Source organism: Chloroflexota bacterium (genome assembly GCA_016875875.1).
GTDB lineage: Bacteria > Chloroflexota > Dehalococcoidia > GIF9 > UBA5629 > 9FT-COMBO-48-23.
In genome coordinates this window covers 1-57,671 of the sequence record VGOP01000003.1, presented here as the reverse complement: position 1 = coordinate 57,671, position 57,671 = coordinate 1, and the positions used below count along the sequence as shown (strand labels likewise).

The 57,671-nt window shown below is 48.6% G+C and carries 57 protein-coding genes and 5 tRNA genes (1 of these 62 running past the window's edge); 29 read left to right on the top strand and 33 right to left on the bottom strand.

Going from position 1 to position 57,671, the window contains the following annotated elements; genetic code table 11:
* Nucleotides 1-470, top strand: partial view of an acyl-CoA dehydrogenase gene (locus FJ023_03030; protein MBM4446311.1) — the final stretch only. 670 nt of this gene lie to the left of the window's left edge; only the last 470 of its 1,140 coding nucleotides appear in the window; the start codon falls outside the window, past its left edge; the stop codon is at nt 468-470.
* 45 nt (nt 471-515) lie between these two features.
* Here the strand turns inward: FJ023_03030 and FJ023_03025 are convergent, their stop codons facing one another.
* Nucleotides 516-1,976 (bottom strand): hypothetical protein, encoded by a 1,461-nt coding sequence (locus tag FJ023_03025; protein ID MBM4446310.1) that lies wholly within the window; start codon nt 1,974-1,976, stop codon nt 516-518.
* A gap of 165 nt (nt 1,977-2,141) precedes the next feature.
* On the opposite strand from FJ023_03025, the gene FJ023_03020 reads away from it, so the two are divergent.
* Both FJ023_03020 and FJ023_03015 read left to right on the top strand, forming a co-directional pair.
* Nucleotides 2,142-2,357, top strand: a complete 216-nt coding sequence (locus tag FJ023_03020; protein ID MBM4446309.1) for a hypothetical protein — start codon at nt 2,142-2,144, stop codon at nt 2,355-2,357.
* Between the two features lie 40 nt (nt 2,358-2,397).
* Nucleotides 2,398-3,558, top strand: coding sequence for a DUF362 domain-containing protein (locus tag FJ023_03015; GenBank protein ID MBM4446308.1), 1,161 nt, complete (start codon nt 2,398-2,400; stop codon nt 3,556-3,558).
* A 74-nt stretch (nt 3,559-3,632) separates the two neighbouring features.
* On the opposite strand, the gene FJ023_03010 is transcribed toward FJ023_03015, so the two are convergent.
* Nucleotides 3,633-4,826, bottom strand: coding sequence for a 4Fe-4S dicluster domain-containing protein (locus FJ023_03010; GenBank protein MBM4446307.1), 1,194 nt, complete (start codon nt 4,824-4,826; stop codon nt 3,633-3,635).
* Between the two features lie 109 nt (nt 4,827-4,935).
* Nucleotides 4,936-5,538 carry a class I SAM-dependent methyltransferase gene (locus tag FJ023_03005; protein ID MBM4446306.1) on the bottom strand — a complete coding sequence of 201 codons (603 nt, stop codon included), beginning with the start codon at nt 5,536-5,538 and terminating at the stop codon, nt 4,936-4,938.
* Nucleotides 5,539-5,882: 344 nt separating this feature from the next.
* Between FJ023_03005 and FJ023_03000 the strand changes: the two genes are divergently transcribed.
* Together FJ023_03000 and FJ023_02995 are read left to right on the top strand one after the other, a co-directional pair.
* Complete coding sequence (locus FJ023_03000) at nt 5,883-6,164, top strand: hypothetical protein (GenBank protein ID MBM4446305.1); 282 nt, start codon at nt 5,883-5,885, stop codon at nt 6,162-6,164.
* Nucleotides 6,165-6,290: 126 nt separating this feature from the next.
* Nucleotides 6,291-6,470 (top strand): hypothetical protein, encoded by a 180-nt coding sequence (locus tag FJ023_02995; protein MBM4446304.1) that lies wholly within the window; start codon nt 6,291-6,293, stop codon nt 6,468-6,470.
* A 331-nt stretch (nt 6,471-6,801) separates the two neighbouring features.
* On the opposite strand, the gene FJ023_02990 is transcribed toward FJ023_02995, so the two are convergent.
* From FJ023_02990 to FJ023_02910, 17 genes are all read right to left on the bottom strand, one after another.
* Nucleotides 6,802-8,418, bottom strand: coding sequence for a DUF262 domain-containing protein (locus tag FJ023_02990; protein MBM4446303.1), 1,617 nt, complete (start codon nt 8,416-8,418; stop codon nt 6,802-6,804).
* Nucleotides 8,419-8,649: 231 nt separating this feature from the next.
* On the bottom strand, nt 8,650-8,943 hold the full coding sequence (locus FJ023_02985) for a hypothetical protein (protein ID MBM4446302.1): 294 nt from the start codon (nt 8,941-8,943) through the stop codon (nt 8,650-8,652).
* Between the two features lie 196 nt (nt 8,944-9,139).
* Nucleotides 9,140-9,895 carry a hypothetical protein gene (locus FJ023_02980; protein ID MBM4446301.1) on the bottom strand — a complete coding sequence of 252 codons (756 nt, stop codon included), beginning with the start codon at nt 9,893-9,895 and terminating at the stop codon, nt 9,140-9,142.
* Between the two features lie 170 nt (nt 9,896-10,065).
* On the bottom strand, nt 10,066-10,389 hold the full coding sequence (locus FJ023_02975) for a helix-turn-helix transcriptional regulator (protein ID MBM4446300.1): 324 nt from the start codon (nt 10,387-10,389) through the stop codon (nt 10,066-10,068).
* Nucleotides 10,390-10,443: 54 nt separating this feature from the next.
* Entirely contained in the window at nt 10,444-10,800 is a 357-nt protein-coding gene (locus tag FJ023_02970) for a type II toxin-antitoxin system RelE/ParE family toxin (protein ID MBM4446299.1), read from the bottom strand.
* A gap of 134 nt (nt 10,801-10,934) precedes the next feature.
* The gene (locus FJ023_02965) at nt 10,935-11,594 is read right to left on the bottom strand and encodes an isoprenylcysteine carboxylmethyltransferase family protein (GenBank protein ID MBM4446298.1); all 660 of its coding nucleotides are present in this window, start codon (nt 11,592-11,594) and stop codon (nt 10,935-10,937) included.
* A 25-nt stretch (nt 11,595-11,619) separates the two neighbouring features.
* Nucleotides 11,620-12,603: an SCP2 sterol-binding domain-containing protein gene (locus FJ023_02960; GenBank protein MBM4446297.1), complete on the bottom strand. Its 984-nt coding sequence runs from the start codon at nt 12,601-12,603 to the stop codon at nt 11,620-11,622.
* A 56-nt stretch (nt 12,604-12,659) separates the two neighbouring features.
* On the bottom strand, nt 12,660-14,012 hold the full coding sequence (locus FJ023_02955) for a hypothetical protein (protein MBM4446296.1): 1,353 nt from the start codon (nt 14,010-14,012) through the stop codon (nt 12,660-12,662).
* The gene (locus FJ023_02950) at nt 13,999-14,601 is read right to left on the bottom strand and encodes a sigma-70 family RNA polymerase sigma factor (GenBank protein ID MBM4446295.1); all 603 of its coding nucleotides are present in this window, start codon (nt 14,599-14,601) and stop codon (nt 13,999-14,001) included. The genes FJ023_02955 and FJ023_02950 overlap by 14 nt, the downstream gene beginning before the upstream one ends.
* Nucleotides 14,602-14,710: 109 nt before the next feature.
* On the bottom strand, nt 14,711-16,486 hold the full coding sequence (locus FJ023_02945) for a VWA domain-containing protein (GenBank protein MBM4446294.1): 1,776 nt from the start codon (nt 16,484-16,486) through the stop codon (nt 14,711-14,713).
* A gap of 315 nt (nt 16,487-16,801) precedes the next feature.
* A complete protein-coding gene (locus FJ023_02940) occupies nt 16,802-17,815 on the bottom strand; it encodes a hypothetical protein (protein MBM4446293.1) in 1,014 nt (337 codons plus the stop codon).
* A 36-nt stretch (nt 17,816-17,851) separates the two neighbouring features.
* Nucleotides 17,852-18,841 (bottom strand): tetratricopeptide repeat protein, encoded by a 990-nt coding sequence (locus tag FJ023_02935; GenBank protein ID MBM4446292.1) that lies wholly within the window; start codon nt 18,839-18,841, stop codon nt 17,852-17,854.
* A 148-nt stretch (nt 18,842-18,989) separates the two neighbouring features.
* Nucleotides 18,990-19,562: a peptide-methionine (S)-S-oxide reductase MsrA gene (gene msrA / locus FJ023_02930; protein MBM4446291.1), complete on the bottom strand. Its 573-nt coding sequence runs from the start codon at nt 19,560-19,562 to the stop codon at nt 18,990-18,992.
* Between the two features lie 2 nt (nt 19,563-19,564).
* A complete protein-coding gene (gene msrB / locus FJ023_02925; GenBank protein MBM4446290.1) occupies nt 19,565-20,008 on the bottom strand; it encodes a peptide-methionine (R)-S-oxide reductase MsrB in 444 nt (147 codons plus the stop codon).
* A 2-nt stretch (nt 20,009-20,010) separates the two neighbouring features.
* Nucleotides 20,011-20,391 carry a ribonuclease G gene (locus FJ023_02920; protein ID MBM4446289.1) on the bottom strand — a complete coding sequence of 127 codons (381 nt, stop codon included), beginning with the start codon at nt 20,389-20,391 and terminating at the stop codon, nt 20,011-20,013.
* A 153-nt stretch (nt 20,392-20,544) separates the two neighbouring features.
* The gene (locus tag FJ023_02915; GenBank protein MBM4446288.1) at nt 20,545-21,543 is read right to left on the bottom strand and encodes a hypothetical protein; all 999 of its coding nucleotides are present in this window, start codon (nt 21,541-21,543) and stop codon (nt 20,545-20,547) included.
* A 41-nt stretch (nt 21,544-21,584) separates the two neighbouring features.
* Nucleotides 21,585-22,313, bottom strand: coding sequence for a hypothetical protein (locus FJ023_02910; GenBank protein MBM4446287.1), 729 nt, complete (start codon nt 22,311-22,313; stop codon nt 21,585-21,587).
* A 240-nt stretch (nt 22,314-22,553) separates the two neighbouring features.
* On the opposite strand from FJ023_02910, the gene FJ023_02905 reads away from it, so the two are divergent.
* On the top strand, nt 22,554-22,781 hold the full coding sequence (locus FJ023_02905; GenBank protein ID MBM4446286.1) for a hypothetical protein: 228 nt from the start codon (nt 22,554-22,556) through the stop codon (nt 22,779-22,781).
* Nucleotides 22,782-22,951: 170 nt separating this feature from the next.
* Here FJ023_02905 and FJ023_02900 read toward each other — a convergent pair whose 3' ends face one another.
* From FJ023_02900 to FJ023_02870, 7 genes are all read right to left on the bottom strand, one after another.
* The gene (locus FJ023_02900; protein ID MBM4446285.1) at nt 22,952-23,581 is read right to left on the bottom strand and encodes a DUF4389 domain-containing protein; all 630 of its coding nucleotides are present in this window, start codon (nt 23,579-23,581) and stop codon (nt 22,952-22,954) included.
* A 62-nt stretch (nt 23,582-23,643) separates the two neighbouring features.
* Nucleotides 23,644-23,967, bottom strand: coding sequence for a hypothetical protein (locus FJ023_02895; protein MBM4446284.1), 324 nt, complete (start codon nt 23,965-23,967; stop codon nt 23,644-23,646).
* A 523-nt stretch (nt 23,968-24,490) separates the two neighbouring features.
* Nucleotides 24,491-25,291, bottom strand: a complete 801-nt coding sequence (locus tag FJ023_02890) for a zinc-ribbon domain-containing protein (GenBank protein ID MBM4446283.1) — start codon at nt 25,289-25,291, stop codon at nt 24,491-24,493.
* A gap of 200 nt (nt 25,292-25,491) precedes the next feature.
* Complete coding sequence (locus tag FJ023_02885) at nt 25,492-26,406, bottom strand: lamin tail domain-containing protein (protein ID MBM4446282.1); 915 nt, start codon at nt 26,404-26,406, stop codon at nt 25,492-25,494.
* A gap of 84 nt (nt 26,407-26,490) precedes the next feature.
* A complete protein-coding gene (locus tag FJ023_02880) occupies nt 26,491-27,909 on the bottom strand; it encodes a hypothetical protein (protein MBM4446281.1) in 1,419 nt (472 codons plus the stop codon).
* Complete coding sequence (locus tag FJ023_02875) at nt 27,906-28,268, bottom strand: lamin tail domain-containing protein (protein MBM4446280.1); 363 nt, start codon at nt 28,266-28,268, stop codon at nt 27,906-27,908. The genes FJ023_02880 and FJ023_02875 overlap by 4 nt, the downstream gene beginning before the upstream one ends.
* A gap of 782 nt (nt 28,269-29,050) precedes the next feature.
* Entirely contained in the window at nt 29,051-29,719 is a 669-nt protein-coding gene (locus FJ023_02870) for a PKD domain-containing protein (GenBank protein MBM4446279.1), read from the bottom strand.
* Nucleotides 29,720-29,884: 165 nt separating this feature from the next.
* On the opposite strand from FJ023_02870, the gene FJ023_02865 reads away from it, so the two are divergent.
* From FJ023_02865 to FJ023_02795, 15 genes are all read left to right on the top strand, one after another.
* Nucleotides 29,885-30,160, top strand: a complete 276-nt coding sequence (locus FJ023_02865) for a 4Fe-4S dicluster domain-containing protein (protein MBM4446278.1) — start codon at nt 29,885-29,887, stop codon at nt 30,158-30,160.
* Between the two features lie 7 nt (nt 30,161-30,167).
* On the top strand, nt 30,168-31,319 hold the full coding sequence (locus FJ023_02860) for a 2-oxoacid:acceptor oxidoreductase subunit alpha (protein ID MBM4446277.1): 1,152 nt from the start codon (nt 30,168-30,170) through the stop codon (nt 31,317-31,319).
* Nucleotides 31,320-31,324: 5 nt separating this feature from the next.
* The gene (locus tag FJ023_02855; protein ID MBM4446276.1) at nt 31,325-32,164 is read left to right on the top strand and encodes a 2-oxoacid:ferredoxin oxidoreductase subunit beta; all 840 of its coding nucleotides are present in this window, start codon (nt 31,325-31,327) and stop codon (nt 32,162-32,164) included.
* Between the two features lie 14 nt (nt 32,165-32,178).
* Nucleotides 32,179-32,751: a pyruvate ferredoxin oxidoreductase gene (locus FJ023_02850; GenBank protein MBM4446275.1), complete on the top strand. Its 573-nt coding sequence runs from the start codon at nt 32,179-32,181 to the stop codon at nt 32,749-32,751.
* A 23-nt stretch (nt 32,752-32,774) separates the two neighbouring features.
* Nucleotides 32,775-36,308 carry a 4Fe-4S dicluster domain-containing protein gene (locus tag FJ023_02845; GenBank protein MBM4446274.1) on the top strand — a complete coding sequence of 1,178 codons (3,534 nt, stop codon included), beginning with the start codon at nt 32,775-32,777 and terminating at the stop codon, nt 36,306-36,308.
* The gene (locus FJ023_02840; GenBank protein MBM4446273.1) at nt 36,305-36,697 is read left to right on the top strand and encodes a hydrogenase iron-sulfur subunit; all 393 of its coding nucleotides are present in this window, start codon (nt 36,305-36,307) and stop codon (nt 36,695-36,697) included. Before FJ023_02845 ends, FJ023_02840 begins: the two co-directional genes overlap by 4 nt.
* A gap of 18 nt (nt 36,698-36,715) precedes the next feature.
* Nucleotides 36,716-37,864: a (Fe-S)-binding protein gene (locus tag FJ023_02835; GenBank protein ID MBM4446272.1), complete on the top strand. Its 1,149-nt coding sequence runs from the start codon at nt 36,716-36,718 to the stop codon at nt 37,862-37,864.
* Nucleotides 37,865-40,321 carry a hydrogenase iron-sulfur subunit gene (locus FJ023_02830; protein MBM4446271.1) on the top strand — a complete coding sequence of 819 codons (2,457 nt, stop codon included), beginning with the start codon at nt 37,865-37,867 and terminating at the stop codon, nt 40,319-40,321.
* A 173-nt stretch (nt 40,322-40,494) separates the two neighbouring features.
* Nucleotides 40,495-41,502, top strand: coding sequence for an NAD-dependent epimerase/dehydratase family protein (locus FJ023_02825; GenBank protein ID MBM4446270.1), 1,008 nt, complete (start codon nt 40,495-40,497; stop codon nt 41,500-41,502).
* A gap of 14 nt (nt 41,503-41,516) precedes the next feature.
* Complete coding sequence (locus FJ023_02820) at nt 41,517-42,338, top strand: SDR family oxidoreductase (GenBank protein MBM4446269.1); 822 nt, start codon at nt 41,517-41,519, stop codon at nt 42,336-42,338.
* A gap of 24 nt (nt 42,339-42,362) precedes the next feature.
* On the top strand, nt 42,363-42,758 hold the full coding sequence (locus tag FJ023_02815; GenBank protein MBM4446268.1) for a hypothetical protein: 396 nt from the start codon (nt 42,363-42,365) through the stop codon (nt 42,756-42,758).
* Nucleotides 42,759-42,923: 165 nt separating this feature from the next.
* Nucleotides 42,924-42,996: transfer RNA gene (locus tag FJ023_02810), tRNA-Val, on the top strand.
* 1 nt (nt 42,997) lies between these two features.
* Nucleotides 42,998-43,083: transfer RNA gene (locus FJ023_02805), tRNA-Leu, on the top strand.
* A 1-nt stretch (nt 43,084) separates the two neighbouring features.
* Nucleotides 43,085-43,160 (top strand) — tRNA-Arg (locus FJ023_02800).
* Nucleotides 43,161-43,164: 4 nt separating this feature from the next.
* Nucleotides 43,165-43,240: transfer RNA gene (locus tag FJ023_02795), tRNA-Val, on the top strand.
* 169 nt (nt 43,241-43,409) lie between these two features.
* Here the strand turns inward: FJ023_02795 and FJ023_02790 are convergent.
* From FJ023_02790 to FJ023_02780, 3 genes are all read right to left on the bottom strand, one after another.
* Complete coding sequence (locus tag FJ023_02790) at nt 43,410-43,970, bottom strand: HdeD family acid-resistance protein (GenBank protein ID MBM4446267.1); 561 nt, start codon at nt 43,968-43,970, stop codon at nt 43,410-43,412.
* Between the two features lie 107 nt (nt 43,971-44,077).
* A complete protein-coding gene (locus FJ023_02785) occupies nt 44,078-45,682 on the bottom strand; it encodes a long-chain fatty acid--CoA ligase (protein MBM4446266.1) in 1,605 nt (534 codons plus the stop codon).
* A 169-nt stretch (nt 45,683-45,851) separates the two neighbouring features.
* Nucleotides 45,852-46,901: a hypothetical protein gene (locus FJ023_02780; protein ID MBM4446265.1), complete on the bottom strand. Its 1,050-nt coding sequence runs from the start codon at nt 46,899-46,901 to the stop codon at nt 45,852-45,854.
* Nucleotides 46,902-47,127: 226 nt separating this feature from the next.
* Between FJ023_02780 and FJ023_02775 the strand changes: the two genes are divergently transcribed.
* From FJ023_02775 to FJ023_02750, 6 genes are all read left to right on the top strand, one after another.
* Entirely contained in the window at nt 47,128-48,558 is a 1,431-nt protein-coding gene (locus FJ023_02775; protein ID MBM4446264.1) for an MFS transporter, read from the top strand.
* A 281-nt stretch (nt 48,559-48,839) separates the two neighbouring features.
* Nucleotides 48,840-49,049: a 4Fe-4S dicluster domain-containing protein gene (locus FJ023_02770; protein ID MBM4446263.1), complete on the top strand. Its 210-nt coding sequence runs from the start codon at nt 48,840-48,842 to the stop codon at nt 49,047-49,049.
* Nucleotides 49,039-50,112 (top strand): 3-methyl-2-oxobutanoate dehydrogenase subunit VorB, encoded by a 1,074-nt coding sequence (vorB, locus tag FJ023_02765; protein MBM4446262.1) that lies wholly within the window; start codon nt 49,039-49,041, stop codon nt 50,110-50,112. The genes FJ023_02770 and vorB overlap by 11 nt, the downstream gene beginning before the upstream one ends.
* Complete coding sequence (locus FJ023_02760) at nt 50,109-50,864, top strand: 2-oxoglutarate oxidoreductase (protein ID MBM4446261.1); 756 nt, start codon at nt 50,109-50,111, stop codon at nt 50,862-50,864. The genes vorB and FJ023_02760 overlap by 4 nt, the downstream gene beginning before the upstream one ends.
* Nucleotides 50,854-51,384 (top strand): 2-oxoacid:ferredoxin oxidoreductase subunit gamma, encoded by a 531-nt coding sequence (locus FJ023_02755; protein ID MBM4446260.1) that lies wholly within the window; start codon nt 50,854-50,856, stop codon nt 51,382-51,384. Before FJ023_02760 ends, FJ023_02755 begins: the two co-directional genes overlap by 11 nt.
* Before the next feature lie 34 nt (nt 51,385-51,418).
* Nucleotides 51,419-51,850: an amino acid-binding protein gene (locus FJ023_02750; protein ID MBM4446259.1), complete on the top strand. Its 432-nt coding sequence runs from the start codon at nt 51,419-51,421 to the stop codon at nt 51,848-51,850.
* Between the two features lie 153 nt (nt 51,851-52,003).
* On the opposite strand, the gene FJ023_02745 is transcribed toward FJ023_02750, so the two are convergent.
* The 3 genes from FJ023_02745 to FJ023_02735 are packed head-to-tail and all read right to left on the bottom strand — an operon-like array spanning nt 52,004 to nt 53,573.
* Nucleotides 52,004-52,291: a 2TM domain-containing protein gene (locus FJ023_02745; protein ID MBM4446258.1), complete on the bottom strand. Its 288-nt coding sequence runs from the start codon at nt 52,289-52,291 to the stop codon at nt 52,004-52,006.
* Between the two features lie 41 nt (nt 52,292-52,332).
* Complete coding sequence (locus FJ023_02740; protein ID MBM4446257.1) at nt 52,333-52,836, bottom strand: rubrerythrin family protein; 504 nt, start codon at nt 52,834-52,836, stop codon at nt 52,333-52,335.
* A gap of 50 nt (nt 52,837-52,886) precedes the next feature.
* Nucleotides 52,887-53,573: a hypothetical protein gene (locus FJ023_02735; GenBank protein ID MBM4446256.1), complete on the bottom strand. Its 687-nt coding sequence runs from the start codon at nt 53,571-53,573 to the stop codon at nt 52,887-52,889.
* A 105-nt stretch (nt 53,574-53,678) separates the two neighbouring features.
* Here FJ023_02735 and FJ023_02730 point away from each other — a divergent pair.
* Nucleotides 53,679-53,754, top strand: a tRNA-Ala gene (locus tag FJ023_02730).
* Between the two features lie 409 nt (nt 53,755-54,163).
* Nucleotides 54,164-57,671 (top strand): PAS domain S-box protein (locus FJ023_02725; GenBank protein ID MBM4446255.1); only part of this gene is annotated, 3,508 nt, incomplete at its 3' end.

Genomic DNA, 57,671 nt, shown 5'->3' with positions numbered 1-57,671 from the left:
TGGGTGAGGCGGGCAGAGGCTTCACATATGCCATGATGACGCTGGACCGCACACGGCCGGTGATAGGTGCACAAGCAGTAGGCATTGCACAGGGGGTGCTGGACTATGTGACCAAATATGCCAAGGAAAGAGTCCAGTTCAATGCACCCATCGCCAATCTGCAGGGAGTCCAGTTTATGCTCGCCGATATGGCTATTCAGGTCGAGGCAGCGCGCGCCATTGTCTACCGGGCGGCATCAGCCATCGACAACAAAGTTCCTAATCTTAGCTATATCTCGGCGATATCGAAGACATTTGCTTCTGATGTAGCCATGAGGGTAACCACCGACGCCGTGCAGGTTATGGGCGGCTATGGTTATATAAAGGACCACCCGGTGGAGAGGATGATGCGGGATGCCAAGATAACTCAGATTTACGAGGGCACCAACCAGGTCCAAAGGGTGGTCATCTCGCGTGCCATGCTCGCTTAACGGAGAGCCTTAGTCTTAACTTAGAGCCGCCTTTAGGTGTCAGTATTAGCGGCTGCTGAATTTGATAGCCCGGTCGTAAAGTAGTTCCGTGTAGGCCGGCCCCACCCTGGTAGCTGGCTCTAAATAGGCACGAATCGCCACGAAAGCGGGCTCATCAAGTTCGACTCCATGTGCTTTGGGCCCAGTTGGCACTGCCACACAGTTCTTTTCGGAGCTACAGCTACGCGCAAACTTACACACGTAAAGATATTTAGCCAGCGGGTTGCCGGGTAAATATTCCTCAGCGCTCCCTGTATACTCGGTGCTAAATATACCGGTTACCCCGTTCCAGCCAGCTTGGCCGTAAAAGGAGCAGTTTGAGTACGTAGCCTTTCCGCTGGCAGCATGGTTAACGCCATACACAATAATAAACTCATCAGGGTCATCGCCCAGTGTAAAGGTATCGCTGCGCAGGTAAACCGTGTCGCGGCTTTCTCCGGCCACATACGTCTCTGTCTGTACCGCTTCATAAGACTCAGGAAGCCAGAGAGAAGTTTCCAGCTCGTTCGCTGAAAGGTTGCTGTACTTTGCCAGTATAGCCAGGCGCAGCTCATCTAGTGCCGGCTGTAAATCCACCTCCGTTTTGCCGGTACCCCTGACGCGCAACTCAGGTGCCGGAAACGGGTCGAGTTTTGTCGATGATTCAGGTATGACCCGATAGGCTAACGACACGGCATTTACATATTCCTGCCCCGCTTTTTCGTCGGCAAAGAGCGCCATGCGTTGACCAAAGACAATTGTGTCAAACTCGGGGCCTGTGCCCAGTTTGACCATTGAGCTCGGAATTACGTAAGTGTTTATGATATCCTCGGAATACCCTGCGGCTGTGGCAACGCTGCGTATGCGCTGGTCAGTGTCCTTATCAGCCGTGATGATGATGATAGTATCTTTGTTAAAAGGATTTCCCTTTGCCCCATCAGGGGTACCGGAAGTCTTGATGGTGAGGTTATTTAGCGGGTCATTAAAGCTGGTCCAGACCCATTTACGCTGTTTTTCTTTCTCATAGTATTTATAGAAGATAAAACCGCAGTAGCTGAAGTAGGCGCATTCCGGAGGGGTCTTGGTGACGATAACAAGCGCCTCATCGGGATTTAACTGCCATCCCTGTATCAGCCCGGGAGTACCATATAACACGTTTTCTATCTTCTCTTGGGCGTTAGATATGTCCTTCAGGTCTGTTATGTTCACATTATCTGGAATAGCACCAAATACCCCTCTATAAGGTGCACCAGCGTTATTGCCAGCAGCATTGGCTAATTTCCCCGCTTCATATATTTTAATCAAATCCACATGGACAAATGGCGCCAGTTTCAAAGTAAAGCCGCTCTTCTCTAATGACGAGCGGAAAGTGTCAATGTCACCGCTGGATACAGTGGTGGCACTTCCCGATGGAGCACAGGATATTGCTACGGATATGAGGACTAAGGAAATAATTGAAACTAAGGTAACCGGCAATAATCGTGGCATTTTCTTTACCCTCCTTGCTTTTTCTCTATATTGGTTTCTGATCACCTTATTATGTTTGGATTTTACTTCAGGCGCTCTGCTTAGTCAACATGATAGCGTCTTGACTTTCGTCACGCCGTCGCTTATCGTAGAGCTATGGTACCGATTCGGGAGTCATAGCTTGAGATGAGCGGACGAGATAGTTTCATATTGGAACTTATTTATTTCGCGGTAGGTTGTGCCGCATTAGGAATAGTAATAACCTTTATTATGGTTTATGCCTGCCAGTATTTCGGCATCGATATATACAAGAACTTGTGGCTGCTGCTGGTGCCTCTGTTTTTATCGATTGCCCTGAATATCACCTTTATCGAGCTGTATCGCAAGTACAAGAAGAAATAGACATACCAACCCCATATCCATATCTTCCTGTAATACTCTAATGGCGAAAATTCTGAATAAGACAAAAGTTGCCCTGGTAAGATGCGATACATACGAAGAGGACAAGGTCTTTAAGTCGGTCCAGGAAGGGCTTGGCCTTCTCGGTGGGGTTTCCATTTTCGCAAAAGGCAACGAAAAAATCGTAATGAAACCGAATGTGCTCATTGGCGCCAATCCTGAGAACTGCGTAACTACGCATCCGGCAGTGTTCAAAGCGGTGGGGCAATTGCTCATGGAAGCGGGTGCCAGTGTCTACTATGGCGACTCACCGGCGTTCGGCAAGGCTGAGTTTAATATGAGAATAGCCGGACTGAAGCGGGTCGCGGATGAGTCTGGGTTTCACCTGGCTGATTTTGATGCCGGCAGGCCGGTCAGTCACCCCGATGGTTTACTGGTGAAGAGCTTCGTGATTGCTAACGGAGTTCTGGGCTGTGACGGGTTGGTGAGCCTGCCGAAGCTAAAAACGCACCCTCTTGTCCGGTTTACCGGAGCGGTTAAGAACCAGTTTGGCTGTGTGCCCGGCTTGCTGAAGAGCCAGTACCATGTTAAGTTGCCCGACCCGTACGATTTTGCCACTATGCTTGTTGACTTGAATACTCTGGTCAAACCGCGTCTTTGTGTTATGGATGGCATTATGGCAATGGAAGGCAATGGACCGCGAAGCGGCAAGCCGAGAAATATGAACGTACTGCTATTGTCCACTGACCCCATTGCGCTGGATGCAACTGCTTGCAGGATAATCGACCTCGACCCCGCAGTGGTGCCGACATCGAAACCGGGGGAACAGTCCGGCCTGGGAACATACCATGCTGAGAACATCGAAATAGTCGGAGAAAATATGGAGCAGTTCTTCGATAACAAGTTCGACGTAATTCGGACTCCTCCAATGCCTTGCACCAGTAGCCGATTGAGAACCTTCGTTAAGAATCAAATATGCGACAGGCCGGTTATCGACAAAGCAAAATGCACCAATTGTGGCACCTGTGTTGAGATGTGCCCCGTCAACCCAAAAGCTGTTAACTGGCACACAGGTGATAAATCCAGGCAGCCCACACACAAATACGACCTCTGCATCCGCTGTTACTGCTGCCAGGAAACATGCCCCGAGGGAGCTATTATGCTGGAGAGTCCACTACTGGCTAGATTATTCTCCCGTATTTAATTTTCGGAGTTTAATGGACATACTTGATGGCAGGCATTGCCGGGCGGGGCGTGTTTTGGGGGCAGGTCTCTAATTTATTTGAAGGGGTATTCTTTCCCTTTTTCCTTCCCTATAGCCTGCAGCATCTCTAGTTCGTTGGAGAAGATGGCAGAAGCTTCATCAGGTGTTTTGCTAACCATGGAAATTGACCCTGTGGGACACGTGGATACACAAAGCCCGCAGCCGATGCATTTCGCTCTATTTATGACGGTACGTTCATTTTCAATTCGGATGGCATTTACATTACATCGGTCGATGCAGGTACCACAGGTGGTACAGGTGTCGTCGTCTTTTGTGGCATAGTAGTTTGACCTGACTATGAATCCCGGACTATCGTATTTGGTTATGCTGGCTAAAGCCTTACAGCAGCAGCCGCAGCAGTTGCATATAAATATCTTGTTGCCGGCCTGGTTTGTGGAGAAATGAATCAGGCCAGACTCCTCGGCTTTCAGAAGTATCTTTTTTGCCTCCTCCTTTGAAATCTCCCTGCCGAGTTCATTTTCAATGTAGAAATCCGCTGCCGGCCCGAAGCTCATACAGGCTTCCAGTAGCTTGTCGCACCCCTTTCCCACCATTCGGCTTTCTTTCCGGCAAATGCAGTCGGCAACGGCAAACCTGGTATGTGATTCGATAATCTGCGACACCTGTTCATAGGGCTGAATCTCGGTATTCCCTTGTATCTCTTGCTGAACAGGAATGACGCGGAATCCACCGGTTTTTGTCTTTTGCCATGAAGGCACCATGCCCTCCCGGTAAAATCTTTCGTACAGCTCGATGTTTTCTTTATTCAGCCTATTCAACTGGAACTCCCAGATTCCGACCATCCACGGCATCAGAAAGTAGTACATTTCTTGGTCAGGCGCTCTATAGCGCATTATCAATCCCCTTCTCGACATGCCGTACAGTGTTTCTCCCAGTTCAGTTTCATCCTTACCCGCCCGCTGTGCTATAGTCGGTAACTTTTCCGGGCGGGGTCCCAGGCGCAGCATAATCTCGGCCTCCTCCGGAGTAAACAGATGCTGTAGTACTTCCAGGTCCACGCCGCTTTCGGTTTTAGGGAACCCCTGGGGAAACATGTCCAGTCTCTCGCGAAGTCTCTCATAAACGTCAGACATAGCGGTCTCCTTTAGAAATCGTTCTGATATTCTGCAACCAATTGATAAACCGGCGCCATTTATTGTATCACTTTCTGGCCTGGAGTTGCCTGGCTCTGTACTCGTCCAGCACATTTCTCCCTCTCCCTCGATTGGAGAGGAATTTCTCTACCCAACCTCTCCCTTGACGGGAGAGGATTAAGGTGAGGGTGAATTTTTACATCTTTATCTGTACTTTTGATTTTCAACTTTTAACTTTTATCACCTGCAAATTTACGCACTTAAGAAGGGCTTCCTCTTGCGGGGTAAGTCGGGCTTCCTTCAATATCTGTTTTAATCCACCCTGAGCCAGATAGTCCCTGAAACACTTATGATTATCCCTTCCGGCAACGAATTCCATAGCCCTGATGAGATAAGCGATGGAGTTTTTAGGTAAAGGGGCATGGTAGTCAATGAACATCAAGACGCCTTTCTTTTTCACCACCCTTTTCATCTCGGAAACCGTCCTATTTCGCTCGTCTCTTTCCATCTCGTGCAGGGCAAGTGATATGGAGGCGCCATCGAAGTAACCGTCCGGGAACGGCAGCTCGGTGGCGCTGGCTATGCGGAAGGTGGCCTGCAATCCCCGTCTTTTCTTGTTCCTTTCCGCCAGCTCAATCATGTTGGGGTTCTGGTCTATGCCGGTGGCAATGGCGCCCCTCTGCTCGTAGTGGAAGGCCTGGTCGCCCGTACCGCAGCAGACATCGAGCACCCTGTCGCCAGCCTTCACGCCTGAAAGCTCGATTACACAAACCCTGACGTCTTTAACTATGGGGTCGAACAGTGTCGAGTAGTTGAATAGAAGCACAAGTACGGATTATATCAATTTTTGAATTGGGGGTAACCTCTAATTAAGTGCCACCCACCTACGGGTGACCGTTTGAACTCTGTCTTTTCTGTCATCGCGAGGAGTCCCTCCAGCTTTTCCCTCCGCTCATTCTGAGCCTGTCGAAGAATACTCCGTCATCGCGAGGGGCGCAGCCCCGTGGCGATCTCAGCCATGTCGCCGTAATCGTAGAAAATCACCGTAATCGAAAACCTATTTTTAATTTTTTACTTGTACTTTTGACTTTTGGCTTTTAACTTTTAACTTTCGTTGGTGGGAATATCCCACTTGACATATTGTCCCACTTATGGTACGATATTGCTGCGATGGCTACAATAATAAGAGATACAGATTTCGAAAAGGTAGCTGATAGCGTGAAACCGGATGCTAAAAGGCGCGTAGTCCTGCAAAAGGTTCAAGTACAGGAAGGCGTCAGCTATCATATATACCGCAACAGCCTGGGGCAAATTTTACTGGACCCGCAGGTAACCATCCCTGCTTCAGAAATATGGCTATTCAACAATCCGAAGGCTCTGGCATCGGTCAGGCGGGGACTTTCCGATGCTGCAGAAGGCAGGGTGTCAAAAGTCGACCTTAAATCTCTATAAGGTCACGCGCTTTTGTTTGAATTACAATGGACAGCGGAGGCAAGTAAAGCCTACAATTTGCTAAAAAGTGCTGCTTCCCAGAGAAAACGTTACCAAGCTGTCAAAAAGACCATCAAGTTCCTGGCAATGAATCCTCGGCATCCTAGCCTCCAGACCCATGAATATATGAGCTTAAAGGGCCCGAACGGGGAGAAGGTTTTTGAAGCCTATGCCGAGCAGAGCACGCCCGCAGCCTATAGAGTCTTCTGGTATTACGGTCCTTCTAAGGATGTAATCACGATTTTTGCCATTACTTCTCACCCTTAGTCACAGCCTTGGCAGAGTGGCTCAAACCCTCAACCGATTGTGTATCAGACAACCACTCTCCAATTGAGCTACCGTTGTAATAATGTCAGGAACTAGTGGGTATGCTGCGCTGATGAGGGCGAATAGGTATTGCTAGGCAGCGGATTGCTCTGATGCGGTGGAGGTGCATAATCAGACAGCAGTCTAGGCTGAGTTGTAGTTGTTGTATTTAAATAGCCAGAAACCACCTAAACAGAAGAGCAGCAAAAGCTCATTGGGTGACTCTGGTTGTTTATTTTGCCATTAAAATTATTTCAAACCTTGCCCCTGTAATCCATCAAAGCTGGGTATCTCACCCTTGATTTTTAAGCGACTTTAGGTCTAGATAAGAAGCTCCTTGTTTAGTTATTATCTCTTGACGTTCCCTTACAAATTGCTTGAACTCATCATGGCTAAGCGGCTGACCTCTGATGAATTTTTCTGAATATATTTTAGGAATCAGGTGATCGCTCAGTGCATCCTCAGTAATATTAAACTGTGGCACGTATTCCCAAGGTGGCATTTTCTTGAGTTTTCGAACATTTGTCTCGCCACATAGGCGAGTCAGGTTGCCTGTCTTTTCACAGTCCTCAAATCCATGCCTCTTGCCCCAATCTTTAGGAAGAATATGGTGCCACTGGGATTCAAGAGTGCCTGATGTTTGTGTCAGTGCAGGAAGACTAATATTCTGTAGCCAATCTCTTGCCCCGGACGACCAAAGAAGAATATGTAGTAACAGTGCTTGCGGTGAATTGTCCCTAAAAGGATCATCAAGCTTTTTCCGAAGTTCTTCTTCGGTCCAATCAATGTCTATCAGTAGGTTTTGGAGGACTTCGTTAAGGCTGGAAGCTTCGTAGACATTGCGACCGTCATACGTAAGCTGTTCAAGTGGTGCATCGCTATAACGGGCGGCTAGATTTGCAAGAATGAACCATCTTAACACACGCTTGAAGTCATAGTTAGAAGTACGCATGAATTTAGAATGTATAGAAAGTAGCATTATCATTGTGTAGGTAGATGGAATCATATCTACGTCAGTAATACCTTCTTCCCAAAGACGTAGTATGCAATCTTGGATGGCGTCCTTCATTGCTGGCCAAATTTGTACAACCTTTTCCTTCCACATTTCGGGTATGGTAGCCTGTCCTACTCTAGCCTTACCCTCGGCAAGGATTGTCGCCACTTGCAGCACTTGAGCCGGATCCAATTCCCAATCTTCTTTCAACGCGTCTAGAAAGGCGTAGAATTTATCACGTACCCACGTACGATTATATTGTGCAACATAGGAAAGCATAATTTGAGGTTCTTTTATTTTCGTGCCTTTTTGGTTAATGCGCCTATAGAGTTCCGCAACATCTTCTACTTTTTTGTCGTCCCCTATTTCTGCAACTGGAATGCTTCGTTTCATTAATGGTAAGGCATCAACTGCGAGGTCACACGCAGGCTTACTTTGTCTGATGTTAAACTCTTGGCACCTTTCCTCGACATAGTCGTGAGTTTCACTTGCACTCTTATATAGTAGTTCATCCAACGGTATCCGCACCCTTGCCTTCTTAACAAGGCGACCAATCAAGGCCTCACCATTTTCTTGAATATTAAGATATATACGTCTTGCGTGAAATATCTCACCCCATTCACGGTTGTTCATCCAATATGGTTTCTTTCCTGCTAAGATACAGAGACTTGTTATTCGTTGCTGACCGTCTACCATCCACTGAGGTTTACTGCCTGTAGGAGTAATACCCTTGGGTTCGTTATACTGGCTCGTCTTCCAGGCTGAAAGGATTCCGATTGGCAAATCCTTCAACAGGGAGTCACAAAGCATAGCTACTTGTTCGTATTTCCACTCAAACTGCCGCTGAAACTCTGGTATATTGTAGTCCCCAGCTGCCACTTCGCGTACTAAATCTTGTACTTCAACCTCTCTCATCTAAAGTGCCTCCTGTTAGTTATTTGGCCGCTTGTTCGCCCAACCAAGTAATAATTTTCGAGATCTCTGGACCTACTACTGTGCTCATTTCTCCAGGATCAACGCCTATCCTCGCCGTCTCTTCTTCTCAAAGCAGAATATGTTTTGCCAGCAGTTTCACCCCCGCTCTAGGTTGACCTGCCCCACGAAAACTGGTCCAGCCCTAGGGTTCACTCCGCTATATCGTTCTGTTTAGCAGTTCCACCAGTAGTCCCAAACTTGGTTTTGATAGTACTTCAGACCCCGATCTCTCGAAATACTAGGTAAACTCCAAAAATTTTCTGATGGTTCTAGTGTATTTTTGTTTACAACGATTGACGTCAGGAAACCACGACCTTGGGCATGCTCATACTCGGATATCTCCTCAAGCACTCGTCCCATTTGTTTTCCGCGAGCAACATGAAAATCGCCCATTATCTCCCCATAGGTAATCAAACCCCGATGCTTTGCCACCCATATAATTCGTTCTTGAATATCATCTCTCATACCCTTCCCTCCTCAACGCAGTGATTCTAGTTAGCTTTAATTATATACCCATTCCCTGAGTTATTGTACCACTTCTTATGTTATAAGCGGCATAGTTTCAGGGGAAGGGCAGCTCTAGATGATGCCGCAAAGCTTTGCCGGCAGGGGCAGGAATTTCATTAACCTGGACTATGATTATTAGAGTATTGGCTTGTGGCTAATGCTCGAGTTCGCTTGAAATATTGTATTCGGGTTCGAGAACGCAGATAGCGTAATGTTCCAGAAGCGCGCGCCTTTTCCAGGGCTGCTTTCTTTGTTTTTCATCGAGCACGACCAGGTGCCTTACAGTGCAGTTGGCGGATAGGTATTTCTGGGCTTCATTCCAGTCGGCACAATGCTTGCTGTCAATCAGCCCTTTCTGAATCGGTGGGATGCTGGAGCCGAACAGCCTGTTTTGGCGCTGGGCATGCTGCCGGATTTTTTTCTGTATGTCCAGAGATTTACCGGCATAGATGTATTTCTTTTGCTTCCTATCGTAGACCAGATAGACTCCCGGTTTGTTGGGAAGATGCAGGCAAGCATGGTCGTAGTCTAACTCCTCCGACTTGAGCAACCTGCCGAGCAGGTGAATGACCTCGTCACCGGGTTTTAAAGTCAGGCTCTCCTTGCTTATCATCAAGCCTTTAACCCAGGCATCCAGCCCGTCACTGTAGCCACCTATTCGCGTGCCATTGCAATTAGTCGTGTGTCCCCAGCAGCACGGATAAATACGGGCAAACTCCTGCCCGCGTTGTTTGACTGCAATGAACCTCGGGTCCTGGCCTTCCGGAGTCCTTTTACGCCGGGAAGCCAGCGCAATAAACTTGTGGCCGTCTGGCGTTACCATCTGCTGTTCGCCGGCATCATCCAGGCGCTGCCAGACAATATCAAACCGGCTCTGAAGTAGCTTTTGACTTCGATGCTTTGCGCCCATGGCATTAGCCTCCGACTTCAAGAGAGTTGGTCTGGTTACGATTATACATCTACATATCTCGGAATGGAATACCCCGAGCGAAAATTTTGGCAATTTCTGTGGAACAGGTCAAACGGGGGAAGCCAGGTCTTCGTTCAATAGGTGCTGGATAGGGCGGGTGTCCAGGTGGTTTAGGCAGGGACTTTATCACAAGCCGGCTCGGTTTTTGTTCGGGCCCGGAGAGAAATATCTAAGTCAAGAGCGTCAGCTACTTTGAAAAGTGTGCTGAGTGTAGTATTGTAATCACCCTTTTCCAATCTGGATATGGCAGGTTGTTTTGTCCCAACAATCTCAGCAAGTTGTTTTTGGCTAATTTGCAGTTGGTTTCTGCGTTCTATCAAGCTCCGTATCATGTCATATTTAGGCTGCAAAGCTTCGTATTCTTGGCGAATTCCTGGCTTTTTAAGTAACTCCGCCTCGAATTCTTCATATCTTGTAGCTTTTTTGTTTGCCATTTTACTGCCTTCTAATTTGGATTGTTCGTATTATATAACACATATGTTATATTGTCAAGACTGCAATTTGTAGTTATTCATTCTCTGAATAGCTAAATTTTTGTCGGCTTCTGATATTTTGTCTTCTTTTTTTACAACACCGTGTAGCAGTATGAACTTGCGTCCTGGATGGGCAAAGAAGAAAATACGATATATGTCCGAACCGTGTTTAATTCTAAGTTCCCTGATACCAGACCTACCTATCTTTCTTACATAAGGCATGCCAAGCGTGACGTTAAATTGCCTCAATAATTTGAATACGTGCAAAATTTCTGCTATTGCACCGTCAGATTGCTCTAAAATGAAATCTTTTACAGGTTCATTGCCTTTCTCATCAATATAGAAAACAATCTGCCAATCCATACTGCGCATTATACAATATCTATATTTTGAGAGCGTCTCCAGACGATGCCGGTTAGCTTTACCGGGGCAAGGTCTTTGTTCGGTAGTTGCTGGATAGGGCAGGTGTCAAGACATTGACCTGCTGGGCGCGGTTGTGAAAATCCTTACCAGACAAACGGTATTAGCCGATATTTTACTTTCTGCATGTAATCTTTATAACCTGGCAGTTCTTTCGCCAGCACCTGTTCCTCATTGAATATTCTGAGAATGATTAAAACAGGTAGTGGTATGAAGGCAATGATTGCCCAGAAAGAGCCAAGCGCAATCGGGCTGAGAAGATACATCAATAATGCCCCCAGGTACATCGGATGGCGAACAATGGAATAAGGGCCGGTGGATATCACTTTCTGGCCCTTTTCCACTTCGATAATTCGGGAAGCATAGGTGTTTTCTTTCATTACGAGAAAGAAAATAAAATATCCCGCCAGAACTATAATGTCGGCGATGATAACGACAGGCAGCGGCACGTATGACCAGTTAAAGCGATGGTCTAATCCGGGAATAATGAAAGCCAGAACGAAGACGAATATCGACAGTTTAACGATTAACTTCTGGGGCTGCTCCTTTTCTCGCATTCTCGTGCGGCGTTCCAGCAGCTCTGGATTGTTCTTAAGTAAATATATGAAGACGAAAAGAATTGGGATAAAGGTTATTCCACAGTAAACCCAAGCTTCCCAGTACCGGATTGTGCCCGCGGGGAGGAAAAACAGCAGACCGAAGACAATAATTGCCAGTAAGTACCGAAGAACGGCGGCGTTGATCATTCTTTTGTAATCGCTGTTGGAAATTTTAGGCATTCCTTTTTTTCTTGCCTTCCTCGGTAGCGTTCACCTGTTTTGCTTCACCGGGCGAATGAAATATCTCTCTGATTTTTACAAGCAGGTTCATATCTCCTTCAGCCCGGTAAAGTCCATTTATAAAAGCCATGCCCGGATTTATCTCCCGCCGCGCCACCTTCAGCCACACATCGGCCGGAGAGTAGATGGTCAGGGTTGGAGAAGCAGCTTCACCTTCACGTGCCGTGCATTGCCCCTTTGAAACGGACAGCACCATTTTTCCTCCACCCTCTCCAGAAAGGTCGAATTGTATATCTGCTTCGAGACCTCCGGCTACTACGGGGTCGAAGCCCAAAGGCATCCGCTCAATGAGTTCTTTGGCCGTGGCAGGGAATAGCGATTGGTCAAGCGGCTGTGACATGTACTGTCGTTTCAGGTAATAACCGGGATAAAACCGGCTAACCGGAATAGCGATGCTCAAAACGATGGCCAGTGGAATGATTATGGAAAACAGCGGCTTTCCATGTCCAAGCCAGCTTGACAGGAAACAGAGGAACAAGATGCCACTCCAAAAATACGTGAGATGGACATTAATTGTCCTAAACTGGGGTGTTTCCCAGGCCCGCTCTGCGATAATCCGCTTGGCAACAGCGTAGGTAAAGGGGTCGTAGCCAAAAAGCTGCGGTATAAGCGCTGTCAAAAAGAGAATAAAATAGAGAATCGCTATTGAATTATCAACGAAGAAAGAGGAGATATCAGTCGGGGCTAAATAAACCCATGCCGTCCCAAAGGCAAGATATCCAAGGAAAGCCCATTCAAGATAGCTCGTATGCTTGACAAGTCTTTTCGCCAGAATAAAGTGAATTACGGCAAGGGTCAGACCCACAACCGTAGCCAGTCTGGCTTGGGCTAAATTAGCTTCGCCTACCCTGGCGATAACTTTGAATACGATAACCGGGATAAAGGATGTGGCAAGAATGATTATGTTTAGCTTCATCCCTCTAAGCTCCTTTATTTATTAGTGACCATTTTCAACATACCTGCTGCCTGCGTTCAATAGGTACTGGACAGGGCAGGTGTCCAGGCGGTGAAGTCCTCGAGATGCCTGCCGCTTTTATCCAGGCATTGGCCTGTGAACTCGTACACGGGCACGGCGTAGGCCTGTTTTTCAGAGGGCGGGTCTAGCCAGTATTTGAGCTGAACGTCCTCAACGACCACCTGCTGGCAGTCGAGAGGAATGTCCAGGCTGCCTTTGCCCTGGATAAGTTCCTGGTAGGCTTGCTTCTCGGATATGATGTTTTCTGTGGTGCGCGGAGTCATCTGCCGCCACGACCAGATAAGCCCGACAACCTCGCCGTTATCGCCGACGCTGACCTCGATCTTCGAGCCGGGACCTGTAGTCCAGGTGTGGTCAATCTGGTACGGGAAACTGATTAGCCAGTAGGCAGGAGCCAGAGGCGCGGTTGGTGCGGATGGTGCCGGTGATTTCCATGGCCAGGATGGTGCGGACGGTGCTGCGGCGGGTGGTGCTTCTGCGGCATATTCCCGGCTGACGGAATAGCCGCCGGCGATTACGGTTGTCTCGTCCTTTATCTTAGCCAGACTCTGGTAGCCGGATGGCAGCAAGTCCGCCTGCTCCAGGAAGTCATAGGCTATCTGCTCCGCTTCTGGCTGCGACGGAAGTTCAACTGCGTGGGATGGATACAGCTTATCGGGCTCCACGTAGCCGTACTCGATAGCTCCGGAAGCAGTCCAGACGATAAACTTTCTCATCTCGTCGCCTTCGCCGTCGAACATGGCAATCTTGTCTCCACCGTCAATAAATCTGGCTTCTCCGCTGAATCCAAGCCTTCTGCCCAGCTCGGTAACGGACTCAGTTGTTACATCGGTGCTTTGTACCTTATAGACCGGTACCTGGCCGGGTTTGGTTGACAGCGACGTTTTGGCGATGAACGCCATATATTCCGGAGTGACATTTGAAGGCAAGTTAACTGAGTAATCACGCTCAGTCAGCGAGGGTGTGGGTGCGGAGACCGGCGCCTGACCATATCTGCCGGTGTACCAGACAGTGCCGACGAATATGAGCAGCACCACCAGCACAGTGCTGGTAACAGCGATTAAGGCTGGCCTCTGAGGAAACAGGTTTGCCGTCCATTCTCGGAATCCCTGTCTCTTTGCCGGGGTGGCTGCTGCTTCTGCCTCGGCTATTTTATGGAGCAATCTGTCCCTGAGGTCAGCCCTGAAATCGGCTGAAGGCTCATCGCGGTAAGCAAGCATCTTCCGGGCGAGCTCGAGGGCTGAGCGCAGGTCATCGCTGACGTCGTCGCCGAGGCTTATCTCCTCTCCCGCCAGCAATTTGTCCAGATATTCGATGAACTGTTTCTCGGTGTATTTAGCTTTTTTCATTCGACCAGTCCTTAAAGCAATTCCTCAGCTTGCAGATGGCACGGAAGAGTATGGTGCCGACATTATTCTCGGATAGCCCGAGCACAGAGGCAATCTGGCGATTGTTTAGCTCAGCACCGAACTTGAGCGATATGATTTCCTGCTCTCGCTGAGGCAGTATCGCCAGGCAGACCCGCAGCCGCTCATACTCCTCTCTCCTCTCTGCCTCTTCCTGCGGAGGAGGGTCTGCGGACTCAATCCCAACGGCGTACTCCAGCGGCATGGTATTCCTTTTGGATGATTTTCGGAAGTAGTCCGTGACCGTATTTCTGGCGATGGTCAGCAGCCAAGTCTGCGGTGCCGCCTTCTCTCTGTCATACCTGTGGAAGGCAGCCAGGGCTTTTTCAAAGACAAGTGATGTCAAGTCCTCTGCCTCATTTCGATTGCCTACTCGATAGTTTATATAGCGAAAAACGTAAGTCATGTGCTCTTCGTAAAGCGCGGTAAAGCTTATGGCGGTGCCATGATGGGCAAGATTGTTCTTTGCCAAGGTGTTTTCTCGATTCAGGATTCCGTTGTAACATTGTAGCATGTTCGGTATTTCAATCAACCCATTTTTCCTATTTACAACATGACTTCTCCTGTTAATCGTATTATCCAGCTCCTGCCCACCCCTTATTCCGAGAAACAGGGCGGGCAGGAGCTTACGAATGGAGGACTTAGTCCCCGTATCCAATCAACGATTCGATTATATCGAGTTCTTGCTCCAGCGTGGTATCGCCGATTTCGTCCATCTCATCGGCAAAGTAGTCGCTGAACTCCTGGAACAGGGCACGATACTCTCTTGATACCATTAACGGTAGTGACTGGCGTTCCCAGTTGCCCAGTGGTGACGGCGGCACGACGATGCCACGTTCCGGATTGACCATCGGCTCCCAGGGACGGCTCCAGTGGGCATGTTCCCGCTCATCGATGAGCCAGTCTTTCATCAGGTCTGCGTACCTGGCAAGCAGTATGCCCTTGCGTATGCCGCTGTTTTCGAAGTATTCCGGCCGCTCATCATCTAGATAGACCTTGGCTGTGCTGTCATCTTCTTTGCCAGCTCTATCTTCATAGCTTACGCTGAGCCTGATGCTGCCACTGTCATCCCCTCTATTCTTTAGTTTCAATAGTATCAGGCCGCCTTTGGTCTCACCGTCCTCCTTTTTGGAGGGGAAGAGGGTATTCACCTTCATCAGCTCACCGGTTGCCTTATCAGCTTCGGGGCTGCCGTAGACCATTTCAATATCCCAGTCTTTGGCTTCCAGTGTGAGCCGCAGGTCAAAGACGAGTGGCGTTACCATATAGTCGAACTCCTCGCCCATCCGTTCCATGAAATCGCCGGGTGAATGCACGGAATAGTAGTTGGCACCTCTGGTCTTGGTGATGGACTCGATGAGTTCGGTATTGAAATCGACGCCGATGCCGATGAACGTGGTGTAGATATTGTTGCCGGCATTATTCTTAAGCAGACGGAGCAGGCTGTAGGCTCCCGTTTCTCCTGTGTTGGGCATGGCATCGGTCAGAAAGATGATGCGGTTTTCATACTCGTAGGGGTCATAATCGCTGTATTTTTCCAGAAGGTCGGTGGCGAGTTTCATCCCGTCGGCGAGATTGGTGCTGCCATCAGCCCTTATTTCAAATATGTTGTCCTCGACTTCGTCCATGTCTGTATGTCGTACCTGCGTCATTCGCTGAAGCAGGTGCGCCCGCTGATTATAAAGCACTATACCGAAACGGTCATCATTGTTAAGCTGGTCGAGAACATCGATGACGGCATCCTTGGCGACCTCGATTTTTTGTGTGTTCCGTTCCTTCCAATCGAGTTCCACCTGATTTCCGAACTGGTCATAGTAATATTGATTGAATGGGGATGACATGGAACCGGAGATATCGAGGACGATGACGAGGTTCAGCTTCTTGCGCTCGAAGTCACGTTCCTCCATTCCCGAGTTCAGGCCTACGGAGAGGTAGTACTCTGTCTTGTTAGAGAAGGGGTCTCTGGTAACTGCGTAGCTGTACGAGGGGCAAAAAAGCTTGTTACATGATTTTGTCTGGCCGGTATCGAAGTAGTACTCGTAGAATAGTCCTTCATAGGTCATGTCTGTGGGCAGTGGCAGGTAGCCATTCTTGATGTTGGCTCGGAAGTTATCAATGCCCTTGGCGCCGCCTACCGCCAGGCCTATGGTGTCTGAATCGCGCCATGATTCCGCGACGTTTGGTTTCTGTGCTCCTTTAGCCCAGGGTGGGGCGAATGAGGGTGGTGCCAGCAATGGCGCGGGAGCGGATTCAAATGGGGTAGTTGGTATTTGCGCCGCAGGCGGGGCGATTTCTTGCGACGTGTCCGGAGCTTCTGCTTCTTTTGTGGCGCAGGCTGAAACAAGCGCCGTCGCCAGTAGCATGAGGATCAGAATAACCGGCAAAATCCGATTAGTAAGTGAATGTGAGCCTTTCATGGCGAACCTCCTTTTATCCGTTTTTCTATAGTAATATACGGATAACCCGGAGAAGTATTACAGGGGGTAGTGTGCTGGTGGGCTGGCTATAACAGGCAGAGCTTTCGGTTTAAAACCTGTTTAGCAGGTCTTCCAGGAAATGCCAGATTTCGGAGAGGTGCGTGAGGATAAAAATCACGAGTATTATACCTAAAATAGTTAGTGCGCAGCCGAACCATCTCATGCCTTTTGCTCTTGCCCTTTCTTAATAGTCAGGTCTGTGCCCCGCCCCGGGCTATTGTACCACTTTCAAATTTATCGTTACCAAAGGTTCTTTTATTTTTTATGTATAACGTAAATGTCCGCCTCCAGCATTGCTCCATCTTTGTAAAAGTGATGGCTGAAATAGATATTTCCTTCATTGTCAACGGATGATTCGCCGGCAAACTGTGAAACGATTAATTCCGGCTCCTGCCATTCGTTATTTACTCTCTTTGACCTGAAGATAGCCGGTGAGCCCATGTAGGTTCTCGTGAACCAGAGTTCATTGCCATCCTGTGTTAAAGACGGCCAGCCATCCGTTTCAGGGCTGTTGACTATGCCTATATTCTGTGGGGGAAGCCATTCGCCATTTTCTTTCTTCGAGACCCAGATATCGTATTGTCCTTTGCCTCCGGCTCTTGGGGAATGGAAATAAAGCTCATTGCCGTCCGCGGTAATATGAAGTTCTCCAACTTCATAATCAGGGTCAAAATCTGCGTTTGTCCAGTTTTTCCATTTCCCGTCTATATAATCGGCTGTGAACCAGTGTAAACCTGTGTACCCCTCTCTGGCGGTGCAAAACCACATTTTATTATCTTGCACAAACTCACATCCATCAAGGGCTAGCTTGCCCGTGTCCTGGAGCCATACTCTTGTGGGTTTTTGCCATTGCCCGTTAACTTTTTTAGACACATAAATACCGGTGACGTCGTCGATAACCTGTTTTTGCGGTGGTATCTGTGGGTCCGGAGTAAACCATACATAGAATGTGTTTCCATCCGGCATCATAAATCCGGAATCTTCGGCACCTGCCGTGTTTATGGGATAAGGCATAGGGACAGGTTGTTCGTACTCGTCGGAATGCAATACTGGTGGATAAATGTCGGTTTCTGGTGTCATTTTTGCCTGGCTCGCAGGTATTTTGCTTTCCCTGTCGATATTGGGATATTCAACGACAGGGCGTTTAGCAGGAGGCGGTTTCGCAGCAGGTTGGGTGGCAGGCGCACCAGTATTTTCGGCAGCGCACCCGCTGAGCAGAAAAAGCCCGATAACCGTGAATATCGAAATGGACAATAATTTTACTTTCATAATTTTACCTCCTTTTCGTTTTTTGGTGAGGGTAAGCTATCTGTTTATATCCTGGCGTATCTCGTCTATGCGTTTTATTGTCTCTTTAGCCTTTTGAATCAAGGCAGGGTCTTTTGACAACTCCGTGGCTTTATTGTAGCTAGCGATAGCCAGGCCCCATTCTTTTTCCTCCGTAGAGAGGCTGCCTGAATCAGCGGATGGTGGAGCCTGTGCCGTGCCGAGCTCTATTATTTTACTGTAGTCTGCGATAGCGGGGTCCCATTTTGCTTTCATGCCCAAGGCCCAGCTTTTGTTGTAACGCGACCTGTCAAGCTTTGGGTCTATAGCGATTGCTGTCTCGTAATCTGCGATCGCATGTGCCCACTGTGCCTTTTTGGCATGAGCAAAGCCCACGTTGCAATATGCCTCTGCCGGGTCTGGGTCTTGCGTCATTGCTTTTGTCAGGTCAGGAATGACTGCCAGCTCCCATTGCGGCTGCTTGACATAAAGCCAACCTCTACCTTTGAATGCCATTGCCAGGCCAACGTCGCTCTCGAAGAGAACGAACATACGGTTGTAAGACTCAAAATTCCATTGTGCCTTAATGATATAAGCCCAGCCACGGCCGTTATATGCCCTGACCAGGCTGGGGTCGAGCTCAGCGGCCTTGCTGAAATCTGAAATGGCTGCATCGTAGGCTCCGTTAGACAACTGTGCCCAACCTCGACTGTAATACGCGGCGGTATATTCGGGGTCCAACTTGACTGCCTTGGTATAGTCGGCTACTGCCATAAGGCTTTTATCCTTGAAGTAATAAGCTTGACCGCGAGCCAGGTAAGCGTTAGCAAGATTGGGGTCTAACTCTATGGCCGCGGTATATTCACTGATGGCTTCATCATAGCGTCCCTCGTTGCTAAGCGCATCACCTTTCTGGACTAGCTGCGCTGCCTGGTCTGCGGTATTATCTGGCTCTGGCATCCTGAGGCAAGCGGCGAGCAGCAATAGAATAGCGCAAGCAAGTAGAACTCCGATGGACTTATTTATCATGCTTTATTTGCTCCTGACGTAGTTTGGTTAAAATGTATCGAGACATTATACCTGGCCAATATGAATAATAAAATAGCCACCGTTTGGGGTGGTGAAAGCACAGCTTTAGTAGGGGATTCATTCAGGCTGTTGATGTGCTGAAAAGCATCTATTGTCCTTTTATTTTTTCGGGGAACTGTTTGCTGAATTTATCCAGTTTGGGAATAATCACCATGCGGCAATATGATTGTGCCGGGTTTCGATTGAAGTATTCCTGGTGATAATCCTCAGCCGGATAGAATGTCTGAAATGGTGTGACCTCGGTTACGATAGGCGATTTCCAGACATGCGCAGTATTTAGTTCCTGAATAACTTGCTCGGCTACAGCTTTTTGTTCCTCGTTGTGATAAAAGATTGCTGAGCGATACTGAGTGCCGACATCGGCTCCTTGCCTGTTTAGTGTAGTGGGGTCATGTATGGCAAAGAAAATCTGCAGGATTTGCTGGAAGGAGATTTTGTCGGGGTCGAATGTTAATTGCACTGCTTCGGCGTGTCCTGTTGTTCCGGTACAGACTTGGCCGTAAGAGGGGTTTATAGTCGTGCCGCCGGAATATCCGGATACCACATTCTCTATACCTTCAATTTCATTGAAAACTGCCTCCATACACCAGAAACAGCCTCCGGCGAGCGTTGCCACTTCCTTGCCAGCAGTCTGATTGATTCGTTCTGGCTCTATGCCCATGGCTACTTTTCTTTGGCGAAGTTGAGGGCTGCCGAGTTAATGCAGTAGCGCTTGCCTGTTGGTGGTGGGCCGTCATCGAAAACATGACCCAGGTGGGCATCGCACCTGACGCAGAGCACTTCGCTTCTGCGCATACCGAAGCTCTTATCTTCTTCCAGTGTGATATTAAAATCCGAAACAGGCTCGTAGTAGCTGGGCCACCCCGTTCCGGAATTAAATTTGGTTGTTGTCCTGAAAAGGTCTGTGTCGCAGCGCACACACTGATATATGCCGGGCTCCTTGATGTTATCGAAGGTGCAGGTGAACGGTTGCTCCGTACCCTTATTGGTGGTGATTTGATATTGCTCGGGCGTCAATATCTGTTTCCACTCTGCATTCGTCTTGCGAATCTTATCGACGTACAGTACTTTGTTTTGGCGGCTATCAAATATCTTTACTTTTTCCATCGTCAAATATAACCGTAGTAACCTAGCAGTCCTACTATAATCAGCACCCATCCGAGAATGAATACAAACGGCGCCAGAAAGCCGGCGATACCCCAGTACATCCAGATGCGCTGTCTGCGGCGAAACTGTTCTATGCTGTCCCATTTTTTGCACTGCCACGCCCATTCGTTGCCTTTAATTCCAAGGATGACCATCATGGCCAGTCCCACAAGTGGAATAGGTATTAAGGCCAGAAATGACAGCCATACCCGGTTACCTATGCCCCATATCCAGGTGAGAAAGAAAGCGCCCCAGTTCCAGCCTGTGATTTCCGGCGGCACGGCGGCTGAAAGACCCTGCCCGGATGTATTTTCAGTAGCCGGATCGCTTTTAGTATTGGTCAAATTTTGCTGCATGATGACAGTATTATACCTGAATTACTAAAGGGGGCATTCTTCAATGAAAATGGGGAAATGGACTACAAGGCTGGAGTTATACCGGCGATTCAAAGAAAGCTGCTCTGCAAAGAGCTCAACCGGCAAGGCAAGACCTCTTTGCTATTTCTTAATAACCTCGATTTCCCTACCTAGAGAATCTGCGAACTCTATGGTCACATTGTTAACCGTTGGGTCATCGGTGGTTTGAATATCAACGTTAAAGACTTGCCCTGGCAAGGCTGGGCCATGATATACATATACCGCGTATTTCACAAGGGTGTTGTCGTTCCAACAGTTCATGGTGCATATCATGCCTCTCAAGCTTCCGCGGCTGTTATTTTGTACCGTGCCTTTGATGAAGAGATGTTTTTCGTCGGTTACTGGCCCTAGGCCGAGGTCCACGTTTTCAGTCCTTCTTCCCCATTCAAGCGATTGCAGTTTCAGTGAATATGGCGATTTTTCTTGGAGTGTGATGAAAGTATTGTCCGTTGACGAGGCTTCATTTCCAGCCTTGTCCTTCGACTTTACCCGATAGTGATAGATGGTATTGGGCTCGAGGCCGCTCAAGGTGATGCTATGGTTGGTGGTCAGCTCATCAGAAGTGGCGGTTAAGCTGTATTCTGTGGTCTTGCCATACTCAACCTGGCTGCTGCTCGGCTTATTTGTTACCCAGGTAATGACAGCCCCCGCCTCAGTTTCAGATGACGTCGATACGTTTTTGATTACTGGTGGTGCGGTATCGGGGGCTGGGGGTGGTGGAGGATTGACATAAACAACCACGGACTTGCTGACAGTACCCCCGGCATTGGTGGCAGTCAAAGTACAAGCGATGGTTTTGGTTGGTGATAACTCCTTTGACCCAGTAGCAGCAACTGCCCCTATACCTTTGTCTATAGTTATGCTGGCAGCATCTTTAATGTCCCATTGTAAGGTGGTTGACTGGCCGGGATTGATCTCTGATGGGTTGGCATTGAAGAGAGTAATAGCTGGTGGCTCTGGTCGAATTGGGATAATGGCGCAAGCTGATAAGAGAGCCAAGCTACAAAGTGAAGAGAAATACCAGATGGGCTTAATTTTCGCCCTAGCCACCCGTAAACTCCAATTTGTTTGATTATACACTTAAATTAAAGCAAAAGGTAATGTCTATGGGTTTCCATACCTTACTGCTCTTCGGGACTTTGCGAACTTAATTGCCAGTTGGCTAACTCGATTGCCACCTGTTCGGCCTGCTGTATATTATGGATCAGTTCAGCATGTAGTTGGGTATATTTATCAGATTTAGCCAGGAACTTATTAAGATACTTTTGTTTTATCTTTTCATCGGAATCGGTGAGATAGGTCAGCAGTTGAGGGAAGGTATAATCTGCGGCAATGGTCTCATTCCTCAAGACCAGATATTCAGCTCCTAGTAATGCTGATTGCAGTTGACCACACAAATCTTGCCACTGGGTTAGTGTAAGTTGTTCCGCCTGTGGCTTAAATGCTTGTGATTCATTATAGGGGCTGCGTGAACAAACCTCTGTGGCGAGCTTCAAACAATTATTACATTGTAGCGAATACGTCTTGGCTACCTGCGGGGATGGCAATCGTTCGACCAGAGAGACCCAGCGTCCCGTAGCTTCCCCAATGAGCGAGTTTTTCTCAGCTATGGGCAGGCTCCCCACCGGACACACTCCTGTTGTGGGACATACTATACCGACATTGGAGAATTCATTCCACTTGAAATCCTCAAGGTCTGAAGCGATGGCCTGTGCTTGCTCGATGTATTTATTTATCTTGTGGCAGAGGTCAAAGAACTCTTTCTCTGCCTGACCCTCACGCTGATTGCAAGCCATGAATGACAGAACAATCAGGGTACCAGCTAAGATAGGATACCACTTAGGTTGCATCTTTATAATTCTACCATTTTAGGCGCTGAGGCCTAAACCAATGCCTGCTCTATTTCGTTCTATATTTAGAAATCAAAAGTGGGGGTGGCACATGACCATGAACAAAGAGCTTATCGCTATACTTGGCAGTTTCCTGTTTGTGTGTCTGGTTTTCTTTTTCTGTGCCTGGTATCTATTTTAGATAGAGAGTATCTCTTGACTGTATGTATAACTGTATCTTTTTATGGGGGGTAATGTAGCATGGATAATATTGTATGTGAACAGCCAGTAATATGGCAACCAAAGGAAATAGTTGATTTGGGTAATGGCCGCAGAATAGGGATAACAAGTGATGATGGTTATTATTTAGTCTTGTTGCCAAGTTACAAAGGATCTTGGAAACCTACTAATTGGATCCCTGCTAAGGCAGCAAAACGATTAGGTGAACTAGCTGCTATCCAAATTGCAATAGGTAACTCGTTTAGCTAATAAATCAGTTCTATTGTGGGCGCGAGGCTTTAGTGTCGCTCTGTGCGAGGCTAAAGCCTCGATACTATATTGATGAATAATCTTCCGCCTCTCACCCTTCATGTCATCTAGGAATCCCCTACACTGTCCCTCGAGCTTGGACTTTTGTGCGGTAATAATATCTTGTCCTTTCAGTCACTGAAGCTGAAAGGCGGGTAGCGGTCGGTGGTCAACAGGAAAGCGTAGACAGATACCCTCAATGACCACCGATATACACCCACTACGAAATCAAACAGGGACTTCGGATAACGACCGGTAAACAAGATAGCAAACCAGGCAATTATTACAGCCACAGAGGCGGCGATGTAGAGGAAAAGGAGAACAATGTAGTGTGGGATAGCCATAATCCATTTTACCAGGGGCAGCCAGCGGTTAAGCTCCTTGGCGTTGGGGTATGGGATATCAAGATGGACTGCTTGCTCTTCGTCGGTTGAAGGGTATTCATCTCTTAATAAAGCGAAGTAGGCGGAAACACGAGTACTAAACCGGGTTAAGGCTAGATTCCAGTCGAACCACCATTTAGGATATTTCTGCCGGAAAAGGAGCATTAGCACGATTGGCAGGACTACGAGTCCAGCCGTGCCATATTGGTAGCTCCATTCACCATCTTCCCAGCCAAAAACAGCGCCGATCATTAAGGCTAAGATGATGGCGATTGGAATTGCCACGAACGGCCTGAAGAAGGTAGTTAGCCTGTTTAGTTTCTTGTCCGGGTAATCTATAGTAAGGCTCATCGGGTAGGCAGGCGAAGCCTTCGCCATAATATAACCTCCTTATTTACGATTTTAGCTGTTAAATCAGAGCACGAGAATTGGTTTATTTTTTAGGGGGTTTGTTCCTGGTTCTCCCTTGACCATTCCCGCATTAATTTCTTTATTTGCTCGGCGAGCTTGGGGTTTGAGCGAAGTCTGTTGATGAATATCGGGCAACCTTCAAGGATGGAGTTTTCGGCAGCGGCTGCCAGGCCGGATAACAACTGCTGCATGCCGTATTGGGCTGCCCCGGGGGTGTTGGCTCCGGGTATGGAAGACTCCAGCTGCCTTCTTAGGTCATCCTCTGTTAGCCGCATGGGCAAGACGCAGCTCTTATACCAGGGGCAGGCTTTGCATTGCACTAATGCTTGGGCTTCATCCAGAACATCACTCATAGGGACATCGGCTCTCTTTTAATTCATTTGGCATAGTTTTTACTTCCACACTAATTCATTGGTATTGTCGTAGAAATTCCAGACACGGTCATATTCTGAGTTTATGGGGCAGGTCTTGGTTATGCTCCATGTTCCATTCCCTAAGTACTCAGTAGTGAAAATTGAGTCAGCCTCCTCATACTGAGGAGCGGCACAACCTCAGCCGTGCGACGGCTCGGCCGGTAGCTGTACCCGGCAATCTGGACTGAAGCTCTTGGCTATCGTTGTCACCTCTTCGGCTGTATGACGAGGTGCTTCATTTATTAGAGTACAACCTCCGGACAAAAGTAGAAGAACAATGATGGCTAGTAGATATATATACTTCATCGTCACCTCCCTTGTGTTTTGAGGCTATATAGCCCGACTGGGTTGATTATACAACTTGTGGCGATAAAAATGTAGTTGCGACACTTTAGGGTCGCATAAATTAAGGTGAGAGCGAAGCTAAAGCTTAACCTGGGGTTAGGTGTAAATGAAGCTAAAGCTACTCTTCGGACGCAGTAGTGGTGGTAAAAGTCTGATCGGCTGATACTGCTTCAAGGTTGGCCGCGTTTTTGGACTTGACTCTATAATGGTAAATAGTGTTTGGCTTAAGGCCGGTCAAAGTTACAGCATGGTCGACAACTCCGAGCGACTGGCCACCAGTTGGGTCGTGATCTGGTATGGCTGGCATAACTGAACCATAAGCCACGGTCTCACCATACTCAACCTGGGTGCTAGAGAACTCATCAGTTTTCCAGGTGATAGCAGCACTGGTTGGGCCTACATTTGCATTGTAATCTGATAATACTGGCTTTGTGGTATCTACGGTAGGCGTTGTGGTGGTGCCACCAGTGTAAGATTGGAGTAGGTCTTTTATTGTATCACCGATTGGTGTGTACAAATAAGTGAGAGCTCCAAGGCCGATAAGGAGGACAAATAACAATAGCACTAGAAACGGTCTCGACGATGACGATGATTGCCTCTTTGGCGCTGGTGGTGCCCATGCTTGTTGCTGTCCCCATCCTGGCTGTGGTCCCCAACCTGGTTGTTGCGGTGGCATTCCACCTGGCTGTGGTCCCCAACCTGGTTGTTGCGGTGGCATTCCACCTGGCTGTGGTCCCCATCCCGGTTGCTGGGGCGTGCCTCCGCCTAATGAGGCACCACAGCTCGGGCAAAACTTAGTTCCAGGGCTGACCGTGATCCTGCAATAGGGGCAAGCGAGGCTTAACTGAGCACCACAGCCACCACAAAATCGCTGACCCGGCGCAATTGGCGAACCACAATTAGGACACCTTTGTTGCATACTTTACTTCCCTACCTATTTCTGTTCCTGCTCCAAACCTCAGCTGCCTGTCTGTTTCCATTGCCACATTGTATTATCATGATTATACATCTGATGGTTTGGAGAAAGCAATAGTCAAACCGTCAATTTTTAGGATTATAAAGTGAGCCGCATTGACCTTCAGGCTAATTTTGTTTGGTGCCTTATCCGAACTGACCAAGCTACTCACCTGAGGTAACACTGTTCTTAGCTGTTATTATATAGCTTTTTCTGGATACCTCCTGACCTTCAAGATTATATAGAACGGCTGTATCAGGTATCTCGTTGTTCCAGATATCGCCTGGGAACAAGCAGAAGCAGAAACCTCCCGATTCATGATGGATTTCGCCAGTATAAACTCGAATGCTCCTATGGGGGTCTATGGCACATGGGCGTGGGGGAGAGCAGTATTTAATACAATCTTCAAAGTTGCCGTACCATTGACATGAGCACGGCATGAAGGTGGGGAAGACAAACGCAGGTCCCCCCTTTGTTAGATTCTTCAGCACCCACCCGGCTATATTCTGCCGAGAATCGCTCAGGTTTTTGATTTCTACATATTCATCGAATTCAATTATGTCATATCCCGCTTCATGGCTCTTGATATAATCCTGGCCTTTGTAGTTGATCTTAGTTATCTGCACAGGGGAGGTCAACTTCTGGTTTGTGTAGTCTGACGCTGGTTCTTCCACTGTTATAGTCCAACTACTCAAATTGGCTGCAGTAACTTTCAAATAGTAGTCACGGCCGCCTTCATAGATGTAGGCAGTGTCGCTAGAAGTACCTTTTGAGTATGAAATCCTCTTCGTAAGCACGCCTGGTTTGTCCTGTGGATATACAAGGATGTCGAAAACGGCGTATTCAGGGCGCTCAGCATTTGCTGCCCAGATAATGCGCCATTCTGTGCCAGAAACGTGAAATGGGGTTGTATCCTTACTATCTTTGCCAGTAAAAGTCTGAATGGTGCTCCATTCGGCTTCATTTTTGGTCTCTTCAGGTGGGGATGTTTCTGTCGGCGTTTGATTTTCAGTATTGGTGGGTGGTTGCGTCTTGGGCTTGGAAGCCGGTGGGGTTGGCTTCGTTAGTCCGCACGCCATAATCAGACTGGCCAGCAAAAGTGCCAATCCAATGTATAGAAGTGAAACACGCGCTGATGATGGTGCTGAATAGATGACGGACTCCTAGAGTGATTTCTTTTTATTGTGTATATATACCATAATGGTTGCGGTGATTCCAGTCAGGGCTATGAGGCCGAATATGAGTAAGTAGAGCCTCAGGTAATCAGTTTTCCAGTTAGCTTTGATCGTTTTTGGCTTATCCATGGTCACCAATGCGGTAGCTTCTTGTCCGGTAAAATCTCCGCTCCAGCCGGTGAAGATATGCTGGATTATCTTTCCTTCGGTAGAACTTGTTGAGATGGTAGCTCTTGAGCCTGAATCATACCAGCCCTCCCCCTTAGGGCTACCGTAGGGTGATTCGAGTTCGAGCGTATACTGAGTTTTGTAATTGGCCGTGTATTCGCCGCCTTGTGAAATCGTTCTCGAAATGGATTTATCGCCATCATTCCACGAGGTGAACATGAGCCTCGTTCCCTCCGTGGTGCTCACTTGTAGGGGAATATCGAAGCGATGGGCTGAGCCGGATAGCCAAGTGAACGACGTGGGCAACTCTCCTATTAAGTATGGTTCCCCGTCTGCGGTTAAGACTGTGGCGTCAGATGGAAAGTTAGCGTCGGTATGGAAGATGACATTCATAAACAGATTGATTTGACCAGAGCGATAAGGGGGTGTGTAAAGTGCAGGGTGTTGCACATTTCCCTTTGAGAAAGCTGGCAGATTAGCAAAAGGTGATACAATTTCTTCTATGGTCTTAGGATTGGCATACTCAAATATCTCCTCAGCAGAGAGTTCATAATCGCGGTTCGTGTCGGCGGCATCGAAATTACTGAACGTTTGCAGGATGTAGTGTGTGAAAACACCGTGCTCAAGCTCACGGTCTTCGAGAGAGCTTTCAGTTGGTTGACAGCCCATCAGGACTACTCGGCCATTCCGGCCAAGTTCCTTGCTGAAGGAGCCAGCATAGCAAGTGTCCAAGATGACGACGACCTTTTGTGAATTTAGTTTGTCTAGCCAGTTAGCTAGTTGCCAATCTGAAATGAAATAATCGTAGGACCCTAGATTTTGGGGAGCACTGTGTCCACAGAAATAAAACAACGCGGTGTCATCAGCACCGGACCTTTCAGCCAGCCACTGGATTGCATAATAGATGCCCACATTAGTTGCCTCACTATTTAGCAATAGCTTAATGTGGTCTTTACCAATGATAGGGGATAATTGAGCGGCCAAGTCTCGTGCATCGTCATCAGGATGTTTTACTCCTACTGGATATACGTTCCATTCCTTGTCAAATACACAGAATGGACATCGGTACTCTGTTACACCTATGATAGCGGCCCAGCATTCTGGTTTAGGCTCTTCGGCAAGTGCCGGCATGTAGAAGGCTTGAATCTGCATTACTAGTATTGCCAGAAGCAGGCTTAATGAGAAAATAAAAAGAGTTTTCTTGAACATCGTCCTATCCCAATTTACTTCGCTGTTCACTGGCTGGCCTCATTTATTTTTGTGGGGACCGTGTAGCTTTTTCTGGAGACCTCATTGCCTTGGGCATCGTACAAAACAGCTATATCGGGCTTATTGTTACTCCAGATATCGCCAGGGCCATAGTAAAAACTAAAACCTCCAGTTTCGGGATTGAACTCGTCTGTATAAACTCGTATGATTTCCCCCGGGATCAGTACGCAGGACGGGAAAGTGAACGAGGGATATATCTTGTTCCTGTTCTTTAGTACCCAGCCACTAATATCCACATAGCACTCGCTGATGTTTTTGATAACCACATATTCATCAGGCTCGACCCTTTCGTAGCATATGCCTTTTGCCGAATCTCGTGGATACACCATACCCTTGTAACGAATATAAGTTATTTGGACAGGGGAAGAGGGTGCCGTAAGGGCGTTGTCTTCTATTATAACAGTCCAGGAGCGCAGATTCTGAGCTGTGACATTAATGAAGAAATCGCGTTTATCTTCCGGAGATAAAAAATAATTGACTTCGCTGCTACTGCTACCTGGGTTGGAAACGGTCTGCCATATCGCATAGGGCGCATCTTTTTGGTAAATAACCAGTTTAAAGATGGCTGTTCCAGGGTCTTCAGCATCTATTGCCCAGGTGATGCGCCATTCTGTGCCATCTATATGGAATGTAGGTGTAGTGTAGTTTCCCTTGCCGCTGAAAGTCTCAATTGTGCGCCATTCCTCTCCATGTTCATTAGTGGCTTCGTTGAACGGAGGCGTTTCTTCTGGCGGCTTATTTTCAGTAGTAGTTGGTGGTTGTACTTGGGGTGGTGCAGGAGATGACGGAGCTGGCACTGGCTGAGCGCAAGCCACAACCAAAGTGAGTGTTAACAAGAGCAGCACTGCAAATGAGATTAAGCACCTAATAGCTGCGTTTTTCATAATAGCTTGTTATCTTTGTTCGTAAAATAACCTTCATTCCACGTTGTTCTTACAAATAGTATACGTTAGAGCGCTGCTTTACATCAATTAATCAGTTAGGTAAATAGCTAGGACTTTAGTACTTAAGATTGCATCTTGCTACAGGCTAATTACAGCCTCATGGCACAAGTGGACGTAATTTTGGTGGGAGTAACTGGGTATAGAGCTCTGCCTTCTAATCGGCCTGCTCATGGAGTAAGCTGTTCTACGACGACCTTGATCTGAGATGGGTCTCTGAGGACTATCTCCGGGACACCTGAGCCTTTGGGATATTCTTCGATTAAGCCGGTGACCTGAACACGCTTATTTAAGAAGTAAGTTTCGGGATTAGGTGGGAACTCTTTTACGAACTTCCCCCTGTCACGACCCCAAATTATGCATTTGAAATAGCCCTGATAAGGCTTATGGAAATCGAGGAAGGTAAGCTGGCTTTTTGTGTCCGCTGCATAATAAGTTCCAGCGACTATTCCCTCGACCACTCTGTGCTGACCGATATAGCTGCCTGCTTCCTTCCAGCTTATGACCCCACTGCCCACTTTTATGTATTCGACTTTTGTTTCTACGTCACTTCCCCCTGGCCCCATTATTGCCAGCGAAACGGTGTAGTTTCCGGCTGTAGTATAAGTATGGCTAGGCCCCGCCCCATTGCTGAACTGCCTATCGCCGAAGTCCCAATGCCGGCGGGTAACATCACCTGTTGATAAGTCAGTAAAGGTAACTGCCAAAGGAGCTAGCCCCTCTTCCGGACTGGCGGCAAAATCCGCTGTGGGAGGTGGTATAAGGACAGGCTCAGACTCTCGAGCGCAGCTTATCATAGGCGCAAGTAATAACAAAGCTAATAGAAAAAGCTTACGCATTGTCTGAATTTTAGCTTTAATATCGCTGAATCTCAACTATTTGTTAAGTAGATACAGATTTGCTATACTTTTTTCTTAACGTGGTTATGGCCAGCGGTGCTGGCTGTTATTTCTTTATAACTGGGCGGATACTACCCCCAGATAACAGTTACAAGCGGTGCTGATATGAAATTGTGGAGAAAGCCTTTCGATATAGCCGATAAGGCCCCTAGGCCAGTCAAGGTGCACATTGACATAGACAGATGCAAAGGATGTGGCTATTGCGCGGAATTTTGTCCTCGCGGAGTCTTGAAGATGACTGATGAGCTCAGTCCCAAGGGCTATGACATGGTCAAGGTGGTCGACGAGAGTAAATGCCTGGGTTGCGGTCTCTGCGAGGCAATATGTCCCGAGTTCGGGATTTACCCAACTACGGAAGAGAAAGAAGAAAAAGAAGTGTAGGCAACACATGCCTAAGGAGAATGTACTCTGCGGTGAATTCTTCATGAATGGCGATTTGGCTTGCGCCGAAGGGGCTATAAGTGCCGGTTGCCGTTTTTTTGCCGGCTATCCTATCACACCGGCAACCGAGGTGGCCGAGAGGATGAGCGAACGGCTTCCTCAGGTAGGCGGTGTCTTCATGCAGATGGAAGATGAGATAGCTTCCATGAACGCCGTGCTTGGGGCTTCCTGGGGGGGAGTAAAGGCGATGACTGCTACCTCAGGCCCGGGATTCAGCTTGATGATGGAGAATTTGGGCCTAGGTGTGATGCTGGAAACGCCCTGTGTCGTAGTCAATGTTCAGAGAGCAGGCCCGTCTACGGGATTACCTACCCTTGTCGCACAGGGGGACATGATGCAGGCCAGGTGGGGTGCTCACGGACACTACGAAATCATCGCTCTTGTTCCTGATTCTCCACAGGAGATGTTCGACTTCACCATTACGGCATTTAATTTATCTGAGAAATACCGGGTACCTGTACTGCTCATGGCTGATGAGGCGGTGGGTCATATGAGTGAAAAGGTTGTCATGCAACGGATCAGCCAAAAAGAGTTGGTCAACAGACCACGCCCTAAGGTAGCCCCGGAAGAGTACTTGCCATATGATTCCAAGGAGGGGCTTGTGCCTCCGATGGCTATAGCCGGTGAGGGGTATCGCTTCCATGTTACCGGCCTGACCCATGACGAAAGAGGCTATCCGGTAATGACCGCAGAGGCTCAGGACAGATTGGTGCGACGGCTCGTGGATAAAATACGGCTAAATGCCAAAGACATAATAAGGTATGAAGAGGTAAATGTTGATGATGCTGAGGTCATCGTGGTTAGCTATGGCATATCCGCCCGTATTGCTAGATATGCGGTTCAGAAGGCAAGAGACCAAGGGATAAAGGCTGGCTTGCTACGGCTGATAACAGTTTGGCCTTTTGTTGAAGACCGCATTAGAAAGCTAGCACCCAAAGTTAAAGCCTTTGTCGTCCCAGAGATAAACTATGGGCAAATAGTTAGGGAAGTGGAGCGGTGTGCTGCAGGCAAAGCTAAGGCTAGGCTGGTGCCCCATATGGGTGGCGGCGTGCACCTTCCCGAGACGATTCTAGAGGCTATACGAGAGGAAGCCAGATGATGAAGATGCTGACAGTAGATACAAATCCTATAGACTGCTATCTGAGAATAGACAGGATACCGCACATTTGGTGTGCTGGCTGTGGCATTGGACCAGCGACCGGATGTTTTATCAGGGCTATTGACCGTGCTGGGCTGAATCCAGATAAAGTATCTGTGGTTTCCGGAATCGGCTGCTCGGGTAGAGTAGCCGGCTACATTAAGCTGGACTCTTTTCATACCACACACGGTCGGGCTCTCCCCTTCGCTACCGGCCTCAAACTGGCAAATCCGGAATTGAATGTAGTGGTCTTTTCAGGAGATGGTGACATTGTGGCCATTGGAGGTAACCATCTTATTCATTCTGCCCGCCGTAATATCGATATGACTGTCATTTGTATAAATAATTTCAATTACGGTATGACCGGTGGCCAGGTGGGGCCGACGACGCCACTCGAGGCTCGAAGTGCCACTTCACCATATGGCAACTTCGAGTATCCTTTTAACTTGCCTTACCTGGTTGCTGCCAGTGGTGCTACATATGTTGCCAGATGGACAGTGTTGCATTTGCGAGAACTGGAAAGGTCAATCGCTGAAGCTTTGGCCAAACCAGGTTTTAGCTTTATAGAGGTGCTCAGCCCCTGCCCTACTGTCTACGGGCGTCAAAATAAATTGCCACGTGGCCTAGATGAAATGCGCAGCTATCAAGAGAGAAGTATCATCCGCGATGGGGCTGACCCAAAAGACGTTGAGCTATCTCTAAATGGCCCCATTGTGGTAGGTAAATTTGTTGATATAGAACGGCCTACTTTGTGGGATTGCTACCAGCAGATGCTTGGCAGAGCAAGCAAGCCGAAAAAACGATAGCGGGCGCGAGGCGGATGATTCGGGAGGGATTGCTTGGAGAAAGGGACTTGAGCAGAATAGAAGTAAGATTAAGCGGTACTGGCGGACAGGGGATAGTGCTTGCCGGTCAAATTCTGGGGCAGGCGGTTTCATTATACGAGAAAGAGAGATTTGCCACCCTTACTCAAAGCTACGGCCCAGAAGCACGGGGTGGCTCCTGCAGTGCTGAAGTGGTGGTCTCTGATGAGCCTGTAGGCTATCCATACGTGGCAAGCCCACAGGTGCTGGTTATTATGTCACAAGAGGCCTATAACAAGTACACGCCAAATCTCGGGCCAGAGGCACTGGTTATTATAGACCCAGACATGGTAAAACCAAACACCTCCCGGAACTTTAAGATACTTTCTATACCGGCCACCAATCTCGCCCGCGAGATGGGAAGGGTGGTAGTAGCCAATATCATCATGCTTGGATTCCTCGCAGCAGTCAGCGATGTAGTTTCTTCTGAAGCATTAAAAAAATCAATTCTGGCGACTGTGCCCAAAGGCACGGGAGAATTTAACATCAAAGCTTTCACGCTGGGGTATGAATACAAACTGAAGCATTGAAAGAAAAGCTAGGCATAGTATCGATGGCAAGGGGTGTTGCAGTAATTGGTAATAGCGTTGGTGCAGCCCAGTGTGCTTTGAATCTAGTCCAAATGGGCGCTGAGGTTAGCCTCATTGTCTCTACCAAGGCATTGAGTTTAGACGGTAATGGAAGTAGCCGCTCGCAAGATGCTTCTGCTAATGAACAATTCCGCATTTGGCCACTGTTACTCAGGGCAGCCACTCATCCCGGGGTTAAGCTTTACACTAACTCTTGTGTGGAAGCTGTAACCAAGAAGCGGGGACAATTTAATCTAAAGGTGAAAAAACTGCCCCGATATGTTGATGAGAAATTGTGCACTAGTTGTGGCCAATGTCAGGAAGCATGCCCAGTCAAAATACCGTTTTCCCACGGTAGTTTGACCCTTGCACACGGCGCTATCCATGCACCACTGGTAGGGATTCAGTCAATACCGGCAGCTTACTCCATAGATAAAAACGACACCGCCCCTTGCCGGGCAGCTTGTCCCCTCGGTATCAATGTGCCCGGTTTCATCTGTCTTTTGGCTAAAGGTAAGGCGGACGAAGCTCTAAATCTCATCAACGAAGCTGCACCGTTAGCTGGGATACTCGGACGGGTATGCAGTCATCCATGCGAAGATGATTGTCAGCGGGCTAAAGTCGATAGCCCCGTGTTCATTCAGGCCCTGCATCGCTATGCTGCGGATAATGCATCTGGCAGCATTAATTACAACCGCAGAAGCCAAGTCAAACCCAGAGAAGAAAAAATAGCCATTGTTGGCAGCGGGCCATCTGGGCTGGCAGCAGCCTGGGAACTGGCCAGACGAGGATATATGCCCACTATATTTGAGTCCCATGCGGTGGTTGGTGGCATGCTGGCTACAGGTATTCCTCGGTTCCGTCTTCCCCGCGAGGTGCGAGAGAGGGAGGTAGAGGCAGTTAAGGCTATGGGCGTGGATATAAAGACAGGTGTAATCGTAGGTCGAGACATAACGCTCTCCGACCTGAGGGAACAAGGTTACCGGGCTTTTTATTTGGCTATAGGTGCTGGTTTAAATAATAAACTGAATATCCCCGGTGAAGACCTCGAAGGTGTTGTCGACGTAATCTCAATGCTCTTTGCGCTCAATTTGAAGGTAGGTGCTACTGTCGGTTCTAATGTGGTGGTAATTGGTGGTGGCAACAGTGCTGTGGATTCAGCAAGGGCAGTGAAGAGACGGAGTAAAGGCACTGTGCGAATACTTTATCGGCGTACGTCAGAAGAAATGACCGCCATAAAAGATCATGTCGAGGAAGCTCTTGAAGAAGGCGTGCTGATTGATTATCTTACTGTCCCTGTTGAAATCATCGGAGATGGGGCCAAGGTTACAGGCATACGCTGCCAGCGGATGAAACTGGGGAAGGTCGATGCTACCGGCCGACGCCAACCTGTGCCCATTGAGGGCTCGGAGTTTACCATTGATGCTGACCATGTGGTTGTGGCTATAGGACAGCGACCAAGTACAGGGCTACTAAGATTAAAGGATATCAAGCTCAATGACGATGCAACTATAAGTGTGGATCCATTAACACTTCAGACCAACATACCTGATATCTTTGCCGGTGGTGATTGTATCACCGGCCCTAACACTGTTGTTGAAGCTATGGCTGCCGGTCTCCGAGCTGCGGAGTCAATAGACAGGTATCTCGGCGGACGTGACCTGAGGAAAGACCGCAGCCTAGAGAGCCCTGAGCCGGTTGAGGTCGATATTAAGGAGAGATATGTCTCGCCCCAAAAGCGTACTAAGATGCCCACGCTTCCCCATGCTGATAGGATGGGCAGTTTCGAGGAAACTAACAGAGGGCTGTCTGCGGAGGTATCAAAGCTGGAGGCTGAACGCTGTCTTAGCTGTGCCTTCTGTAGTGGTTGTCTGGAATGTGAGCGTGTATGCCAGGTAAGTGCAGTCTCCCATAAGGATACTATCGAGTCGGTGAAAATAGAAGCTGGAGCTGTAGTTAATTTTATTTCTAACAGTGGCACGGCTGACCTGTCTCAGTCTGAGGCTGGGCAAGGCAGAACTCTTCAGATTTCCGACCCAGGTATATTCGTTGTAGAAGCTGAAAGCGACGGAGATTTATGGGATGAACTTAGTCGTGCTTCAGCAATTGCACTGGATATAGCACAAGAGTTGAAGCTAAGAGAGAAGACTGTCCCAACTGGTGCAGATGCCGAGGGGAATCATGACGGCCGCTTGAATTTCGAGCCAGAAACGATGGGGCTGGTCGGTGTTGGCGATGAGCGTACTGGTGTAGTCCTGTGTCGCTGTGGCGGCAGCATCAGTTCTATAATTAACCTTTCTGAGGTGGTCAGTGAAATACAACGCCTTCCTGGCGTTTCTTGTGTCCAGGAGTTATCTCAGATATGCACTGAATATGGAGCACAAGAGATTAAGACTTTGGCCGCAGAAGAGCAACTAAGCAGGCTGGTCGTAGCCGCTTGTCGGTGTTGCAATCTGGAACAGGTCTGCTTCAGTTGCACTGAACAGCGAGTAAGGTGTCAAGGATATTTGAGCCGATACTTGGGTGCAGATCACAGTACAGTTGTGGAATTTGTTAATATTCGCGAGCAATGCGCCTGGGTGCATAGCGACAATCCAGCGGAGGCTACTCATAAGGCTATAGAGATAGTCAGCTCAGGGGTTGTTCGGGCTCAAGACACCTTGCCGGTGATACTGAAGGGACGCCCTATTACCGAAGGCGCGTTGGTGATAAGCACCGGGCTTTCCGGTCTGGCAACCGCAATAGGCCTGGCATCTCAGGCTTATTCGGTAGCCCTCATATACAAGTCAGAATTAAAGAGAAAAAAGGGAAAGCAACCCAACGAATACCTCGAAAAAGAAGCTAGTCTGTTAAAGGAGCTTGTAAAACTGGGCATATCTGTCATGACATGGCCCCGAACATTAAGGCTTGATGGTGTGCCCGGAAACTATGAAGCTATCCTTGAGTACCCATCGGAGACAGCTAATATCAAAGCCGGTGCAGTGATAGTGGATACTGGAGCGTTGGATAAAATACTTGCTCAGGCTGATGCCACTTTCAAGACAAGTCTCGTCGGCCGTATTCTGGCGTGGAATACTCACCTGGACAATAGGGTAATTTTAGGTTTTACCTTACGAGAATTCGCTATCGGAGACCCCACCGGTATATTTATCGTGTCGTCAAGCGCATTGGAGTCACCTGAGAAACAGGTTATTATGGGACGGGCAATGGCAGCTAGAGTCTCAAGTTATTTGAGCCAGGGCATGCTAAGACCGCGGGTTACTGCGGTTGATATCGATAGACAGCTGTGCCGTGGCTGTGGTGATTGTGCTGCGGTGTGTCCTTATATAGAGATGAAAATTTGTGACTTAGGCACTGCTTATGCTGTTATTAACCCGATGCTGTGCCTGGGTTGCGGAGCTTGTATCACCTCATGTCCTACCGGTGCTATAACTCAGCTTGTGCAAAACGATTTAAGCATAATTAGTACGCTCGAAGCCCAGTTGAAAAAATCTAGCAAGGTTGGTGTGGCAACATGAGCCGAACCAACGCCGACATCGTGGTTTTTACTTGTAACTGGGACGGCCTTAGCTGCATTGAGGCAGCGGCAAAAAGCCGTCTTAACTATCCGCCATTGGTAAAGGTGGTTAGGGTGAGTTGTCTTTCTCGTGTGCACTCAGGTCTGATCCTTAAGGCTTTTGAGCTGGGAGCGGGTGGGGTGATGCTCTTAGGATGTGAATCGGATGGTTGTTACTACGAGAAGGATGACAAGTTTAATGTCAAAGAGTATGAAAGGACGCGCGGAGTATTAGGGTTGTTGGGCTTGGGGTTGAAAAAGCTCAAACTTACCCGTTTACCCCGAGGTGACGGTGCTGGCTTTGTGAAACAGGTGAAGAACTTTATAGCCGAAATAGAGCAGGCTCAATGATAGGATATACAAGCAGCAATGTTTAAAGACAAGCAGGAAATAAAGGATACACGAATACATCTTTGCCTTGATTGCGGCAAATGTACGGTGGTCTGTCCGGTTGCTCGGTATAATCCAGAGTTCAACCCACGACTTATAGTCCAGAGAAACATGGAGCAGAAAGACCGGAATTTTCAGGATGAGACAATCTGGTCCTGTGTTAATTGCTATATGTGCCTGGAGCGTTGCAATTATCGCGTAGAATTTCCGGAGTTCATTCGTATTTTGAGAACTGAGGCACTTATTAAGGGAACTCAGGCGCAGTGCAGTCATGGCGGGGCATTACAGTCAATGATGCATCTGATGAACGGAGAAAACGTGCACCAGGAACGTCTGGGCTGGCTAACGCCGGATATCAAGCTATCTGCACAATATGACACCATATTTTTCGTGGGCTGCGCGCCCTATTTCGACATTATGTTCAGAGACCTAGGAGTGAATACGCTGAAGGGTGTGAAGGCAGCACTGCGGTTGCTTAACCGCGCTAAAATATCCTTTAATCTTCTGGCTAACGAGCGTTGCTGCGGACGTGACCTGCTCCTCCAGGGAGATAAAGAAAGCTTTGTGTCTCTGGCACAGGCCAATGTGGATGAATTTAACCGCCTCGGCGTCAAAAGAATCATCACCACCTGCCCTGAATGTTACTATTCGTTGAAGGTTGACTATCCAAAATTGCTGGGCAGCACAGTCGCTGAAGTGGTATATTGGACAGAGGCTGTAGCTCCGTTGCTACAGAGCGGCGAGCTACATCTTGGTAAACTACAGGAAAAGGCTACTTATCAGGACCCTTGCACCTTGGGGAGAGGCTTGAGGATTTTTGATTCACCTCGCCTGATATTAAGCGCAGTGGACGGCCTGAGTTTGGTGGAAATGGAGCAGAGCCGGGAGAGAGCACTGTGTTGTGGGGCAAGCTCTTGGGTACATTGTGGAACAACAAACCGACAGATACAGGATGAGCGCCTTACCCAGGCAGAGGCTACCGGAGCTGGGATGCTGGTGACTTCTTGTCCAAAGTGCCAAATTCACTTGAAATGTACCCAGCGAAGCCGAAACGGGAAAATGCCCAAAATTGATATACAGGACCTGGCTAGTTTGGCAGCCCGATCCCTGGACCAGGAGGCAGGCTAATTGGCTGAAGAAGAACTCAGGATAGGCGTTTTTATTTGTGATTGCGGGCTTAACATTGCCGGATCTGTGGATACAGAAGAGGTACGGCGGTCGGCAGAAGAGCTTCCTGGCGTGGTAGTTGCGGTGAGAAATCGGTATACCTGCGCTGACCCCGGCCAGGTAGAAATTAACAGACATATCAATGAACACAGACTGAACCGCGTAGTCATAGCTTCTTGCACCCCACGACTTCATGAGTCCACCTTCCGTAAGTGCGTAGCTGAGGTTGGGCTTAACCCTTATTTGCTGGAAATGGCTAACATCAGGGAACATTGTAGTTGGGTGCACCTCTATGACCGCGAGTCGGCTACTAAAAAAGCTGCAGATATTGTTAAAATGGCGGTAGCCCGGGCTCGACTTCTCCAGCCGCAGCAGGAGATGGAAATCCCGGTGACTGATGCTGCTTTGGTTATCGGTGGTGGTGTGGCTGGGATTCAGGCGGCGTTGGACCTCGCTGATGCTGGACATCAGGTGTATCTGGTGGAGGAGAGGCCATCTATTGGTGGCATTATGGCTCAGCTTGACAAAACATTCCCCACAATGGACTGTTCTATATGTGTGCTCGGGCCCAAAATGATGGATGTGGGTCGCCATCCCAGAATCAGGCTGCTTGCCTACAGTAGCGTGGAAGATGTATCTGGCTACGTGGGTAACTTCAAAGTCAGAGTCCGTAAGAAAGCCCGATACGTGGATGAGAACTCATGCAGCGCCTGTGGCAAGTGTGCTGAGGTCTGCCCTGTAGTGCTACCCGATGAATTTCAGCAGGGCTTTTCCTCGCGCAAGGCAGCCTATATCGACTTCCCTCAAGCAGTGCCCTCAGCTTTCCTCATCGACATGGAGCACTGTCTGGGAAACAAACCTGTCGCCTGCGTCAAATGCGTGGATGCCTGCGAGAAGAAGTGTATAGATTTGAACATGCAGGACAAGATAATAGAGCTTGAAGTTGGTACCATAATCGTAGCCACCGGCATGGATGTTTATGACCCGACTCAGCTTGATGAGTACGGCTATACTCGTTTTGAGAATGTCATCACCAGCATGGAATTTGAGAGGCTGATATGCGGAGGCGGACCTACTGAAGGTCATCTGGTACGTCCCACTGACCACAAAACCCCTAAGCGCATTGGCTTTATACAGTGCGTAGGCTCACGAACGGAGAACCGCGGTTATCCCTACTGCTCCAACGTGTGCTGTATGAACACAGTGAAGGACAGTTTGCTCATCAAGGAGCATGACCCGGACGCCGAGATTTTCGTCTTCTATATGGATATTCGCGCCTTCGGTAAGGGATTTGAAGACCTGGTTCGCCGCTCCAGAGAGGTTGGTGTACGCTACATCCGAGGCATACCTGGCGAAATTAAGGAAGACCCGAAGGCCAGAAATCTCCTCGTCAAGGTGGAGAATACCACAACGGCACGGGTGGAGGAGTACGAGCTGGATATGGTGATACTCTCGGTGGGACTTGAGCCAAAGGCTGACCTGAAGCGGCTCATCGGTGTTCTGAACCTGTCTCAAACCAGCGATGGGTTCTTAATGGAAGCTCATCCCAAGCTCAAGCCGGTAGATGCACCGACGCCAGGCATCTTCTTCGCCGGCTGCGTCGAAGCGCCCAAGGACATAAAGGATAGTGTTACTCAAGCCGGGGCTGCCGCTGCCCGTAGTTCCATCCTCCTCAATGCCGGTGTCATCAAAGGTGAGGCTATCAAAGCGATAGTAGACCTTAACAACTGCACCTCGTGCGGTGTCTGTGCCCGCGTCTGTCCTTATGGGGCAATAAAGGTAGATGTCAAGGCTAAGTCTGGAGCTCAATTGATAGCTGCCGCCTGTGCCGGCTGTGGCACCTGTGCTGCTGAATGCCGCTTCGATGCCGTAACCATGCAACACTTCAGTGATGCCCAGGTGCTTGCTCAGATAGATGCTGCCCTGGAGACAGACTCTGAGCAAAAGATTATTACTTTCTTGTGCAACTGGTGCAGCTATGCCGCCAGCGACCTGGCCGGAGTATCCAGGATGCAATTCCCACCAAATAACCGCTTCATCCGTACCATGTGCAGCGGGAGGGTAGATGAGAGCTTCATTCTCCATGCTTTCAAAAAAGGTGCCCCCGTGGTGCTACTCTCCGGATGTCACTTAGGTGACTGCCATTATATCAATGCTAATCACTGGACTATGCGCCGGGCTGATAAGCTGTGGGACAAGCTGGAAAAACTAGGTATTCGTCCTGAACGGCTGCAACTGGAATGGATAAGCGCTGCTGAAGGGCCCCGGTTTGCTCAGATAATGCGCCAGCTTGAGGAGATGCGCCAGAAAGTCACGCCTGAGGAGATATCCTATGCCCGAAAGGTGCTTTCCGAACGGAAGCTGGCAGCAGAGGAGTTGGAAGTCGAGGAAGAGCTCGGCGATACAGCGAAGGTGTGAGTAAGATGGAAGAGCAACTCAGATGCCTCCACTGCGGCTTCGAATATAAAATGACTACCGATGACAAAAAGGGGCTTCAGGAGCGGGTCTGCCCCAGGTGCAAATCGAACAGCGTACGCCGGTTACCAGCTAAGAAAGAATAGCTAAATGACAGCTCTTTTAGGGGGAATAAGGTGAAGAGGGTATTAGTTACTGGAGCTACAGGATTCATTGGTGGCCATCTGGTTAAGGCCAATCTTTCCAAAGGGCATCAAGTCCGTGCCTTGGTGCTCCCCGACGACCCAGAGGCTTCGCTGCTTAAATCCAAGGGCGTGGAGATTGTAACCGGCGATATCCGTGACTACGAAGCGGTGAGAAGGGCGGCATCTGGAGTGGACATAATCTTCCACTGCGCCGCAGTGGTTACAGACTGGGCACCTAAGAGACTATTTCAAGAAGTCACAGTTGGCGGTACGGAGAACATCTGCAAAGCCAGTCTGGAGGCTGGAGTCTCGCGACTTGTAGATATGAGCACCAACGATGTCTTCGGTCTGGATGAGTCTCAAGTAATGGACGAAATCTTCCCGCTGCAGCCCTGGCATGAGCCTTATTCCGACTCCAAGATCGAAGCCGAGAAGATTTGCTGGCGATACTACAGAGAGCATGGGCTTCCTGTGACTATGGTCTATCCTTGCTGGGTTTTCGGTGAGGGTGATAGGACCTTTGTGCCGCTCCTTGCCGACGCCATAGTGAAGCGGGAACTCATCTTCTGGCGCAAGGATGTCATCGTCTGGCCCACGTACATCGAAAATCTGGTGGACCTTTTGATGCTGATTGCTGAGGATAAACGTGCTGTGGGCAACGCTTACCTGGTGCATGATGGTGAATATACCACGCTGGAGAGCTTTTGTGCTGGAATCGCCAAATCGCTGGGTGTTCCTCCCACCGCTACCTACATTCCATATTCCGTGGCTTATGGGGCGGCGATGGTGATGGAATTCATGTGGAAACTGCTGCGGAGGAAGACCAGGCCTCTTCTTACCACCTACACGGTGAAGAATCTCGGTTCCAGGCTCAGGTTCTCTATAGCCAAGGCTGAGCGCGAGCTAGGCTGGAAGCCAAAAATTTCTTACAGCGAGGGATTCAATAAGACGATGGCCTGGCTGAAGACCCTTGACCTCACAACGCTGAAACAGAAGTAAGAAACAGAAGTAATATGAAGGACTTTAGTGGGAAGATAGTTTATATTGTCGGTGGCTCCAGTGGCATCGGCCTGGCCACAGCGAAAGTACTGGCGGCAGAAGGTGCCCACATCATCATTTTTGCCCGGAGAAAAGACCACCTCGAACAAGCCCTTAAGGAAATACAGGGCAATAAGGTTTCCAATTCGCAGCAGTTTGCCTGCAGGCAAACGGATGTTTCTAATTGGGATGAGGTTAAGGTGGTCATGTCCAGGGCTGTAGCTGAATTCGGCGTGCCTGATGTGCTTATCAACTGCGCCGGGCGAGCTTACCCTTTTGTCTTCGAAAAAGTAACCTATGAACAGTTCGACGAGACCATGAAGATAAACTTCTACGGGATATGGCACACCACTTCCGCGCTCGTGCCTTATATGAAGCAACGTGGCGGCTACATCGTGAATGTGTCTTCTATAGCGGGTTTCATCGGCCTTTTCGGCTATACCGATTACAGTGCTTCCAAGTTCGCCATCATCGGTTTTTCTGAGGCCTTGAGGAGCGAGCTGAAGCGATACGGCATAAGGGTGTCTGTGCTCTGTCCGCCAGATACGGATACCCCGGGCTTCCACGAGGAAAACAAGACGAAACCAGAGGAGACCAAAGCCATCTCTGCTGGTGCCAAGCTTAGGCAGCCGGATGAAGTGGCCCATGCCCTGCTTAAAGGTATGAGAAAAGAGGAAAAGTATATTATTCCCGGCTTTGATGGGAAGTCGATATTCCTGCTGAAGCGCCTGCTCCCTGGGCTGGTTGAGTTCGTGATAGACAGCAGCATAAAGAAGGTGCAGGCAAAGAAGCTTTAGCACCAATAGGTGTAGGAGAACAGAATGAGCAATACTAATAAGGACAGAGTAATACCGATATTAGAGATAGTCACCGCAGCCGGGCTCATACTCTTCTGGATAGCGTTCTTTACCGTCGGCCTAGCCCCAGAAAACCCTCCCCAGTGCTATTTTGCCTACGAGCATGCCTTTCCCTTGCCCGATATCTGTCTCGCTTTTCTGCTCCTCGTCTCGGGAATCCTCTTGCTGAGGCAAAATCCGCTGGGAAGGACTCTCTCACTCATTGCTGCCGGCGGGCTTATCTTCCTCGGGCTGTTGGACTTCAGCTTTAACCTTCAGAACGGTATTTACCTCGCCTCTGTTTTGGACCTGGTTTTGAACGCTTTCATAAATGCCTGGTGTGTGGCCTTTGGGGTCATTATCATCTGGCGCAATAGGTAAATCGCCGTTTCATTGCCAGCCCTTCGCCTTCTGTTATTCTAAGCGCTTCGCTGTTGTCATTCTGAGGGAGCGGAGCGACCGAAGAATCTCGTGCCGCCCAAGATGATTACCCCATAAAGCCTTAGTTTACAAAGCTCCGTTTTCCGACTAAAATAGGTATGTTTCGGGCGGTTAGCTCAGCGGTTAGAGCGCTTGCTTCACACGCAAGAGGTCACTGGTTCAAATCCAGTACTGCCCAGGCCGAAGTGGCGGAATGGCAGACGCGCTACGTTCAGGACGTAGTGTCCGAAAGGATATGTGGGTTCAAATCCCACCTTCGGCACCATGCGCCTGTAGCTCAGCGGATAGAGCGCAGCCCTGCGGAGGCTGAGGTCGTGGGTTCAAATCTCACCAGGCGTACCATTTTGGGCGATTAGCTCAGTGGTTAGAGCACCTGCTTTACACGCAGGGGGTCAGTGGTTCAAGTCCACTATCGCCCACCATTCGTACGTGTTACCTATTGTCTAGCTTTTGGGTTTTATTGCTGTAATTTCGTTTATGGCATGGTTAGCCTGAGGTAAAATTCCACTAAACAAACCCATTGGATTACCAGTCTCTTTAACGCCGATTAAGCTAACGAAGAGGTTAATGCGCGCCTATTCTTAATATCTTTTAACTAGCTTTTGGGCTGCGCAGCCTGAACCCGAGGATGATAAGCAGTATGCCGGCTATCACGGCGTAAGCCCCTATTAACCATATTACTGCAATGATGCCAGCTATAGGACGTATCAGTAACAGGATACCTAGAATTATGGAAAGGATGCCGCTTATGGCAAATAGCCATCTGGCGCCTGTTTCCCTGACAGACCTGAAGGCAAAATTGAGTTCCATTACGCCGGTGACCAGCGCCCAGGCGCCAATAAGGAGCACTAATGCCACCTCTGTAATTGCGGGCCAGAAAAAGGTAACGATGCCGACGATGATACCGCAAATGCCCCGGATAAATAGCCAGGTGCGCTGTCCTGCCCCAGCCGTGTAGTTAACCGCAGCCACCAGTGTGAAGATACCATCTACGAAAGCGAAGGCACCGAAGAGAATGGCAAATATAAATAGGCTAACTCCGGGCCAGGCAAGGAGCAAAATGCCAAACAGTAAGGCAATGAACCCCCGCACCGCCACCTGCCACCAGTGTTTTTTGTCGATCGGGAACAACAAACCAATAGTTTCGCTCATGATATCACCCCCTGAAATTCGACATTGTATTTAGTTCAACAATAGGTGTCAAGCAGCGGACAGCAGCTATCGAGATGTATTTCTTGGTTGATTATCAAGGATGATACTCACCCCATTGTTCTTAGCTCTCTTCTTAATATCTTGCCAACTGCACTCTTTGGCAATGAGTCCATGAGGTGGATTGATTTCGGCCTCTTATAAGTGGGCAAATGCTTCTTGCAAAAGTCTACGAGCTCCTTCTCACTGGCTGCCCCTGCAGTCTTTAGGACGACGAATGCTTTTACCTCCTCGCCGTAAACCGGGTCGGGAACGCCAACAACTCCAGCTTCCAGGACCTGAGGATGCTTATGAAGGACGTCCTCTACTTCCTTGGGGTAAACGTTCTCGCCTCCACGGATGATAAGGTCCTTCTTTCGCTCGGTGAGATAAATGTAGCCATCTTCGTCGGTATACCCTACATCACCGGTGTAAAGCCAGCCGTTCCGAAGCACTTCTGCTGTTTCCTCAGGTTTATTCCAGTAACCCTTCATAACTCCCGGACCTTTGATAACTATCTCTCCTATTTTTCCAGAGGGAAGCTCCTGGTCATTCTGGTCGAATATCTTGATACTATTACACTTCTGGTAACATTTGCCAATGGAGCCATATTTGGGCAATCGTCTTCCGGCTAAATTACTACAATTGACAATGGTGGCTTCAGTCAGCCCATATCCTTCCCAGATATCAATACCGTATTTCTCCCTCCACCTGCGAGCCACCTCCAGAGGCATAGGCGCAGAACCACAGACGCAGGTCTGCAGGGAGCTCAAATCATATTTCCCGGCGCCGGGGTGGTTAAGTATCTGGATATACATGGTGGGCACGCCGCGGAATTCAGTGACCTTGAATTGCTCAATACACTTCATCGCTTCTTCGGCATCCCACCGCCTAAGTATGGCTAGCTTGCCTCCAGTCAGGAACTCAAGATTCACCGCGAATATACCGTACCCGTGGAATAGAGGCAGAGTTATTAGACAGATGCGGTTCCGGTCTACGCCAAAAACTTCTACTTCCTTCTTAACTATTTTGCCCTGTCTGACATCCCTCTCTCTAATCCTCCCCTTTAGGGTGATGCCCCTGTTATCCAGTAATACCAATTCATAATACCCGGAAATGTTAGTATACCAGTTATAATGTGTAAGCATGACTCCTTTTGGTCTTCCTGTGGTGCCGGCGGTGTAAAGTATGACAGCCAGGTCGTCGTTATCAGTGTCCTCCGTGACCAGCTCATCTGAACTCTGCTTAATGATTTTGTCGTAGGATATGGCATCCTGCGGAATTTCCTCTCCGATCAAGATTACATTCTTTAGCAGGGGCACCTCGCGGCAAGCTTCTCTTATCATGTCGATGTAGTCTAGGCTACTGATTAAGGCTACCATACCAGCATCCTGATACATGTAGGTAAGTTCGTGTGCACGCAGCGACGGGTTCACCGGAACTAATGTCGCCCCAACTTTGAAAGTAGCGAAAAATGTCTGTATTAGCTGGGGACAGTTCAGCAACTGAACACCTACCCGGTCTCCTTTCCTAACTCCCAGGCTCTTCAGGGCATTGCCTAACCGGTTAGCAATGCGGTTCATTTCAACATTGGTATGCCACTGCCCTTCAAAGTAGACAAACTCATATTCACCAAACCTTGCAGTATTATCTTCCATTAGCCTTGCTAGATTCATTCTCCACCTCTATCTGTCATCTAGTGCCTAAGGTTATCGGGGCATTGTCTTGGGAGTCAAGGGCTATATGGTGTAAAACTATCGATATGGCAAGCCAAGCATTTGGAACAGCACGAAAGATATTATGGAACGGTATATATCTCCCCTAGTTGTTCTTAGTGAAGCTATCTTAGCTCTTCGCAGCGACTGTTTCTCTGCGCACCAGTTTCATAGCGTCGGTTGGGCATACATATCTGCATATACCGCAGCCGATGCAGCGGTTGGCATCACGCAGTGCCAAATCGCCTTCCATTTTCAAGGCCTCCATCCAGCACCTGTCAATGCAGGCACCGCAACCAACGCAGGCATCGTTTTCTATGGCGATAACCCAGTTGGCGATGAAGGCCTGACTGGGCACGGGAGACCGCTTGGCACCCCTTAATATAAAGCAGTGACAGCCACAGCAGTTGCACAGTAGATCGAGATATCTATCGTGACTGTTGGCATAATTATGGACGAGGCCGGCTTTTTCCGCCTCGTCTATTCTCTGTCGGGCTTCCTCCTTGGAAAGGAGACGGACGAAGCCATGACTGTTGGCGAACTGTGCCGATGGACCGAAGATCATGCACAGGTTATCCTTTGGTCTGTCACAAGGCCTATCCATCAGGTCACCCTGATGTCGGCAGACGCAAGTTCCTGCGGCGATATACTCCGTCGTATCTATAAGCTTCATGACCTCGTCATAAGGCAAAATCGTGGGAAGTTCATGGATTTCCTCCTCCACTGAGACTTTTCTAGCCGCAGCCATATCGACGCTGGCAGGTGGTGCGCTTGTCATCATCAGGTTCTTCAGCGCCTTGGCATAGCTTCTAAAGAGTTGCGCCAAACGCTTGGTGCGCTCGTCAACTCGGCCGTGTATAAACTGTAATTCAATAATGCCCGGCACGAGGGGCATGAACTCATACAATCTTTTGCCATCGCTCTCTTTGACCCGCACCAGGCCTTTGTCTGCCATTTCCTCTAGCTGCTTTCCTAGTCGACCGACATCACCCAATTTCATCTTACTGGCAAGTTCCTCATCTGTCACTGGATCGAGGGGCATGCTTGAGGCAATCTCGGCCTGCTCCGGGCTAAAGAGCTCTTTAGCCAAAACGTAGAACTCTTCGCAAGGTATGGAGGGATACGTCATGCTGCGGGCATTAAGCGCATCAGCCAGTTTCTTATAGACCTCTTCTGTCATATTATATTTCCTCCTTATAATATTTGGTGCTCATATAATTTGTGCACAATATTTCTTGCCATATCATACATTTAAGGGAGCAGCCGAGTCAAGATAGTATTGTCCAGTATCAATATATGCCCTGGCTGATTATCAACGATATTGCGGAATTTTGTTGATTAGTTTATATTGTCTTGGTTTAGAGAGATATCACTCATCTCATTCCTTGCCTCGCGGCTTGTTTTTAATGAGTCACTCTAATAATTCAAAAGGGAGCTCCCGTCAATGGCTTATTTTACTCTTAATCTCACTTGCCTCATTCATGGGAGCTCTCGACGCCACTATCGTTAATATCTCGCTTCCTACCATTTCAAAATATTTCCATTGTGATGTAGCCACTGTTTCCTGGGTGGCAATGGCATACTTGCTTGTTCTCTCGAGTACACTCATCACCTTCGGCAGAGTTGCAGATATTCGTGGTTACAAAAAGATTTATGTCGCAGGTTTTGCCATCTTTACACTAGGTTCGCTGTTATGTGGCTTGTCTTCAACAATATATCTACTCATCGGCTTTCGTGTTCTTCAGGGGATCGGAGCTGCAATGCTGCAGGCAATCGGTGGAGCCATGATAGTCAGATACTTGCCAGGGAAAATTCGCGGCACTGCCTTCGGTGTGCTTACCACCTTCGCCGCAGTAGGTCTCGCTGCTGGTACACCTCTTGGCGGTTTCATTTCCCAGTTTTATAGCTGGCACTGGATATTCTTTATAAATGTCCCAGTAGGTATCATCGCTATCATACTCGGCATTGTCGTACTGCCCAGAGATACCCGGGGATTCAGGAAAGGGCAATTCGATATGTCCGGAGCCTGCCTTCTCCTTGTTGCCCTTGTCAGCTTTATTTTCTTCTTGAATATGGGAAACAACGTTGGATGGTTATCCTGGCTCATCCTTATAAGCATCATCATTTCCGTGGCGACATGGGCTGGTTTCATTTTTAACGAAAAAAGGACTCAGTTCCCTCTAATCGATCTTAACTTTTTTCGGGATAAGAACTTCGCTATGACAGTAACTATTGCGCTCCTTATTCTTCTAGTGGGCCAGGGTTCGTGGTATGCCTTTCCCTTCTATTTTGAGCTTGAAAAAGGTTTTGCCACCAACATCGCCGGGCTTATCCTGCTGGTGCCTACCATTTTCATGATGGTTTGCGGTCCGATAGCTGGCTTCCTTTCTGACCGAATTGGCTCTCGTCCCATTTGTATCCTCGGGTCTGCGGTGCTCATCACGGCCTTCCTTATGTTTGCCATAATGGGCACCAAGACAGAACTGTATTACATAATCATAGCTCTAGCTCTTGAAGGAATTGGAATCGGGCTTATAATGCCGGCAAACTTCAATCTCATCATGGGCATGAGTGCCAAAGGCGGTGAAGGTGTAATGAACAGTCTTGTGACCACGATGAGGAATGTCGGGGCAGTGATGGGCATAGCAGTTTTTACACTCATCTTTCTTTCAGTGATTGCGAGTGAGGGCATTTTGCCTGCAGGTATTACCGCTCATTCATTGCCTCCGAAGGCTTTTGTTCTTGGTTTCCACGCCATATTTCTTTTCGGTGCTGGATTAGGTGGTGTACTTCTGGCTCTTAATTTGGCCCTCCGTGAAAAAAAGGGAGCTCTATAGCCAGATAAATCAGAGGGGGTCGATATTCTCAGGCAAAACTACTGATATGGTCCAAATATGATGTATTTGTTCGGTTGAGGAGTGCACTCCGCTTCATTGTTAATTCTCCTTTTAGCGCCATGACAGCGCCCTTTTTGGATACTGGTTATATCGAGAAACTTGTCATTACGGACATTTGTGCATACAATTATAGGAAAACTGGAATAGAGAGCTATACGAATCTTGCGCGGCTCATCCGATTTTCAGTGAATCTGTGCTAACTTCTAAGAATAGAGCCTAAAATGAAAGGATCTATTGAAATTTCCCGTGATCTGTGCAAAGGGTGTGAACTTTGCATCTCTTTCTGCCCCAAGGGCATTATTGCTCTTTCTGATAAATTAAATATGAATGGCTATCTGCCGGCTGTATTTAATGACAATGGCGAATGTACTGGGTGTGCTATTTGTGCATTGGTCTGCCCGGAAGTAGCAATAGAGGTGTATCGTGGCTAAGGTCCTCATGACCGGGAACGCAGCTATCGGAGAAGCAGCCATCAGAGCAGGCTGCCAAAGCTACTTCGGATATCCCATAACGCCTCAGAACGAGCTGACCGAGTATATGGCTACTCATCTGAGCCGAAGGAAGGGCTGCTCTTTCATTCAGGCAGAGAGTGAAATTGCTGCTGTAAACATGGTCTATGGAGCCAGCTTGGTTGGGGTCAGAACAATGACCTCTTCATCCAGTCCTGGTATCAGTCTAAAACAGGAGGGAATTTCTTATCTAGCAGCCTGCGAGCTTCCAGCAGTCATTGCCAATATGTCCAGAGGTGGTCCGGGATTAGGAAGCATAGTTGCTGCTCAATCAGACTACTTTCAGGCCACTCGAGGTGGAGGTCATGGAGATTACAGGACAATTGTTTTAGCGCCTTCATCAGTCCAGGAGCTGGCAGACCTCACACATAAAGCCTTTGACCTCGCTGACAAATACAAGATTCCCGTCATTATCCTCGGAGATGGCATTCTAGGCCAGATGATGGAGCCGGTGGAATTCAAACATGAAGCCCCAGCAGAATTGCCAATCAGGAGTGATGCACTGAGGGGCGCAAGGGGACGTCCCAGCAAATTTATAAAGACCTTTACCTCAAATCCAGCCGAACTGGAGGAGATCAACTGGAGCTTATTCAGAAGATACGAGTTAATCAAAAGAGATGAGACTGCCTATGAAACATTTTTGGCAGAAGATGCTGAGTTAATAGTAGTTGCTTTTGGCATAGCAGCCCGTATTGCTAAAGGAGCTATCAGGACGGTAAGAACGGAAGGTTTAAAGGTTGGACTGCTGAGGCCGATCACTCTATGGCCGTTCCCTTACGAAGCAGCGAAGGAATTGGCGAAGGGAGTGAAGCAATTCTTGGTCTTCGAGATGAACATGGGGCAGATGTTGGAAGATGTGCAATTGGCTCTGGAAGGACAAGGGGAAGTCTCCTTCTATGGAAGGCCGGGAGGGGTAATTCCCACACCAAGCGAAGTGGCTCGGGTGATCTCACGTCTTTATTATCAGAAGGGATTGAATAAGTGAAGAAAGTATTTACCAGGCCTAAATCGCTGAAGAGAAATACCTTCCACTATTGCCCGGGGTGTGGGCACTCTATTATCCATAGACTTATCTGTGAAGTTATTGACGAAATGAACCTTCAGGATAAAGTCATCGGCATCCCACCTCCAGGCTGTTCTGTTTTTGCTTACTACTATTTCGACGTGGATATGGCGGAATCAGCACATGGGAGGGGTGCTGCCGTGGCTACCGGCATCAAACGGGCTTTCCCTGAAGCAGTTGTCTTCACTTACCAGGGTGACGGTGACCTTGCTGGCATCGGTACCGCCGAGACTATACACGCTGCCAACAGAGGAGAAAATGTAACCTCCATTTTCATCAATAACGCCGTCTATGGTATGACCGGTGGGCAGATGGCCCCAACTACACTTTCGGGGCAGAAGACGACCACTACGCCTTACGGACGGGATGCTATTTTGGAAGGTCATCCCATAAAGATGAGCGAAATTTTGGCCCTAGTTGAGGGTGCGGCTTACATAGAGCGGGTGGCGGTAAACTCCCCAGCCAATATCCGAAAAACCAAAAAGGCAATCCACAAGGCCTTCCAGGTGCAACTTGGCAAGCTTGGTTTCGCCATGGTGGAGATACTATCCCCCTGCCCCACCAATTGGAAGATGAGCCCCTATGAAGCATGGCAATGGATAGACAAAGAAATGACAAAGGTATTTCCGTTAGGTGTGATAAAAGACATCACGGAGAGAGGTGATGCTGATTAAAACGGTCATTGCCGGTTTTGGAGGTCAGGGTGTTATGTCCATGGGGCTAAATTTAGCCCAGGCAGCAATGCTCGAAGGCAAAAATGTAACCTATCTGCCCTCCTATGGCGCTGAGGTCCGTGGCGGTACTGCCAATTGCACCGTGGTCATATCAGATGATGAGATCGCATCTCCGGTGGCTTCATCACCCGAATTTATTATTGCCATGAATCAACCCTCTGCAGTTAGATTCCAGAACCAAATTCAGTCAGGTGGTTTGTTTTTCATCAATTCCTCCTTGGTAGAATCTGCAATCTCAAGAGGTGACATTAATATCGTTAGGGTGCCAGCAAATAGTATTGCCGAAGAGTTGGGTAATCCGAAAGCTGCCAACATGGTGATGCTGGGCGCATTCACCAAAAGGAGCAGCCTGGTTTCCCTGTCTAGCGTGATTGAAACGCTGAAGGATATTCTAGGCATGAAACAAAAATTACTAGCTATTAACGAAAAGGCCTTAAGGGCAGGATATGGCCTTTTCTAAAATGAGTTAAGTATATTTAATCGAGGAGTAATCAATGTCCGTAAAGCAGATTTCAGTAACCTTGGAAAATGTGCCCGGTAAATTCTTGGCGGTGAGCGAGTGTCTGGGAAGAGAGGGAATAAACATCAGAGCTATTTCAGTGGCTGATACATCCGATTTTAGTACTGTGAGATTTGTAACGGATAACCCGGAGAAAACGGCTAACGTGCTGAGAAGCCAAGGCTATTCTGTACACGAAACCGATGTAATAGCAGTGGAAGTCCCTGATCATCCCGGAGGTCTCCAGGCCGTGCTAAAGCCACTGCGTGATTCTAAAATTAATGTTCTCTATTTCTATACCTATCTAGGCAGGGGCGAAAGCGGACAGCCCATAGTCATCATCGGAGTGGACGAAACCAAAGGGGCAATAGAGGCTCTAAATAAGAATTGGGTCCATACTTTTGGCAAAGAAATCTATTCACTTTAATATATACCTGCCAGCGCAATTAACATTTCAGCGGAGCGACTGCTGTAGACCCGTAGCCAACAGTTTCCTCTCAAAGCAAAGTTCGGTAACTGTCCACACTGCTCTGCCAGGTGGCTAATCTTATTCGCCTATTTGGGCAGATGAGTTCTAAAGCTAAGTGCCGCTTTTTTTGATTTTTTCTATTTCTTTTTCTACCGCTGCCCTCTCTGACCCTATATCACTTTTTACAAAGACGGCTACGGCATTGAACACTAACCCTATTCCCCAAAACAGCATCACCCACATCGGCCAGAAATAACCTGCGCCTGTAAAGTACCAGATGGCTACAAGCATCAAATTGACGAGGACGTATGCGGTCAGATGGGAGTAAAATCCCCTCCTTCTTCGCACCCTCTGCGTGGCTATTTCGCGGATTTCCTCTTCAGACATCTTCTTCGACATAGCTCACCTCCTTTATTTGAATTGCTGTTGGGATGCAGCATCTAGTCGATTCGCTTGAACATCTTCTTGGGCATTCCGCAGACGGGGCATTTATCAGGAGCTTCACCTTCGACTGTATTGCCGCAGTATTGGCAAACATAAATTGGCTGCTCAGTCATATCCTGACCTTTTTCTAACAAAGATAGAGCAGCCTGATATAGGCGGTGATGAATTTGCTCAACCGTATTCGCCAGGTCGAAGCTGTCTTTCGCCTTCTTATCACCTTCGGCGTCAGCCTGCTTCATGAACTCGGGGTACATCTTGGTGAACTCGTAGTTCTCCCCACCGATTGCCGTATTCAGGTTGTCCTTGGTTGACTTTATCCCCTGCATGACCTTTAAGTGGTTCCGGGCATGGACTGTCTCAGCGTCCGATGCAGCGCGAAATAATCTTGCTATCTGCTTATGCCCCTCTTCGTCAGCTTTCTCAGCAAAATACAGGTATTTGCGACTGGCCTGGCTTTCTCCGGCAAACGCTTCTTGCAGATTCTCATTGGTTTTGCTCATAATCCCCCTCCTGATAGTTTAATTAACTATATTTTAATCTAAATCACATGCTACTTGAAGCCATTGGCACCCTTCTTGTCTTTACCTCGATACTGCCCGATCAAATCGATGGTAATCATGATAACGAAGACCGTCACCAGCAAAAGGGCCAGCGTATGCGTCCCCTCCTTATGCACCAAAAGTGTTATGATAAATATCTCCAGCAGTAGTACGGCAGTCTCAACAACATGCCTGCGAGTCACCGTCTCTAATATAAACGACATGATTAGAACCTCAACCCAGCCTTTGATCAGTATGTCTGAAATCGTATTCCCCGTCAGTGCATCCGGCAGCATCCATACCTGTACCGCCTTTAGAAAAGCAAGGGTAAACAGAGATTCAGGTATAAAGGAGAGTGGCACAGCAAGGTAGGGACGCATCCTGCGGGCCAGCACTCCGCAGACTAGCCCTGTCATCGCTTTGCCGACTATTATGGAAAGTCCTACCACGGGGCCATAGGCGCCCAGAACGCCAAATTTAACATAGGGATATATGGCTACCGTAGCTCCGGCAAGCAACCCGTAATACGGCCCGAAGTGTATGGCGATGGCAAAGGTCGCCAGATGTGACAAATCGAAGGCGATTTGTGGTTGTGTAGATATAAGCGAAGTGGATAAAAGGGCGAGGAGATTCCCCAGGCCCCCCGCTAAGAGGGTAGTCAGTAATTTCCCGTGCCTGCCGCTCACAGTGAAACGCATTTGGTAGATTATACCACCACATTAATATGTATAACACCAGCTAAAATACACGCCAAGCCGAGCTTGTTAAGGCGAGCTGCTTGCTAGTATAATGAACTAGCATACGGGGCTGTAGCTCAATTGGGAGAGCGCCTCCCTTGCACGGAGGAGGTCAGGGGTTCGAATCCCCTCAGCTCCACCAGTTAGGCAATAGTATCAGCTCATAGAACCCCGCAACCGCGTGTCTATAATCTGGCACAGGTCATACACCTATAATATTCGTTGTCATTGCCAGCCCTTTGCCATGACAATCAGCCAAAGCGGATAGATCTAAAGGTGTGTCCCTACAACCGCTCGCGATGACACGTGGGTGTTGGTACATTCTATCTGTTGACAACTATATGCGAGCACAATAGAATGAATAAAGAGAGACGATGACATAGCTTAGCTATAGGCTCTCGTTTTGTAAGGCGTGCAGGTGGGCATGAGCATGGAGAAGGGCAAAGCGAATACACGATGGTCGGATTTCAAAATGGTATTCGCCTGCCCCTTTTTGTTTGTGGCAACAGATTGCGTATTTAACCTGCAACTTCTCTTGTAAGGAGGAGACGGTGGCAAGAAAACCACTGGGTAAGGAAAAATTTAAAGCTCCGCTAAACGGCACCCCTAAAAGCACAAGTCCCCTTTCACCTTACAGGTTCCACCTGATGATAGCACTGGTGGCAGTGGTCATTTTGCTTGGAGGATATGTATTTTACTATTTCCAGGAGCAACAGATGCGCCAGCGTATTGAGAGTGGACTGTCAATCGTGGCTCAATTGAAGGCGGAGCAGATTGTGGAGTGGCGTGCTGAAAGGTTGATGGATGCCGATATGCTCGTGGAAAGCCCATTCTTCACAGAAGGGGTCGAAAGGTATGTGGCTTCGCCGACTGACACTGAGATTAAAAATAAAATTCTTGCCAGGTTAGCAATCATAGCGAAATCATATCCATACCAGGATATACTGCTGGTTGACGTGAATGGTAAGGTGCTTCTAAGCCTCAATGATAATGTGCATCGCCTCAGCGATGTGACATTGTCACAACTGGCAGTTGCCATCAAAGAGCATAAAGCCGTCATGGTCGATTTCCATTATCCTCCGGACAGCAATTCCCCACATCTGGATGTGATTGCGCCGCTCTTTCCCTGGGGGCAAGATTCGCAGTCGGCATTAGGCGCCGTGGTTTTCTGTATCGACCCCTCTCAATACCTTTATCCGCTGATACAGTCCCAGCCCGTACCAAGCGAGACCGCCGAGATTTTGCTGGTGGAACGCGATGGCGACCAGGTGTTGTTTTTGAACGATTTACGCTTCCAGAAAGACACCGCGCTTAAACTGAGAATCCCTCTGAACCAACAGGAAGCCCCCGCTGTCATGGCTGTCCTGGGTAAAGAGGGAGTCGTTGAGGGCAAGGATTACCGCGAAGTAGAGGTATTAGCTGCCCTGAAGCATATCCCCGATTCTCCGTGGTATATGGTAGCCAAAATCGATACCAGCGAGGCATTCTCGGCATGGCGCTTTGGGTCTAGTCTCATTATAGCTTTCTCCGCTGGACTGCTGGCTGCTGCGATTGCCGTCATCGGGCTCATCTGGCAGCGGAGGCAAAGGCTGGTGTATCAGACATTGTATCAGGCAGAAATTGAGGCTCAGGCACTGCGCCGCCACTTTGAGTATCTGGTGAAATACGCCAATGACATCATCCTCTTGATCGCTGAGGATCAACACATCGTCGAAGTTAATGACCAGGCGCTTGAAGCATACGGCTACACGCGACGGGAAATGCTAGGCCTGCCGCTGGCGGCTCTCATATCACCCGGAGGCCTACCCACATATCAGGCACAGCTACGTAAAATCCAGCAAAAAGGCGCAATCATAGCAGAAGCCATACATCAACGCAAAGATGGCTCCACTTTTCCTGTGGAAGTCAGCGGCCGGAGCATCAAGATAGAAAATAAAACGTACCTCCAGGAAATCATCCGTGACATCACCGAGCGCAAAGCCCGGGAACAGGAGTACCAGGCTATCATTCGCACCACCATAGATGGTTTTTGGCTGGTGGATATGCAGGGGCGCTTCTTAGATGTGAACGAGGCTTACTGCCATCTGACAGGTTACAGCCGTGAAGAGCTTCTAAATATGTCAATACCTGATGTTGAAGCTGTAGAGAAACCAGAGGAGACAGCCCAACGCATCCGAAAGATAAAGGAGGTTGGCCACGACCGCTTTGAAACCCGTCACCGACGTAAGGATGGCGAGATTGTTGACGTTGAGATAAGTGTCAACTATTTGTCAACTGACGGTGGACGGATGTTTGTATTCGTCCGTGATATCACCGAGCGCAAGCGGGCGGAAGAGAGGCTTCGCGAATCTGAAACCGAACTGAAAAAAGCCCAGATAGTCGCCAATGTGGGAAACTGGGTATGGCACATCCAATCCAACCAGTTGGAATGGTCGGAGCAGATGTATAGTATCTTCGGCATTGATAAAGACGACTTCATCGGCGATTTAGCCGATGTTATTGCCCGCGCCATCCATCCTGATGACCGCGCTGCAGTCGAGCGGGCAAACCTTTCGGTAACCCAAGACAAGAAGCCGATGCCGCTGGAATACCGCGTCATCTGGCCCGACGGGATGGTGCGCGTGGTATGGGCCGAAGCGGGTGAACTCATCTTGGACGAGGCAGGCAATCCATTAGTCATCAGAGGGATCGCGCAGGATATCACCGAGCGCAAGCAGGCGGAAAAGACACTGCGGGAGAGCGAGGAGCGGTATCGGGCGTTGTTCGACCGCTCACCTGATTGCGTTTACTTACATGATTTTGAAGGCAATTTTCTCGACGCCAACGATGAAGCCTTGAAATTGATGGGTTATGACAGAAAAGACATCCCTAGTCTCAATTTTGCTTCCCTATTGAGCGAAGACCAGTTACCTAAGGCTTTGGCCGCCCTCGAAGAGGTGAGAGATACTGGGACTCAGAGACAGGCATATGAGTTCAGGCTGAGGCGTAAGGATGGTGGGTATGTGGATGTGGAGGCCACAGCATCTGCTATCTACCGCGAGGGAAAACTTTACGCGTGTCAGGGAATTGCCCGCGACCTCACCGAGCGCAAGCGGGCGGAGGAGATGCTGCAAAAGAGCGAACAGAGATATCGCTTGCTCGCCGAGAATGCCAGAGACATCATCTGGACCATGGATATGAATTTGCAGTTCACCTATATGAGCCCATCTGTTTTGCAGGTCCGGGGCTATACCGCTGAAGAAGTTATGTCTCAGTCAGTGGAGGAAATCTTTACTCCGTCCTCACTTGAGGTGGTTATGAAGGCTTTTGAGGAGGAACTAGCCATAGAAGGCACGGAACAGAAGGATTTGACTAGATCGCGTATGCTAGAACTTGAACATACCTGCAAAGACGGCTCTACGGTCTGGGTGGAAATGATAGTGACCTTCCTGCGTGATGAGAATGGTCGTCCTATCGGGCTAATAGGGATTTCCCGTGACATCACCGAGCGCAAGCGGGCAGAGGAGGCGCTGCGGCAATCCGAGGGAAAATACCGGACTATACTCAAACAAATGGAGGATAGCTATTTTGAGGTAGACCTTGCCGGCAATATCACCTTCGTCAATGATGCTACGTGCCGCAACCTGGGATATTCCATGGAGGAGCTACTGGGGGTGAATTATCGGGGCTTTACGGCTGAAGATGATGTCAAGCACGTGTATGAGGCTTTTAACCAGGTCTTCAGAACGGGCGAGCCGAATAAAGGCTTTCTCTGGAAAGTCATCAGAAAGGATGGGAGCGTAGGATTTGCCGAGGCCTCCGTTTCTCTTTTGCGCAGCCAGGTAGGGGGAATTATCGGTTTTCGGGGCGTCGGTCGTGATATTACCGAGCGCCAGCAGGCTGAAGATGACAGGAGACAACTGGAGCTAAAGGCTCAAGCTACCAGCCGCCTGGCTTCTGTGGGCGAGATGGCAGCCGGCGTTGCCCACGAGATAAATAATCCTCTCACCGCAGTCACTGGCTATGCCCAGTTGCTTATGGACCGAGAGGACATCCCAGCGGACATCAGGAGCGATTTGG

Excerpts from the sequence above, each read along its gene's own strand:
- FJ023_02750 (MBM4446259.1), top strand. The coding sequence starts at position 51,419 with ATGTCCGTAAAGCAGATTTCAGTAACCTTGGAAAATGTGCCCGGTAAA.
- FJ023_03010 (MBM4446307.1), bottom strand. The coding sequence starts at position 4,826 with ATGTGCTGGACGAGTACAGAGCCAGGCAACTCCAGGCCAGAAAGTGAT.
- FJ023_03000 (MBM4446305.1), top strand. The coding sequence starts at position 5,883 with ATGGCTACAATAATAAGAGATACAGATTTCGAAAAGGTAGCTGATAGC.
- FJ023_02945 (MBM4446294.1), bottom strand. The coding sequence starts at position 16,486 with ATGAAAGGCTCACATTCACTTACTAATCGGATTTTGCCGGTTATTCTG.
- FJ023_02735 (MBM4446256.1), bottom strand. The coding sequence starts at position 53,573 with ATGCGTTTCACTGTGAGCGGCAGGCACGGGAAATTACTGACTACCCTC.
- FJ023_02845 (MBM4446274.1), top strand. The coding sequence starts at position 32,775 with ATGGCAAGGGGTGTTGCAGTAATTGGTAATAGCGTTGGTGCAGCCCAG.
- FJ023_02995 (MBM4446304.1), top strand. The coding sequence starts at position 6,291 with ATGAATCCTCGGCATCCTAGCCTCCAGACCCATGAATATATGAGCTTA.
- msrA (MBM4446291.1), bottom strand. The coding sequence starts at position 19,562 with ATGGGCATAGAGCCAGAACGAATCAATCAGACTGCTGGCAAGGAAGTG.
- FJ023_02820 (MBM4446269.1), top strand. The coding sequence starts at position 41,517 with ATGAAGGACTTTAGTGGGAAGATAGTTTATATTGTCGGTGGCTCCAGT.
- FJ023_02870 (MBM4446279.1), bottom strand. The coding sequence starts at position 29,719 with ATGCGTAAGCTTTTTCTATTAGCTTTGTTATTACTTGCGCCTATGATA.
- FJ023_02885 (MBM4446282.1), bottom strand. The coding sequence starts at position 26,406 with ATGGCGTGCGGACTAACGAAGCCAACCCCACCGGCTTCCAAGCCCAAG.
- FJ023_02960 (MBM4446297.1), bottom strand. The coding sequence starts at position 12,603 with ATGAAGCTAAACATAATCATTCTTGCCACATCCTTTATCCCGGTTATC.
- FJ023_02940 (MBM4446293.1), bottom strand. The coding sequence starts at position 17,815 with ATGAAAGTAAAATTATTGTCCATTTCGATATTCACGGTTATCGGGCTT.
- FJ023_02755 (MBM4446260.1), top strand. The coding sequence starts at position 50,854 with ATGCTGATTAAAACGGTCATTGCCGGTTTTGGAGGTCAGGGTGTTATG.
- FJ023_02955 (MBM4446296.1), bottom strand. The coding sequence starts at position 14,012 with ATGAAAAAAGCTAAATACACCGAGAAACAGTTCATCGAATATCTGGAC.
- FJ023_02905 (MBM4446286.1), top strand. The coding sequence starts at position 22,554 with ATGGATAATATTGTATGTGAACAGCCAGTAATATGGCAACCAAAGGAA.
- FJ023_02790 (MBM4446267.1), bottom strand. The coding sequence starts at position 43,970 with ATGAGCGAAACTATTGGTTTGTTGTTCCCGATCGACAAAAAACACTGG.
- FJ023_02780 (MBM4446265.1), bottom strand. The coding sequence starts at position 46,901 with ATGACAGAAGAGGTCTATAAGAAACTGGCTGATGCGCTTAATGCCCGC.
- FJ023_02770 (MBM4446263.1), top strand. The coding sequence starts at position 48,840 with ATGAAAGGATCTATTGAAATTTCCCGTGATCTGTGCAAAGGGTGTGAA.
- FJ023_02835 (MBM4446272.1), top strand. The coding sequence starts at position 36,716 with ATGTTTAAAGACAAGCAGGAAATAAAGGATACACGAATACATCTTTGC.
- FJ023_02775 (MBM4446264.1), top strand. The coding sequence starts at position 47,128 with ATGAGTCACTCTAATAATTCAAAAGGGAGCTCCCGTCAATGGCTTATT.
- FJ023_02840 (MBM4446273.1), top strand. The coding sequence starts at position 36,305 with ATGAGCCGAACCAACGCCGACATCGTGGTTTTTACTTGTAACTGGGAC.
- FJ023_02860 (MBM4446277.1), top strand. The coding sequence starts at position 30,168 with ATGCCTAAGGAGAATGTACTCTGCGGTGAATTCTTCATGAATGGCGAT.
- FJ023_02970 (MBM4446299.1), bottom strand. The coding sequence starts at position 10,800 with ATGCGCAGTATGGATTGGCAGATTGTTTTCTATATTGATGAGAAAGGC.
- FJ023_02900 (MBM4446285.1), bottom strand. The coding sequence starts at position 23,581 with ATGGCGAAGGCTTCGCCTGCCTACCCGATGAGCCTTACTATAGATTAC.
- FJ023_02975 (MBM4446300.1), bottom strand. The coding sequence starts at position 10,389 with ATGGCAAACAAAAAAGCTACAAGATATGAAGAATTCGAGGCGGAGTTA.
- FJ023_02855 (MBM4446276.1), top strand. The coding sequence starts at position 31,325 with ATGCTGACAGTAGATACAAATCCTATAGACTGCTATCTGAGAATAGAC.
- FJ023_02965 (MBM4446298.1), bottom strand. The coding sequence starts at position 11,594 with ATGATCAACGCCGCCGTTCTTCGGTACTTACTGGCAATTATTGTCTTC.
- FJ023_02890 (MBM4446283.1), bottom strand. The coding sequence starts at position 25,291 with ATGCAACAAAGGTGTCCTAATTGTGGTTCGCCAATTGCGCCGGGTCAG.
- msrB (MBM4446290.1), bottom strand. The coding sequence starts at position 20,008 with ATGGAAAAAGTAAAGATATTTGATAGCCGCCAAAACAAAGTACTGTAC.
- FJ023_02910 (MBM4446287.1), bottom strand. The coding sequence starts at position 22,313 with ATGCAACCTAAGTGGTATCCTATCTTAGCTGGTACCCTGATTGTTCTG.
- FJ023_02865 (MBM4446278.1), top strand. The coding sequence starts at position 29,885 with ATGAAATTGTGGAGAAAGCCTTTCGATATAGCCGATAAGGCCCCTAGG.
- FJ023_03025 (MBM4446310.1), bottom strand. The coding sequence starts at position 1,976 with ATGCCACGATTATTGCCGGTTACCTTAGTTTCAATTATTTCCTTAGTC.
- FJ023_03020 (MBM4446309.1), top strand. The coding sequence starts at position 2,142 with ATGAGCGGACGAGATAGTTTCATATTGGAACTTATTTATTTCGCGGTA.
- FJ023_03015 (MBM4446308.1), top strand. The coding sequence starts at position 2,398 with ATGGCGAAAATTCTGAATAAGACAAAAGTTGCCCTGGTAAGATGCGAT.
- FJ023_02850 (MBM4446275.1), top strand. The coding sequence starts at position 32,179 with ATGATTCGGGAGGGATTGCTTGGAGAAAGGGACTTGAGCAGAATAGAA.
- FJ023_02815 (MBM4446268.1), top strand. The coding sequence starts at position 42,363 with ATGAGCAATACTAATAAGGACAGAGTAATACCGATATTAGAGATAGTC.
- FJ023_02985 (MBM4446302.1), bottom strand. The coding sequence starts at position 8,943 with ATGAGAGATGATATTCAAGAACGAATTATATGGGTGGCAAAGCATCGG.
- FJ023_02990 (MBM4446303.1), bottom strand. The coding sequence starts at position 8,418 with ATGAGAGAGGTTGAAGTACAAGATTTAGTACGCGAAGTGGCAGCTGGG.
- FJ023_02980 (MBM4446301.1), bottom strand. The coding sequence starts at position 9,895 with ATGGGCGCAAAGCATCGAAGTCAAAAGCTACTTCAGAGCCGGTTTGAT.
- FJ023_02935 (MBM4446292.1), bottom strand. The coding sequence starts at position 18,841 with ATGATAAATAAGTCCATCGGAGTTCTACTTGCTTGCGCTATTCTATTG.
- FJ023_02745 (MBM4446258.1), bottom strand. The coding sequence starts at position 52,291 with ATGTCGAAGAAGATGTCTGAAGAGGAAATCCGCGAAATAGCCACGCAG.
- FJ023_02785 (MBM4446266.1), bottom strand. The coding sequence starts at position 45,682 with ATGAATCTAGCAAGGCTAATGGAAGATAATACTGCAAGGTTTGGTGAA.
- FJ023_02875 (MBM4446280.1), bottom strand. The coding sequence starts at position 28,268 with ATGGTGTATCCACGAGATTCGGCAAAAGGCATATGCTACGAAAGGGTC.
- FJ023_02740 (MBM4446257.1), bottom strand. The coding sequence starts at position 52,836 with ATGAGCAAAACCAATGAGAATCTGCAAGAAGCGTTTGCCGGAGAAAGC.
- FJ023_02895 (MBM4446284.1), bottom strand. The coding sequence starts at position 23,967 with ATGAGTGATGTTCTGGATGAAGCCCAAGCATTAGTGCAATGCAAAGCC.